Here is a 57,671-nt window from a genome sequence, read left to right on the forward strand (position 1 = left end):
CTCCTGCCAGGACCTGGACCAGATCCATACCTGGGCCCGGCGCGCGGTGACCGCCTCCTCGCTGAACGACATTTTCGCCTGATCCGGCGCTCCTCGATCCGTCCGCCGTGGTGCGGTGAGGGGTGTCAGCTGGGGGTGGGGCCGAGGATGGCGGCCAGTTCGCGCGCGCCGGGGACCTGCCGGTGCCGCTGCACCAGTTCGGCGGCCACCCGCCGGATGGAGGGCCGGTCCCGTACTTCACTGGCCGCTTGCCGGTGGGCCTGCAGGAGCCGGGCGATGGCGGGTTCGGGCCACCCTCGCTGGACGTAGGCGCGTGCCATATCGGTGTGGAGCCGGGCACGCCGCTCCCGCGTCTCGAACTGCTCGGGCCGCAGGTGCCGTCCGGCGGCGAGCGCCGCTCCGGCGTCGCCCAGCCCCCAGCGCACTCCCACGTCGTAGAGCGCGACCTGCGCGGACGTGATGCCGAAACGGTGCCCCAGGGGCGGACGGGCGTGCATCCGGGGCCGCGGCCCTCCGGGCTTCTGCGATCATCTCCAGGGCGTCGGTGCGCCGGTCGGCCAGTGCCGCGTTGTAGGCCGTGGTGCAGAGCGTCTGCGCGTAGGCGGCTGCCTGCGCCGCCGTGGGCAGCCCGGTGCGCTCCAACTGCACGGCGGCCTGGGTGGTGAGCTGCTGGGCGAGCGGCTGCCGGCCCTCATGGCGCAGCACGATGCCCAGTGACCGGGCCGCGGCGGCCTGCGCGACCGGGTCCTCCGAGCGCGCCGCGTAGGTCATCGCCCGGTCGGCGGTGAGTCTGGCCTGCTGGCCGGCGCCGACCTTGTTCAGCGCTTCGGCCGCCATGTCGTACACCCCTGCCACAAGCGTCCAGGCATGCGGGCGGTCGGCGTCCTCGGCGACCCGGTGCGCTGCTGCGAACAGGTTGGGCAGCCCGCCCACGAGCTCCGTCACCTGCCCGTTGTCGAACAGCCACCAGGCCCCGCTTGAGTTGCGCGGCCACCTGGGGACCCGTCACCGGCCCGGCGGGGGCGGGCGGCAGGGCAAGGGCGTCGTCCAGCCGGGTCAGCGCCGCCAGCGGCACGGCCAGACCGGCGGTGAGCAGAGAGCGGCGGCGCATCGGATCGTCCTCCTGGACCACAGAGGTCACGGTGGTGACCACCGTAGTGGTCGGTGCCCTGCCTACACCCAGTAACACGGCCAGCACATCCGGCGGCCTTCCGACCGCGTTCGCCACCGCTCTGATCCTCACCGCATCGGTTCCGCTGTCCCGGCCGGTCTCCAGCCGGGAGATCGTCGCGGCCGAGTAGCGGGCCGCCCGCCCCACGTCGGCCTGCCGCCACCCCCTGTACCCGTCCCCTCAGCCCCCGTTGGAGCATGTTGAGCTCGCGGCGGCCGAGATGAAGCAGGCCTCCGGCGTCCCCGCACTGCTGGCGGCCGCGTTGGCCGTCCACAACCAGATCCACGACCGAGCGGCGCGCATCCGGGTCCGGCTGGCGCTGCACGCCGGAGAGATCTGCCACGACGAGCACGGGGTGACCGGCACCGCCCTCAACCTGGCGTTCCGGCTGCTGGCCGCCGAGCCGCTGGAACAGGCGCTGGCCGGTTCTCCCGGAGTGCTCGCGATGATCGCCTCGCCGTGGTTCTACGACGAGGTGATCCGGCACGATCCGGCCAGCGCTCCCGCCGCCTACCGGCCGGTGCACATCATCGTGAAGCGAACCCGCAGCGCGGCCTGGATTCGCCGGTGGGACGCCCGCTAGGCGGGTCGTTATGGCGTGGTTTCGGTTTGGTGCCACATTGTTAGGTAGGTTTCGGCGCCTCGGGTTAGGTCGGTTGTTATTTCTTGGCCGGCTCTATTGTGGATGTCGGCCAGCCAGTCGGGGACCAGGCCGTAGTTGGCGACGCCGTCTGTGTTGAGGTCCCAGGTGCGGAGGCCGGTTTGCTGGCGGTCTAGGGTCACCGTGGGGTCGACGGGGGACTTGAAGGGGTAGCGGAGCGGAGCGGTGTTGTTCGCGCGCGGGGGTGGGAGGGCGCCCATGCCGTTCGCGTCCAGGCCGTAGCCGTAGCCGAATGGGCGGGCGGGGTCGCGGAGGGCCTTGTTGCGTTTCCACTCGGCGATGAACTGGTCCGCGGAGTGGCCGTAGCCGGTGACCATGCCGCCCAGGCGGTAGATGCGCGGGAGGTAGGTCTCGTCCGTCCAGCTGTGGGACGAGATGACGCCCGGATAAAGCGCGGCCTCCAGGATGTCGAGGGTTCGGTCGGCGGCCTTGGCGCTCATGTGGTCGACCTCGACGATCATGTGGCGGGCCATCAGGCCGCGCACCATGTGCTCGCCGAGGTCGGACAGGCCGTGGACGTTGCAGTGCGGGGGGCTCGGGTAGAGCGGCAGCGTGACGCCTGCCTGGCCGAGGAGGCGCAGGAGGTCCTTGAGGGAGTCGCCCAGGCCGCCCGCGGGGGTGATGGTGTGGTCGCGGGCTTGGCCCGTGCACTTCTCGACCTGCCAGAAGCGGCCCGTGCCCAGGAAGTTGCCCGTGTTGACGAACGCGCCCGTGGTGCCGCCGTCGAAGCGGACTCCGCAGAGGGCGTTGTCGAACTTGTGGCACACGTACATGGAGCTGACGCCTAGGCGCTGCATCTCGTCCAGGCCGCGGTCGATGTCCTCGCGTGTGCATTGGGCGGCGCCGGCGATCGTGCGGCAGCCGAAGGGCTCGGACGCCTCGACGCCCAGGACGACGGCGAGCTTCCCCCGCTGGATCACGCTACGGGCTTCCGCGGAGTTCCGCACCAGCCGGAACCAGCCCTTGCCGGGGCCGCCGCTGAGGCCGTCGATGTAAGCCTCCATTTCGCGCATGCGCTGCGCCTGGAGGCGGATGACGGCCATCTCGTCGCAGGTGTCGCGCTTGAGGGGGTAGATCTCGCAGAGCTGGCGGTTGGCGACCAGGTGGTTCACGAGGATGCGCTGCCCGGCGCGCCAGGAGCGTTCGAGCCAGGTGTGGTGGGCCTGCTGGTGGGTGCGCGAGTCCCAGGCGGGCCAGTCCTCGAACATGGGCCAGCCGGCGGGGTCGTGGTTGCCGAACGGCGTGCCGTGCCTGGTGAAGTTCTCCCACCAGGCGAAGGCGCCGTTCGCCGCGTGGTCGGGGCAGTCGCGCAGCGCCTCGCGGATGCCGCGCGGGTCGAACGGCTTGCCGCACATCAGGCTTCCGCCGAACGCCTCGTACGACATGAGGTGGGTGTGGGCGTCGATGTAGCCGCGCACCTCGGCGGAGGGCGTTTCGCGGGGCGTCGCGGCCTGTGCGGGTGAGGTCAGGAAGGACGTGAGGAGGACGAGGGCGAGCGGCGCCGAGGCCGCGCGGAGGAGGAGGCGGCCTAGGGGCATCCGGCACCTCGCGGGGGGAGCGGGCGGGCGGTTCCTTGATTCCTTCCCACCCCGGCCCGAAAACGAACGGGGGCGGTACCGCTGAGCGGGAAGGCGCGGCCGGTGCGGCCCCGCCGCGGTCACCATGGGGGGTTATGAGCGAGCTGACGATTCCGGCGGTGCTGGCGCGGGCGGCGGGGGCGTCCCCGGATGTGGAGGCGGTCGTGGACGGGGACGTCCGGGTGACCTACGCGGAGCTGGGGGAGCGGGTCCGCGAGGCGGCGGGCGCGTTCGCCGGGGCCGGTGTCGCTCCGGGGGACCGGGTCGCGATCTGGGCGCCGAACAGCCTGTCCTGGATCGTCACCGTGCTCGGCGCCGTGAGCGCCGGGGCGACGCTCGTGCCGCTGAACACGCGGTTCAAGGGCGACGAGGCCCGCTGGCCGCTGGCCAAGGCGCGGGTGAAGGCGCTCTTCGTGGAGGACGGCTTCCTCGGCATCGACTATCCGGGCATGCTCGGCCTGGACCGGGAGGGGACGTTCCCCGGGCTGCCCGATCTGGAGACGGTCGTCACGTTCAACGGGGCGGCGCGGCCGGGCGTCATCACCTGGGGCGAGTTCGTCGGCAAGGCCGGGGCCGATCCGGTGGACGTGCGGCCGGAGGACGTCGCCGACATCCTGTTCACGTCCGGGACGACCGGCCGCCCCAAGGGCGTCATGTGCACCCACGAGCAGAACATCCGCACCTACGAGGCGTGGACGGGGCGAACGGGCGTCAAGGCCGGCGACCGGTACCTCATCGTCAACCCGATGTTCCACTCCTTCGGCTACAAGGCGGGCGTCCTGGCGTGCCTGCTGAAGGGCGCCACGATGGTGCTGCAGCGGACGTTCGACGTCCCGGAGACGCTGCGGCTCATCGAGCAGGAGAAGATCACCGTGCTGCCCGGCCCGCCGACGATCTACACGTCGCTGCTGGACGCCCCCGGCCGCGCCGAGCACGACCTGTCGTCGCTGCGGCTGGCCGTGACCGGGGCCGCGGACGTGCCCGTCGCGCTGGTGCGCCGCATCAAGGACGAGCTGTTCCCGCAGGTCGTCACCGCGTACGGGCTGACCGAGTCGTCCGGCACGGTGACCGCGTGCTCGGTGGACGACGATGACGAGACCATCGCCACCACCTGCGGCAGGCCCATCGCGGACGTCGAGGTCGCGATCGTCGACGAGAAGGGCGAGCGCGTCCCGGCGGGCACGGACGGCGAGGTGCTCGTCCGCGGCTACAACGTGATGTCGGGCTACCTGGACGACCCCGAGGCGACCGCCGAGACGATCCGGGACGGCTGGCTCGACACCGGCGACCGGGGCCGGCTGGACGAGCGCGGCAACCTCACCATCACCGGCCGGACGAAGGAGATGTTCGTCGTCGGCGGCTTCAACGTGTACCCCGCCGAGGTCGAGGACGTGCTCGCCCGCCACGACGCGGTCGCCGAGTCCGGTGTCGTCGGCGTCCCCGACCCGCGGATGGGCGAGGTGGGCCGCGCGTACGTCCGGCTGCGCCCGGGACGCGAGGCCACGGCCGACGAGCTGATCGCGCACTGCCGGGAACTGCTCGCCAACTTCAAGGTGCCCCGGGAGGTCGTCCTCGTGGACGACCTCCCGAAGACCGCGTCCGGGAAGGTCCGCCGGGTCGAGCTCAAAGAGCGGCCATGACCCGCGCCCTGTGCTCGGACGGCGTGCCCCACGCCGAGTACAGGGCCCGCGCCTTGCGGATCCACAGCGACGGGTCGTACTCGTCGGTGTAGCCGATCGCGCCGTGCACCTGGAGCGCGGTCTTCGCCATCCCGTAGGACGCCTCGGACGCGGCGGCCTTCGCGGCGGAGACGTCCCGCGCGAAGTCCGGCGTCCCGTACGACAGCGCCGCCCCGAACACGAGCGGGCGGGCGAACTCCAGCCCGACCATCGCGCTCGCCAGGTGGTGCTTGATCGCCTGGTACTCGCCGATCGGGCGGCCGAACTGCTGCCGCGTCTTGGCGTACTCGACCGACACGTCAAGCAGCGCCTGTCCGAGCCCTATCTGCTGTGCCGCGCACAGCAGCGCCCCTAGGCCGGTGAACCCGCCGCCGCCCTCGACGCGGAACAGCCGCCGGGCCGGGTCGAGCGAGGTGAGGAGTTCCCCGGGCTCGCGGCGAGTGCCGTCGGCGGTGAGGACGAGGTCGGCGACGTCGGCGTCCAGCGCGTGCGGGACGGCCATCGACACGACCGCGTCCCCTTCCGCGATGCGGGGTAGCCAGTCGGAGCCGCCCAGCAGCTCGGTGGCGGCGAGCGTCTCGACGTAGGGGCCGGGCGCGGCGGCCCGTCCCAGCTCCTCGGCGGCGACGGCCAGCTCGACCGGCAGGACGCCCATGCCGCCGTCCGCCTCGGGGACGGCGACCGCGAACACCCCCGCCCCGGCGGCGGCCGACCACAGCTCCCGCCCCGGCGCGGCGTCCCCGGCGGCCCATGCGCGGGCGGCCCGCGCGGTGCCCGCCTCGGCGAGCAGCTTCCGCAGCGTCTCGCCGAACATCCGCTGCTCGGCGGAGAGAACGAACTTCACCGGGACCCCCTCGGCAGGCCGAGCAGGCGCTCGGCGATGACGTTGCGCTGGATCTCGTTGGTGCCCGCGTAGATGGGGCCGGCGAGCGAGAAAACGTAGTTCTCCAGCCACTCCGACCGCAGCTCGCCGTCCGGGCCGAGCAGGTCGAGGGCCGTCTCGTGCAGGGCCACGTCCAGCTCCGACCAGTAGACCTTGTTGAGGCTCGACTCCGCGCCGACGTCCTCGCTCCGCGAGATCGTCTCGAAGCCCTTCAGCCGGTAGGCCCGGGACCTGATCCAGATGTCGGCGACGCGGTCCCGCAGGGCCGTGTCGGACGGGTCGGCGCGCTCCCGCCAGAGCTCGACCAGCCGCTCGGCCGCCGCGGTGAACCGGCCGGGGCTGCGCAGCGTCAGCCCGCGCTCGTTCCCGGCGGTGGCCATCGCGACGCGCCAGCCGTCCCCGGGCGGCCCGATGACGTCCGCGTCGGGGACGAACACCCGGTCGAGGAACAGCTCGGCGAACGCGGGCTTGCCGTCCAGCCGCCCGATCGGCCGGACCGTCACGCCCGGCGCGTCCAGCGGGAACATCAGATACGTGAGGCCCTTGTGCCGCGCGGACTCCGGGTCGGAGCGGAACAGCCCGAAGCCGCGGTCGGCGAACGCGGCCCGCGAGCTCCACGTCTTCTGGCCGTCGAGGAGCCAGCCGCCGTCCGCGCGCGTGGCGGTCGCGCGCAGCGCCGCCAGGTCGCTGCCCGCGCCGGGCTCCGACCACGCCTGCGCCCAGATCACCTCGCCGGCGGCCATCGGCGGCAGGATCCGCGCGAGCTGCTCGGGCGTGCCGTGCTTCAGCAGCGTCGGCGCGAGGAGGTTGATGCCGTTCTGGCTGACCCGTCCGGGCGCGCCGGCCGCGTAGTACTCCTCCTCGAAGACCAGCCACTGCAGGACGGAGACGCCGCGCCCGCCGTACTCCTCCGGCCACGACACGACCCCGAGCCGTGCCCCGCCGAGCGTCCGCTCCCACTCCCGGTGCGCCGCGAAGCCCTCCGCGGTCTCCAGCGACGGCAGCGGCTCGGCCGGGACGTGCTCGCGCAGCCATGCCCGCACCTCGGCGCGGAACTCCTCGTCCGCCGCCCCGAACTCAAGATCCATCCGACCCTCTTTCTAACAACTGTTTGGTAGGGTAACCGCCCCGCCCGCCCGGTGCGGATGCGGAGTCCCACCACCCGGGACCGCTCCCCCGGAAAGGCGCCGCGGGGCTAGGATCGCCCCGATACCGAATCTGATTCGGGATCGGGAGGGAGCCATGGCGAAGATCGTCGAGCACGGCACCTGGAGCCTGGCGCCGGAGGACGAGGCGCGGCACGAACCGGGCCCGGAACTCCTGTGGAACGAGTCCTACTACTTCGACTTCGCCGCACCCGACGGATCCCTCGCCGGGTACGTGCGCCTCGGCCTCTACCCCAACTGGGACCGCGCCTGGTACCGGGCGGCCCTCGTCGGACCCGGCCGCCCCCTGGTCATCGTCGCGGACAACCACGCGCCGCTGCCCGAGCCCGGATCCGCCGATGTCCGCGCCCCGAACTACACCGCGACCCAGAAGATCACCGAGCCCTTCGGCCCTGCGTTCGTCAACCTGGACGGGACCGCCTCGGTCCTCACCGACCCCGCGGCCGCCTACGGCGACCTCACCGGCGCCGAAACGACGCGGCTCGCCTTCGACCTGCGGTGGGACACCGTCAGCGGCGTCTACCCCTACAAGGACATCCCGCGCTACGAGATCCCGTGCACCGTCTCCGGCACCGTCACGGTCGGCGGCGAGACCATCGCGATCGACGCCCACGGGGAACGCGACCACAGCTGGGGCGAGCGCGACTGGTGGAAGGTGTCCTGGCTCTGGACGTCCGGCCGCCTCGACGACGGCACCTTCGTGCACGGCATGCAGGCCAATATCGGCTTCCCGATCCCCTGGCCGTGCTTCACCGTCCCGCCCGGCGGCGAGATCGGCCACCGGGCCGGCTTCTCCGCGCGGACGGACTTCGGCCCCGCGGACCTGCCCACCGGCTCCGACCTCCGCTTCCCCGGCGCACCGACGACCCTGACGCCGGTGGCGTTCGCGCCCGTAGCGATCACCTCGCCCGACGGGCGCCCCGCCCACTTCGTCCGCGCCCTGTGCCGCTTCGAGGCGGCGGACGGCCGCACCGGCCACGGCTGGACGGAATGGCACCAACCCCCCGAATGGCGGGACCACGGCTGGTCCCATCTCGCCGAGGAGAACCCATGACCCCACCGGTCTCCGGCGCCGCCGGCCTCACCGCGGCCTGGCTGAGCGACGCCCTCGCGACGAAGGTCACCGCCGTCCGCACCGAGCCCGTCGGCACCGGCCAGGTGTCCGACAGCCTCCGCCTGTTCCTCACCTACGCGGGCGAGACCGGCCTGCCGCCCACCATGGTCGCCAAGGTCCCCGCCGCCGACCCCTCCAGCCGCGCCGCCGCCCGCGCCGTCCGCACCTACGAGGTCGAGGCGAGCTTCTACGCGGAGATCGCCGGCCGCCTCGACGCGGGCGTGCCCGCCTGCCACTTCTCCGCCTACGAGCCCGAGCAGGACGAGTACACCGTCCTGCTGGAGGACCTCGCGCCCGCGCAGCCCGGCGACCAGCTCGCCGGAGTCACGGCCGAGGACGCCGCCGCCGCGATCGACGAGATGGCGGCCCTGCACGCCGCCGGCTGGGACGACCCCGCGCTCGCCGCCCTGCCCTGGCTCAACCGGCACGACGCCGAGGCGGCCGTCTTCACCGCCGCGATGGTCACCGGCCTGTACGAGGGTTTCAAGGAACGCTACGGCGCCGACCTGGGCCCCGACGTCCTCGCGCTGATCGAGGAGTTCCTGCCTTCGATCGGGGGCTACCTGGCCGACCGCGAGGGGCCGTCCACCCTCTTCCACGGCGACTTCCGCGCCGACAACCTCCTGTTCGGCGGCCCGCGCGCCGCCGTCGTGGACTGGCAGACCTGCGCCTACGGCCCCGGCCCGGCCGACCTCGCGTACTTTCTCGGTTCCAGCCTCCCGGTCGAGGCCCGCCGCGCCCGCGAACGCGCGCTCGTCAACCGCTACCACGCGGCCCTGATTGGGCGCGGTGTCACTCTCACCTGGGACGACTGCTGGGACGCCTACCGCCGCCACGCCTTCCACGGCATCGTCATGTCCATCGGCGCGTCCATGATCGTCGAACGCACCGACCGCGGCGACGAGATGTTCCGCACCATGACCACCCGCCATGCCCGCCATGCGCGAGACCTGAACGCGCTCTCCCTCCTCACCTGAGGCCCGCGCCCGCGCAAGGGACGTTTCGGCATTTTTCGGGTGACGTCTTGACATGAATGGACGTCCTCAAATCTACTGGGAGCGCTCCCAAGGATTTCGCGGGGTGCGCGGCGGTCGGATGTGGGAGCGCTCCCATGATAGTTGAAATCGGGACTAAAGGGGATTGGCGCCGGTCGGTCGCGCGGTGCCACGGGGAAAGGTGTCGCACAATGACCGTCAGGAGCGGGGACCCGGGCTCCCGGACGCGGTCCGGAGAAGGCGAACCGGATTCCGCAACCGGTGGCGCACAGCCCGCGACGCCCGTCCGCTGGGGCGTTCACGTGTGGTGGGCCGCGCTTGTGGCGGGGGCGGCCGGGGCGCTGGCCGTACTGCTGTTCATGCCGCACGGGCGGGAGATCGGGGCCGCCTGGGAACTGCCGGTGAAACTGCTGGTGTTCGCCTGCCTGGCCTGCGGGATCGCGCTGTTCCCGTGGCCGTCGAGGGTTCCGCATTGGGTGTTGTACGCGCCGTTCGCCTTCTTCGCCGGCTACCTCTTTCCGCGGATCAGCGGCTTCTACTTCCTGGACGGCGAGCGCGCCGATGCGGACAGTTTCTACACCCACCTTTACCTGCTGCTCTATCCGGGCCTCGTGCTGACCGCCGCCGCCGCCTACCGGCTCGGGGGAGGGACGCCCGGCCGGTGCCTGAAGGTCGTCTTCACCGGGATCGCCGTCATCTTCTCCGGCTTCCTCGACCTCATGTGGTTCGTCGTCAACCCGGTGGACATCCCGCCCGAGATCGACGCCCCGCACATCAACCTGATCACCGGCGGGCCGATCTCGTTCGGCGCGACGGTCGTGTTCGCGCTCGCCCACGTCCCGTTCGTCGTCGCGTTCAACCTGCTGCCGCTGGACCGCTGGCTCGGGCGCCTGCTCGGCACCGGGCGGAGCGGTGCCTGAGCGGGAGGGGGCCACCATGCCTGCGTACGACCCGCCTGCGTACGACCTGCCTGCGTACGACCTGCCTGCGTACGACATGCCTGCGTACGACATGCCTCCGCACGGGAGCGCGTCCGGCGCCGTCGAGATCTCCGTGGCGGCGCCCGCCTACAACGAGGCGGCGAACATCGCCGAGGTGGTCACCGAGTGGCAGGCCTACCTGCGGCGCAACGCGATGGTCGGCGAGTGGGAGATCGTCGTCTGCGACGACGGGAGCACCGACGCGACCGCCGACATCCTCGAAGAGCTCCGGGTGGGCTGCCCCGAGCTGGTCGTCGTGCGGTTCGACCGCAACCGCGGCGCGGGCGCGGCGATCCGCGCCGCGATCGGGCACACGCGGCTGGACTGGGTGCTGCTCCTTGACTCCGACGGCCAGTTCCCGATCGCCAACCTCGACCGGTTCCTCGGGCCCGTCCTCGCCGGCGAGGGCACGGCCTTCTCCGGCGCCCGCGTCCGGAAGGCCGACGGCGCCGCGTACCGGTGGGGCTCGGCGGCGAGCGGCGCGGTCAGCAACCTGCTGCACCGCACCCGGTACCGCGACTTCAACTCGATCTTCAAGCTGGTGCACGGGCCGCTGCTGCGCGCGCTGCCGCTGGAGGCCGGCGGGATGAACTGCTCGACCGAGATCACCGCCCGGGTCGTCGAGCTCGGCCGCGGGTGGGTGGAGATCCCGATCGAGCACCGGCCGCGCGCCGGCGGGGGACGCGGCTGGCGGTACTGGCGCGGGGCCCGGGACCGGGCGCTGCTCGTCGGCTACCTCGGCTACCGGCACTGGCTGCAGCGGCGGGGCGTGCTGCGCGCCCCGTCCGCGAACGAGTGGATCCGCCGGGAGGTCCGGTGAGCGCCCAGGTCGCGATGTTCAGCGGCGGGCGGGGCGGCGCCGCCATCGCGCGGGAGCTGCTGCGCACGCCGGGGATCGGGCTGTCGCTGCTGATCAACGGCTACGACAACGGGATGTCCACCGGCGCGCTGCGCCGCTACCTGCCCGGGATGCTCGGACCGTCGGACTTCCGCAAGAACCTCCTGCTGCACCTGGACGCCCGCGACCCGGGGCAGGCGGCGCTGGCCGCGGTCCTGGAGCACCGCCTCCCGGACGGGACGACGCCCCGCGACCTCGCCGGGTTCGTCGGCGCGCTCGCGGTCGACCTCGTCGAGGGGTGCCACGCGCTGCCGCGCCGCCCGCGGCTGGCGATCGCCCGGGACCTGGCCGCCTTCCTGGACCGGCTCGGCACCGGCGCCGGCTTCGACCTCGCGGACTGCGCGCTCGGCAACCTGGTGTTCGCCGGCGCCTACCTGCGGCTGGGGGAGGACTTCAACGCGGCGGTCCGCGCGTGCGCCGCGACGTTCGGGTCCCCGGTGCGGCTGCTGAACGTGACCGGCGGCGAGAACGCCCACCTCGTGGCGCTCAAGCGGGACGGGCGGCTGCTGGCGGACGAGGCGGAGATCGTCGCGCCGCAGGACCCGGCGCCGATCACCGACCTGTTCCTGCTCCGCGACCCGGTCCGCGACCGGGACGCGCTGGAGGCGATGCCCGCCGCGCGGGTGCGGCGGATCCTCGCCGGCCGCGGCGCCGAGGTGTCGCCGAACCCGGCGGCGCTGGCGGCGATCCGGGACGCCCGCCTGATCGTGTACGGGCCCGGCACCCCGCATTCGTCGCTGTATCCGAGCTACCGCGCGCCGGGGGTGGCGGAGGCGGTCGCGGCGAGCCGCGCGGCGGCGAAGGTGCTGGTCGTCAACATCCGGGAGGACCACGACGTCCAGGGCCTGAGCGCGTCGGACCACCTCGCCCGCGCCCTGGTCCATCTCGGCGACCCGTTCAACGAGCGGCGGTCCGTCACCCACGTCCTGTGCCACGGGGGCACGGGCGACCAAGCGGTGCCGGCGGACACGGTGCCGGGGGACACGGTGCGGGTGGACGTGCCGGGGGACGTCTGGGGCAGGGCCCGGTGGATCACCGCGGACCTGGCGGAGCCCGCGCGTCCCGGCACGCACAGCGGGCGGCGCACCGTGCGCGTCCTCACCGCCCTGGCGGGGCTGCCCGCCGCCACCCCGCTGGAGGAGGCCGGATGATCTGGCTCTGCGATCTCGACGGCACGCTCGTGGACTCCACCCCGGTCCACGAGGCCGCCTTCCGCGCCGCGCTCGCGGAGACCGCGCCCGGACTGCTCGGCTCCTTCCGGTACGAGCACCACGCCGGTGCCACCACCGACGAGGTCGCGGCGGTGCTGGGACTCGCCGCGGCCGACGCCCGGCGGCTCGTCGGCGCCAAGCGGCGGCACTACCGCGCGTACGTCGACGCGGGGAAGGTGGCGGTCTTCCCGGGGGCGCGCAGGTTCCTCGCGGCCCTCGCCGCAGGCGGGCAGCCCGCCTACCTGGTCACGAGCGGCAGCCGCGGCTCGGTCGAGCGGGTGCTGGCGGCCTGCTCGCTGGGCCGGTGGTTCCGCGGCGTCCTCACCGGCGACGACGTCCCGGTCAGCAAGCCGGACCCGGCGTTCTACCTGCGCGCCTGCGAACGCTGGGGCATCGGGCCGGGCGAGGCCGCGGCCGTGGAGGACTCGGTCCACGGGGTGGCGTCCGCCGTCGGGGCCGGGCTGCGGACCTTCCAGGTGCACGGGGCCGAGCGCGCCCCGGGCGCGGTCCACCTCGGCGGGCTGGACGACCTCGTCGCGCTCGCCGAGGCGGAGGCCCGGCGGTGAGCGGATCCGTCTGCGCGGTGGTCCCGGCGGCCGGGCGGGGGACGCGGCTCGGCCTGGACGTCCCGAAGATCATGGTGGAGATCGCCGATGGCGCCACGGTGTGGGACCTGCTGTACCGGGCCCTGCGGCCGTCCGTCGACCACGTGCACGTGGTGGTCGCGCCCGCGGCGGAGACGCGGTTCCACCGCCTCGCCGCCGCGGAGATCGCCCGCGGCGCGGTGTCCGTGAGCGTCCAGCGCGAGCCGACCGGCATGGGCGACGCCGTCTTCGGAGCGTCCGGGCACTGGGAGTCCCACGGCGGGATCCTGGTGGTCTGGGGCGACCAGGTGAACCTGACCCGGGGGACGGTGCGCCGCGTCGTGGACGCGCACCTGCGCGCGCCGGGGCTGACGATCCCGCTGGTGCCGATGCCCGACCCGTACGTCGAGTACGAGCTGTCCGGCGGCCGGCTGCTGCGGGTCCGGCAGTCCCGGGAGGGCGACGCGTGCCGTCCCGGCGGGCTCAGCGACGTCGGCGTGTTCTGCCTGGGCACGGCCGGGCTCGCGGCCGCCTGGCGGGACTACCTCGCCGCCGCGAGCCGCGGCGCGATGACCGGCGAGGTCAACTTCCTGCCGTTCCTGGCCTACCTGTCGCTGGTCCGCGGCCGGGACGTCACGGCGGTGCACGTGGACGACCCGGACGAGGCGCGCGGCATCAACACCGCGGCGGACCTGGAGTTCGCCCGGCGGCGGCACGCGGAGCGCGCCGGGTGAAGCCCGCCCGCATGCGGTCGCTGCTCGGCGGGCACGGGTGGGCGGCCGGGCCGACGCTGCTGAGCAGCCTGGCCAGCGCCACGGCCGCCGGGACCACGCTCGTCATCGCCCGCGGCGCGGGCCCGCGGGAGTTCGGGCAGTTCACGCTGGTGCTGACGATCGCGCTGATCGTCGCCGTGGGCATGCTGATGAGCCTGCACTACGTGCTGCTCCAGGAGCTGCCGCGCGCCCGGCCCGCGGAGCGCCCGGCCCTGGCGGCGACGGCGTTCCTGTCCACGCTCGCCCTGGGCGGGGGCCTGGCCGCCGCCGGGGCACTGCTCTCCCCGTTCCTGGCCGTCCCGCTGGGCGTCGACACTCGGACGCTGTGCCTCTCGTTCGCGCTCGGGCTGTCCCTGGCGCTGAACCAGCTGACCGAGGGCCTCCTGCGCGGCCTGGCGCGGTACCGGTTCGTCGCGTCCCTCAAGCTGGCGGTCGCCGCCGCCTACCTGGCCGGCTCGGCGTTCTGCCTGCTGGTCCTCGGCGTGCGCGACGCGGAGGTCTACCTCCTCGCGCTGATCGCCACGAACGCCGCGTTCGTCCTGGTGGCGCTGCCCGGCCTGGGGATCGCCCCGCGCTCCTGGACGCGGGCGGCGGCGCGCGCGCAGTACCGGCTCGGCGGCTACATGACGGTGATCGCCGCGCTGACCGGCGTGCTGTTCGGCATCGACGTGATCTTCCTGAACCACTGGGCGGGCGCGGGGGACGTCGGCGTGTACTCGGTCTACAACGGCTTCCCGAAGCGGCTGCTCGGCGTGCTGTTCACCGACGGGGTCGGCCTGGTGCTGCTGCCGGCGCTCGCGGTGGCGGACAAGCCGGCCGCGCTGCGGCGGATCGCGCGGATCACCCCGCTGGTCGCGCTGGGCACGGCGGCCGTGGCGTTCGCCGCGAGCACCGGCTTCTTCGTCCTGCTGGGCGGCGGCTACCCGTACTCGCTCGGGCTCATGGCGCTGTCGGCGGCGGGCATCGGCGCGCACACGGTCTTCAACCTGTACTCCGTCGCCCTGTCGATGGACGGGGTGCGCGGCGCGCGGCTCCTCGTCGGCTGCCTCGCGGCGGGCACGCCCGTCGCCGCCGCCTGCCTGGCCGCGTGCGTCGCCTGGTGGGGGCTGACCGGGGCGCTGGCGGGCTTCGCGCTGGGCAACGCGATCCTCGTGGCGATCGTGGGGACCGCCGCGGCCAGGACGTACCGGCGCGCGGACCCCCCTGCCGCGCCGCACTCGCAGCAGACGGACACAGTGGAGACGGACACAGTGGAGGCGCAGCGGTGAGGATCGCCTACGTCGTCAACCAGTACCCGCCGAACGTCACCACGGGGCTCGGCAGGTACGCCGAGATGATCACGCCGTACCTGGCCCGCGAGCACCGGCTGGCCGTGTGCACGCTGAACGACGGCCGCCTCCCGGTGCGCGACGCGAGCGGGACGGTCGCCGTGTACCGGCCGCGCGGCCGCGTCCTCGGCGCGATCGGCCGCCGCCGGCGCCTCAACCGGACCCGCAGGGTCGAGTTCCTGCTGCTCGCCCTGAACGTCGTGGTGAGCAACTGGCGGTACTTCCTGCGGCTGCGGCGCCTCGGCCGGGACGAGCGGCCCGACCTGGTCGCCGTCCACGACACAACGAACTTCCTGTGCGGCCTGCTCTGCCACTACGCGCTGCGGCTGCCGGTCGTGCTGCACGTCCACACCACCGAGTACGGCGTCGCTCCGCAGCGGACCATCGCCGACCCGCTGCACGCGTTCGCGGCGGTCGAGCGGTGGCTTGCGCGTGTCGCGCGGCGCGTCGTCGCCCCCACCCCGGAGGTGCGGGACCAACTGGTCGCCGCAGGCTGGGACCGGACCCCGATCGACGTCGTCCCCCTGGGCGGAACGTTCGAGCGGATCCTGGCCGACCCCGGGTTCGACCGGGAGGGACTCCGCCGCGGCGCCGCCGCCCTGCGCTCGCGCCTCGGCATCGCGCCGGAGGACCCGGTGCTGCTGTTCGTGGGACGGCTCGAACGGCAGAAGGGGATCTACGAGCTGCTCGAAGCGATGCGGAGCATCCGCAAGGACGTCCCCCGGGTCCGGCTGGTGGTCGTCGGCGACGGGGACACGGCGGGCGTCGCGCGCATCGTCGCCGAGACCGGGCTGGACGGGCACGTCCGCACCTCCGGCGGGTTCGTCGGCGGGCGGGCGCTGCTGGAGTACTACGAGATGGCCGACGCGTGCGTGTTCCCCTCGCTCTTCGAGCCGTTCGGCCTGGTCGCGACCGAGGCGATGGCGCTGGCGAGGCCGGCGGTCCTCGGCGCCGGGTTCTCCCGCGTGTTCCTCGGCGACGCGGACGCCCCCGCGGCGCGCTTCATCTGCGGCACCGGCCCGGACGCCATCGCCGAGGCAGTGACCGGCGTCCTGACCGACCCGGCCGCGCGGGCCGGCCTCGCCCGGCACGGGGAACGGCTCGTCCGGGACCGGCTGAGCTGGGCCAGGACCGCCGAAGAGACCCTCTCCGTCTACCGCGCGGCGCTGGAGGCCCGGCCATGACGACCGTCTCCCTGATCGTCCCCTGCTACAACGCGGCGAAGACGCTGCGCATGTGCCTGGAGGCGGTGCTGGCCCAGACGCGCCGCCCGGACGAGATCGTCGTGGTCGACGACGCCAGCGCCGACGACTCCGCCGCGATCGCCGCCGCGCACGGCTGCCGCGTCGTGCGGCTGCCCGAGAACCGCGGGGTGTCGGCCGCGCGGAACGCCGGCGTCGCCGCCACCACCGGGGACGTCGTCTTCTTCCTCGACTCCGATGTGGCGCTGCGCCCCGACGCGGTGGAGAACGCGCTGCGCGTCCTGGACGACGACCCGGAATGCGGGTGCGTCCAGGGCGTCTACGAGCCCGAGCCCCTCATCGACGACGGGCCCGCCGAGTGGTACCGCATCCTGCACGCCGCGTACTGGCGGCGCCGCCACCTCGGCGAAGTCACCGGCGTCGTGTTCGCGCTGGCCGCCATCCGCCGCGACGTGCTGGACGCCGTGGGCGGGTTCGACGAGTCGCTTCGCGACTGCGAGGACGTCGAGTACGGCGGCCGCCTCGCGGGCAGGTGCCGCGTCGTCCTCACCGACGCCGTCCGCGGGCACCACGACGACGCGAGCCGCCTCCTGCCGATCCTCGCCGAGCAGTGGCGCCGGGCCGTCCCGCTGATCCCGCTCGCGCTCACCGCGTCCAGGCGCGGCGGCGGCCAGCCGGAGCACGCCAACCGCCCGGCCGGCATCCTCGCCTGCGCCCTCGCGATGGGCACCCTCCCGGCTGCCCTCCTGCACCCGGCGTTCCTCGCCCTGCCCCTCACCCTCCTGGCCTGCTTCGCCGCCGCCGATCCCGGGCTGCTGCGCTACGTGCACCGCCACCGGGGCCCCGCGTTCACCGCCTACTTCATGACGGTGCACCTCGCGGTCCACATGATCCTGGTCTCGGGCCTCGCCGCAGGCTCCCTCCGCGCCCTACCCGGCCTCCGCCGCCACTCCCGCTGACGTTCGCCCGCGACCTGGGCTCAATCGCCCCTAGGTGCCCCTTCGTCGGCCAGGGCCATCCCCATCGCGCGGCTGCGCGCGTCCAGGCGCTTCAGCCCCAGCCGCTCGGCGAGGTCCACCGCCCGCAGGTACTCCTCCCGCCCCGGAACCCGTCCGATCTCGGCGTACCGGCCGCGCTCGCCGGCCCCGCCGACCAGCCCCGCGGGCGTGTACTGGGCCATGAGGTTCACGTAGGTGTCGGAGCCGAGCTCCCGCGCGATCCAGCGCAGGACCTCGGCGGTCTCCTCGTCCATGCCGGGCATCACCAGGTGCCGGACGAGCAGCCCGCGGCGCGCCAGCCCGGACTCGTCGAGAACCAGCGGGCCGACCTGCCGGTGCATCTCCAGGATCGCCGAGCGGGCCACCCGGGGGTAGTCGGGACGCCGGAGGTAGCGGCGCGCATGCCCGGACCCGGCGACCTTGAGGTCCGGCAGGTAGACGTCGACGACCCCGTCCAGCAGCGCGAGGCTTTCGGTGCCCTCGTAGCCGCTGCTGTTGTAGACGATCGGCACCTCCAGCCCACCGGACACGGCGACCGGCAGCGCCGCGAGGATCTGCGGGACGACGTGCTCGGGCGTGAGCAGGTTGATGTTGTGGCAGCCGCGGGCCTGCAGCTCCAGCATCATCTCCGCCATCCGCCGCTCCGTCACCCGCTCACCCTGGACGATCCAGGAGACGTCGTGGTTCTGGCAGAACACGCAGCGCAGGCTGCAACCGGAGAAGAAGATCGTGCCGGAGCCGCGGCGGCCGCGGATGCAGTCCTCCTCGCCGAAGTGCGGGAAGTGCGCGGCGACCACGGCGTCCCGCCCGATCCCGCACAGGCCGGTCTCGTCGGCCGCGCGGTCCGCCCGGCACAGCCGCGGGCACACCCGGCACAGCTCGGGACCGAGCAGGCGGCGGGAGACCTCGGCGCGCCGGACGAGCCCGGGGACGTCGAGCACGGTGCCTCCTCCGCGTCGGCCTTGCGAGCCGCCGGGTCACGCCGCTACGGGGATCCGGCCGTCAGGACGTCCAGCGCCTCGCGGGCCGCTTCGACCACCCGCCGCCATTCGGGCATCGCGATCACCGACGCGTCGTCGGCGCCGGGCGGCAGCGCCTCCAGCAAGGGCGTGAGAACGCGGTCCAGCGCCACGATCGCACGCGCCTCCTCCTCGCTCGTCAGCACCGTCCCCACATAGTCATGCGGTGACTCGGCGACTCCGGTGTCGTCGTAGAGCGTGCTGATGTTGGCGTCGAGGTCCTCGATGAGCCGGGGGTCGGATCCGCGTTCCTCGACCCACATCTTCCGCTGGTAGCCGGGGTCGGACAGGACGCGCACGGCATCAATGACGCTTCCGCGTATTCCCGAGTAGTCGCTCATCGGACGTCACTCCGGGGAAAAGGGGTGTGCCGGCTCATGGATGACTCCAACCGCTCCACTTCAGCCACTCGTCCAGCGGGATATGGGCTTCAGGCGTCTTGGTCGGTTTCGGCGCCTTGATAGGGTTCCCGTACCGGTCCAGGATTTTGCCGTTCGAGTTTATCACGACATGATCGACGCGCTGGCTCGGCCAGGGGCTGTTGGGATCGCCCTTGTCAATGCGGATTCCATTGTTGGGGTTATTGGGGTCCCGCCACCGCCAGCCCGGCTTGCTGGGATCCTTGAGCGCCTTCTTGTTCGCCTGCCCGGGGCCCCACTCCTTCGGCACCTTGTCCTGTGCCTTTTGCGGGGGCTTCCCGTTGGCCCACGGATTCGTCTTTGACGGCTTCTTGTCCTTTTTTCCCTTGAACAGCCCCTTGAACCAGGAGTACGCGGCGGCGATCGCGGCGGCGGCCTTCTTGAAAAGCCAGACGATACCCCGCCAGATCCATTTGACCAGCCAGCCGAGCAGCCGCAGGATGTAACGGCCCAGAAACCGGAGCAGCCACAGGACGGCCACTCCGATCACGCACCAGATCCCGCCCGACATGCTCGCCCGGCGGCGCACCTCAAGGATCTTGCCGTAGGTCGCGGCGGCGGCCTCGGCGATGGCGGTCTTGGCCCCGAGCACCGCCTGCGCCATCGCCCGGACCCCGTCGGCGATCGCGTCGAGCGCACCGCACACCGTGTCTACGTGCTGTTCGAACGTCTCCCAGAGCCGCCCGAACGCGTCGATCGAGGCGCCCTGGTTCTCGCCGCCCACCCGACGGGAGACCGCCGAACCGTCACCCTTCAGGCCGCGCATCTCACCCGCCAGAGAGCGCCACTGCTCGCCGAGTTCGCCGAGCCGGTCCTCGTCCGCTTGCGGCCACCGCCCGCCCGCCTTTTCCACGAGCCCCGCCAGTACGGGCGGTAACGTCAGGGTCATGGGCGCCCGAGTCTCTGCTGGATACCGTGAATCTGCTCGCGGGTCGCATCATCGGCGGCCGCGATATTGTCGGCGCTCACCCCGAGGTTGACGCCGACGGTGTCGAACGCCTCCGCCAGGCCGCCGAGCAGTTCGCCCAGTCGCGCCGTCACTTCCAGATAGCCGCCCTCGAAGACGGACCCTTCCTCATCCGAGCCCCATATCGCCGAAGACCCTGCCACCTGCGATTTCAACGATTCCTGCCGGCCGTCGAGCCGGGCGCCGAGTTGTTGCATCGACGTTCCCGCCGAGCGGAGTCCCGGAACGTTCACGCTGAACTCATCGGACATGGCATCATGTTAGCCGCGAGGTCAATAGCGGTAGAAGGCAGGAGTCAAGATGGACCTCGAGCCCCCATATAAGTCCAGGCGGGAACGTGTTCTGGCCGAACCGGATGGGAATGCGACTCCCGCCGTCGCCCCGGCCGCACTGCGCGCCGAAGGGCGGTCACGGGACGGCCTGATCAGGGTCACGGTCAGCCATGAGGGCCGAATCGATGAGCTGTCCATCGACCCCCAGGCGCTGCGGGCGGGCCCGCGGCGCGACGCGGCCGGACTCGCCGAGGAGATAAAGCACGCGGTCAATGCCGCGATCGACCGCCTGCACGAGCGGATCCGGGAGGACACCGAAGGAATCTTCGGCGGCGACCTGAACCTCCACAAGACCGCGGAGCGCTTCGAGGCCACATTGGAGCGGCTGACAAGCGACATCGCCGAAGCCCACCGCAAGTTCCAGCCCTGACGACGGTCACGCCGCGGGGCGGTCGGCGCGGTAGAGACGGATCAATGCCCGGGATATGGCGGCGGGCCAGATTGTCGCGTGCTGCTCGTCGGGGAGCACTTCCGTGTGGACGTCGACGTCCGGGTGAGTCCGTAGGCGGGCCGTGAAGGTGCTCAGGTCGGCCACCATGTCGAGGCCGGAGAAATCCTCGCGCATCTCGGCGGGCATGATCGGCCAGCCCCGGTCAGGGCTGTCCTCCCGCTCGCCGACGGCGAGGTAGACGTCGCAGGCGCCGCGGTCGGTGACGGGGGCGCGGAGGTCGTCCAGGAGCAGGTGGTCGTCCCACCAGAGGGACGGGCTCACCGCCAGGAACCTGCGGAACCCCTCGGGGCGGCGCAGCAGGGTCCAGCAGGTCATCAGGCCGCCGAGGGAGAAACCTCCGAGTCCCCGGTCGGCGGGGTCCAGAGGGTGGACGGACTCCACGTGCGGCGCGATCACCTTGCGGATCAGGTCGGGCATCGCGCCGGCGCCGCCCGTCCCGTAGGCGGGTTTCGTGCGGAGGTATGGGGAGGCGGCGTCGGTGGGCGTCAGGTCACGGGCGCGCTGGGCGACCAGGCGTCCGGGGTCGTCGGTGTCGGGGGAGATGCCGACGACGGCGACCGGCCGCAACTGCCCCAGGGAGAACCAGCGTGTCGTCCGCGCGATCTGCGCAGCGACCACGAAGGTCAGGAAGCCGTCGAGCAGGTACAGGAAACGGGCCTTCCTCCGCGGACGGCGGCAGCGCCACCGAGACCCGCCACCGGTCGGTGGGCCCCGGGCCCGCCACCAGCGAGTACCGCACCGCATCCGGCAGTGTCGCGGGCTTCGCCGCCCAGGTCGCCATGCGGCGATTCTAGGAAGATCTCGAGTCAGGCTTCGGCGTCCTCGGGCAGGCTGCTCCTGCGTTTCGCCCCCGGCCCGCCGGCGAACGTGTCGAGCGACAACAAGCTGTTGGTGAACGTACTGAACGCGGGCTCGATTCCGAGCTCGGTTGCGCGCTGCCGCCCGCAGGCACGAAGGTCGCGCAACCGCTCGCAAGCATGATCAACTTTATGGCGCGGTAGGTCGCGCGCAGATGGGCGACCGGTTTCCGTCTGCGCATTGTCGTGATGGCGCGGGGCCTGGCTCCTTCACCCATGCTCACCGCGGACGGGGGAGCGGCGCCGGTACTCGGCGACCAGCTGCGGCAGGGCCGCCAGATGGTCGGCGATGTCGGTGAGCGCCACCGACTGCAGGACGCCCCGGCGCCCGATCGCCTCCTCGTACAACGCGATGGCCTGCTCGGCCGCCTGCCCCGCCGCGGTGAGCTGGAACAGGAACCGCTTGCGGTGGAAGTCCTCGACGGTGGTGACGCGGCCGGTGTCGGCATCGGCCCGCAGGTTGCCCCACTCGACCAGCTCGTCCAGCGCCTGGGCGAGCCGCCCTCGTCGCCGTCGCGGCGAAGTTCGGCGGCCACGCCCTCGGGACGCAGGTGGACGATGAACCGCTCCTTGGCCCGCCCGAAGGCCAGTAGCACCTCCCGGTAGAGCGCGGCGTTCGGCACACTGAGATGCGCGAACGGCTGCGGCCCGGCCGGCCCCGAGTCCGGATCCGTCACAGGACCATGGTCAGACATCGCCGCGCGGGACCGGGCCGGCTCCGCGATGACCGCGTCCCGCCCGTCCGGCTCCGGCCCCTCGTCAGGCTTCGGCGGTGTCGGGGAGGCCGCGGCGTTCCTGCTCGCCGGGCGGGCGACTCAAGAGCCGCCGCGGCCGAGGTGGATCACGGGGCCCCTGAGCCGGCTCACTGGCTCAGTGCGTCCGTACGGGGACGAGCCCACGGGGTGACCATTAGGTCATATGTACAGCCCACGCCGTACCTGCTGTCAATACGACGAAGGCGGTGGAAACGGTGATAACAGATAGAGCGCGCCTGACCATCTACAGTCCTTCGTTCCGTGTAAACCAGAAGGGGTCCGGAATTCCCGACACAGGATAGTGGTGGCCGATGCTCCGCGTGGGCAGAAGCACAATCTTGGTGGGCCTTGGTCAGGGTATTGACCATAGTGAGGCTTTGGTTAGATTTTCTGCGATTCTCTGCTACGTGCCCGCGGAGTCGTCGGTGTCCTGCAGGCGTGCGTCGAGCTCCCGGGCCTCGGGGGTGCCGCTGGACTCGAAGATCGCCTGCGCGCGACGCCAGCACTCCTGGGCCGCGCCCCTGCCCTGCACATGCAGCAACGCCGTGCCGAGGCCGTCGAGGGCCTTGCCCAGTTCGTACGGGACGCCGATCCGCTCGGCGAGGTCGCATGCCCGCCGCAGCTGGTCCACGGCCGCCGGGTAGCGGCCGGACGCGGCGAGGGTCTCGCCCAAATGGCGCAGGGCGCGTGTTTCCTCATAGCGTTCATTGATGGCCCGAGCAAGGTTCAGAGCGCGCCGATGGTGAATGAGCGCCTCGCCATATCGACCCATGCTCTGAAAGGTCGCCCCAATGCCGATCAGCGTCTCGATCTGATTTCGCCGGTCGCCGATTTCCATCGCGATCGCGAGCGCTTTTCGGTAATTCTCCAGGGCGGCGTCGTAACCGCCGGTATGCCGGTGCACATTGCCCGTGTTGATGAGCATGATCGCCTGGTGCTGGCGTCCGAGCCCGGCGGCGGCCTCCGCCGTCCGCTCGTAGTAACCCACTGCCGAGTCGACATCGCCCATGCGCAGGAGCAGGTCGCCCATGTTGTTGAGGGCCATCGTCCGGCCGCGCGGGTCATCGATCTCGGTGAACACCGACAATGCGCGGAGCCGCCGCGCCTCGGCCTCCCCGTAACGGCCCATGAACTCCAGGAAAATCGCCGCATGATCGAGATTTCGCGCCTCGCCGCGCCGGTCGCCGATGGAACGGCTGAGGTCCTGTGCCTCCTCGCACCGGGACAGGGCCTCCTGGAAATTCGACCGGTGCCAGTGAATGAGACTGATATGCGCCAGAATTTCGGCCTCGCCATGCCGTTCACCGATCGACCGGTAGATCGTCAGGGCTTCTTCGGCGTCTTCGAGCCCGGTGCCGTACTCGCCGCCGCGGAAACGAACGAGACTGCGGTCCGCCAGCGCGTGCGCGAGCCGGAGACCGCCGCCCGTGTCGCGGAGGACGCGGATCGCCCTGGAGTGGAGCCGCTCGGCGGTGTCCCAGTCCCCGCGCGCCTCCAGATGCCCGGCGAGCGCCTGGGCGAGCCCGGTAACGTGTTCGGGGAAGCCCGCACGGTGCGCCTCAGCGGCGGCGGTCAGCAGGCACCCGTGCTCAGCGGCGAACCATGCGGCCGCCTCCGCTCCGTCCGCCATCGGCGGCACCTCGGGCGGCGGATGCGCGATCCGCGCGGCGCCCGGCCGGCGGCGCGGGGTCAGCAGGTGGTCCGCCCGGTCCGCCGCGGCGAGGTAGAAGTCCAGGACGCGGTGGACGGTCCGGCGCCGCGCGGCCTCCCCGTCCACCTGGAGGGCGAGGCGGCGGGCGTACTCCTGCACGAGGTCGTGGAAGCGGTACCTGCCCCCGGCCGGCTCGGTGATCAGGTGCCGGTCGAGGAGCTCCTCCAGCATCCGCTCCGCCTCTCGGACCGGCCGGCCGAGCGCCGCCGCCGCGACGTGCGCGGTCAGGTCGGGGCCGGGAAGCAGGCCGAACGCCCGGAACGCATCCCGCAGCGGCGAGGGCAGGCCCCGGTACGACACCCCGAACACGGTGGTGATCTCACGTTCCCCGTCCCGCAGCTCGTCCAGCCGGCGGTCGTCGGCGGTGAGCCGGGCGAGCAGGTCGCCGGCGTCCCAGGCGCGGCGGTGCCGCAGCCGTGACGCCGCCATCCCCACGGCGAGCGGCAGGCATCCGCAGCGCTCCACGACCGCGGCGACGTCCTGGTCGGCCCGTGCCCGCCCGGCCCCGGCGATCCCCGTGAACAGGGCCGCGGCGTCCCGGACCGGCAGCACCTCCAGTGACAGCGGCCAGGATTCGTGCAGCCCGGTCAGCCGCCGCCGGCTCGTCACGATCACCAGGCAGCCGGCGGACGCGGGCAGCAGCGGCCTGACCTGGTCGTGCCCGGCGACGTCGTCCAGCACGATGATCGCCCGGCTGCCCGCCAGCCGCGACCGCCACAGCGCGGCGCGCTCGTCCAGCGCCCGCGGCACCCGGGTCGCCGGGACGCCGATCATGCGCAGCAGCGTGTCGAGCGCGTCCGCCGGGTCGACCGGCTCCTGCCGGGGGTCGTGCGCGTGCAGCTTGAGGAAGATGTGGGCATCGGGGAAGTCCCCGGCCAGCCGGTGCGCGAGGCGGACGGCGAGCGCCGTCTTGCCGACCCCGGGCATCCCGTCGATGGCGAGGACGGTCATCGCGGACCCCGCCGGTGCGCCGCCGTCCGGGACCGCGGCCATGAGCTGCCGCAGCTCCGCCTCCCGGCCGGTGAACCGCGGGACGTCGTGCGGCAGGACGCGAGGAGGCCGGCCGGCGCCCAGCAGGGTTCCGGGGACGCGGAGCAGCGCCGGGTCGCCGCGGAGGATGCGTCGCTGGAGGTCGCGCAGCGCCGGGCTCGGCTCCGTTCCCGACTTCGTCACGAACAGGTCGTGGGTGCGCCGGTAGGTCTCCAGGGCCTCGGCCTGCCGCCCGGAGCGGTAGAGCGCCACCATGAGGCCCTGCACCGGGCGCTCGTCGTCCGGATGCCGCGCGGCGAGGTCCGACAGCTCGTGTACCAGGTCGGCGTGGCGGCCGCGCTGCAGTTCCAGGTCGATGCGCTCGAAGGTGACGGTGAGCAGTTCCTCCCGCAGGGTGTGGCGGGTCCGCTCGACCCAGTCCCCGCCGAGGTCGGCGAGCGGCTCCGCCCGCCACAGCGCGGCCGCCCTGCGGTAGTGGTCGAGGGCGTACTCCTCGTCGCCGCTCTCGGCGATCGCGCGTGCCTGGTCGCGCAGGAGCCGGAAATGGTGCAGGTCGACCGACTCGTCGGCGACGTCGATCCGGTAGGAGCCCTGCCGGGACGGCAACGCCACGCCCGGCACCCCTTTGAGATGCCCCCGCAGCCGCGTCATGTAGGAGTACAGGCTCTGCCGCGCCTTCGCCGGCGGAGGGTCGTCCCAGACGCGGCGGATGAGGGTTTCGACGGGCACCGGCTGGCGCGGATTGAGCAGCAGGGCTGCCAGCACGCACCGTTCCTTGGTCGTTCCGAGGTCGTGTCGCCGGCCGTCGATCCACAGCTCGACGGGGCCTATGACGCGGAACTCCACCGGTTCCCCTTTGTGGAAATCTCCTCCTGTGCCAATTTTGGCATCGCTTGTACCGAATAGCCAGGGTTTAGCCGTTATTCACAGGTCTGTACCGCTGTCCCACTACTTACCGGGTCAGGATGACTGCAAGTTTTCGTCAAGTTCTCCGGCGGACACTCGAACCCGGAGGGCAGGTCAATTCGACCTGCGACGGAGGGACGGATGTTCGCATCCGAGGTCAAAGGGGGTTCGTTGACGGCAATGACCGGCTTTGAATGGCGCCGGGCCCTGAGCGGGTTCGATCCCGGCTGGTGGGGACGGCTGGGGGACCGGCGCACCGTGCTGGTTGTGGTGGGCTCGCCCGCACCGGGGCAGCCCGCACTGGACGTTGCGCGGCTCGCGGGAACCGACCCGCGGCTGCGCGTGCTCTTCGCGGCGGCCCCCGGGCCGTCCTCGGCGGCCGTGGAGGTGATGCTCCGGGACGCGGGCGCGGCACCGCTGCGCTTGTCCGAACTCGCTGACGGCGACGTCGGCCTGGTCGTCACCGCGCACCGGATCCCCGGGCGCCCGCCGGGCGCGCCGCTCATCGCCCTGCCGGGAACGATCCCGGCGGACGTCAAGCACAGGCCCGCACCGGCCGTGTTCACCTACGCCCACCATCTGGACCGCCCGCCGGGCGCCGAGGACGGCCACGTGGTCGGCGACTCCGACCACGACCGGCTGGTGGCGAGCCTGCCGCTGCGCGACTTCTACCGGCGCGCCCTGGGCGTCGTCGGGCGCGGGCTCGTCGTGGTGGCCCTGCCCACGGCCGGCGGCACCGGTCCGTGCACCCGCTGCCGGTCGCAGGACGTGGTGCGCCGCCTGCTCGCCGAACTGCCGCCCGATCTCTACCACGTCCTCGGTGTTCCCGAGCCGGGCGGCGACCGCTGCCCGGGCGGGCCGGGGGTCGCCGCCCTGCTGCGGTGCGGCCTGGGGCTCCTGCCGCCGGAGGCGGACTGGCGGGCCGCTCTCGTAGCCGCCGACTGGATCCTCGGGCCCCCGGGCCCGGTCACGAGGTACGGGACGCTCACCGGGGCGCCGGTGCTCATCACCGGGCCGCCGCCCGGGGACGCGCTGCGCCTCTTCAGCGTCCGGCTCGCGGCGCACCGGCCCGTCCGCCCGCAGCTGGCCGAGGCGGCGGCGCGGTGGCGGCCGGAGCGGGTCCGGCCGGTCGCCGACCGGATCACGTCCGAGCCGGGCCGGTTCGACCGCAACATGCGCAGCCTGATGTACGGGCTGCTGCGGTTGCCGCAGCCCGCCACGATCCCCGCGGCGGACCCGGTTTCGCCGCCGTTCCGCATCGGCGTCCGGGCCGGGGAGCCGCTCTGCCCCGTCCCGCAGGGAGGCTGAAGTGGACTCTTCGGCGGACGCGTGGGTGCCGGGCCCGTTCGGCCTGGACGCCCTCAAGGGCTCGACGGTACGGGCACGGCGGACGGTCCTCGCCGTCGCGCACCACGTGACGGCGGCGACCCGGCTCGCCGACGTCATGCCGTTACTGGAGACCGACCTGCGGGTCGCGGTCGCCTACACGGCGGCGCCGGCCTCGGCGAACACGGGCGGCCTGCACGCGCACCTGCGGGACCTCGGCGGGCTGGTGCTGCCCTGGCGGCAGGCGCGCAGCACCAGGTGGGATCTCGTCGTGGCGGCGGGGCACGGCATGCTGGAGAAGCTGCACGGGCCGGTCATGACCGTGCCGCACGGCATCGGCCCGGGCAAACTCCTCCCTCGCTACGCCGGCGCCGGGCCGACCGCCGCGCGCCCCGTCAGCGGACTGATCAGGGAGCGGCTCGTCGTCGGCGGGCGGGTCGTGCCGTCGTCGATCGTCCTGGCGCACGACCGGCACCTGGAGATGCTCGAACGCGAGTGCCCCGAGGCGCGCCCGGTGGCGTTCACCGGCGGCGACCCGTGCCTGGACCGGCTGGTGGCGAGCCTGCCGTACCGGGACGCGTACCGCCGCGAGCTCGGGGTGCGGCCCGGCAGGCGGCTCGTGTTCGTCAGCTCCACCTGGAACGAGGACTCGCTGCTCGGCCGCTATCCCGACCTGCTGCTGCGGGTCGCGGCCGGGCTTCCGCGCGACCGGTACCAGGTCGTCGCCGCGCTGCACCCGAACGTGTGGTCCTTCCACGGCAGGCGCCAGGTCCTCGCTTGGAACGCGGAGTGCCGGCGGCTCGGCGTCCGGCTGTTCCCTCCGGAGGAGGGATGGCGGGCGGGCCTGGTCGCCGCCGACGTCCTGCTGGGCGACCACGGGTCGGTCACCTGCTACGGCGCCGCGATCGGGGTGCCGGTGCTGCTCGGCACCTTCCCGGAGGACGCCGTGGCGCCCGGCACCCATGTCACCGGGCTCGGCGCGTTCGCGCCGCGCGCCGACTGGGACCGGCCCCTGGCCCCGCAGCTGGAGGAGGCGGTGCACGCCTTCACCGGACGGGTCCATGCCGCGATGCGGGGCGCCATCAGCTCCCGGCCGGGCGAGGCGGCCCGCCTCATCCGCGGGGAGATGTACCGGCTGCTGCGGCTGCCCGACCGGGACCGGCCGCCGGACGTCGAGCCCGTCCCGCTCCCGCCCGCCGGCCTCGCATGGGCGGCGTGATGGCCAGGCTGGTGCGGGTTTGGGACGACCTGCCTGGACCGGTGCGCGTGCTCATCGGCGGGCGGACGCTCACGCTGCGGCGCCCGCCCGGGGGCGGCCCGGTCCCGCCGCCGTGCGACGAGCACCTCGTGGTCGGCCACGGCGAGCCGTCCCGGGCCTGGCGGGCGTGCGCGGACGTGATCGTCGGCCGTGCCGGGGACCCGGCCCGGCTGCTGGCGGCCCACCCGGGGTGCCTCGTCGCGGTGGCCGTCACCGCGCGGGGGTGCCTGGTGGCGGCCGGCGGCCTGGAGGCGCGGCTCGATCCGGTCCTCGGCGGCGAGTGCGCGGCCGGCGACGCGGCCCTGTACGCGTCCGCCCTCCATGCCTGGCTGGTGGCGGGCGGGCGGCCGGGGGCGCTCACCCGGCTCACCCTCGTGCGTGGGAACACGGTCACGGTGGTCGGTCTGACCCGGCTCCGGGATCGCCGGGCGGCGCGTCCGGGAGGGCGGCGAGCCGCGCTGTGACCTCCGCCGCCTGCGGCGAACCCAGCTCGGTGTAGATGGCGAGCGCCCGTTCCAGCAGCGGGCGCTCGCCGGGTTCGCCGCGGTGCTGCGCGACCCGGGCCAGCTCGCGCAGCGTGCCGGCCTCCACATGCGGTGCGTCCATCTCCCGCGCGACGTCGTACGCCTCGCGGAGGGCGGCGGCGGCCTCGTCCGGGCGTCCCGCCCGGAGCCGGGCCTGGCCGAGGCAGGTGAGCGTCCGCGCCCGGTGGTAGGGCTCGTCCGGCAGCGTGAACGTCTCCAGCGCGCGGGCAAGGGTCTCTTCGGCCTCGGTGTGGCGGCCGGCCATGCCGAGCGCCTCGCCGATGTGCCTGTCCATCAGCGCGACTCCGCGCGGACGCCCGAGATCGGCGTGGACGTCCCGCGCCAGGGCGAACAGCTCGGTGGCGCGGGACGGGTCGCCGGTGGCGAGCGCCACGACGCCGAGTCCTTCGAGCGCTGAGGCCTCGCCGAGCCGGTGGCCGGCCCGCCGCTCCAGGTCTAGAGCGGTCTCGTAGTGGACGGCCGCCGTGCCGTGGTCCTGGAGGTTGAGGCGGATGATCCCGAGCCCCTCCAGCATCCGTCCCTGGGCCCTGAGGTCGTCGGCGGACTCGGCGGCGGCGAGCCCCAGCTCGTACATCCGGATCCACGACCGGTAGTGCCTGCGCTGCAGGAACAGCGGCCACATCGCCTCGGAGAGCTGCCAGGTGACGGCGTGGAGTCCGTTCTCGTGTGCTTGCCGCGCGACCGCCTCCAGGTTCGGCCGTTCCCGGTCGAGCCACTCCAGCGCGGCCGGGCGGGACGCGAACAGGTCGTCCGGCGGCGCCGCGTACCGTTCGCCGAGATGCCACCGTCCCGGCATCAGGGTGCGGTCGGCGGCGACGGCGGTCGTCAGGTACCAGTCGGCGAGCCGCGCGAACGCGGTCTCGCGGCCGGACTCCGGGGCGAGGGACGCGTCCCGCGCGTGCAGGCGGACCAGGTCGTGGAAGCCGTACCGGTCGCCGGGGCCTTCGAGGAGCAGGCTGGCGTCCACCAGGCCGTCCAGGAGCTCCGCGGCGCGGTCCTCGTCCGTCCCGATCAGGGCCGCCGCCGCGGCGACGGAGAAATCGGGCCCCGGGTGGACGCCGAGCAGGCGGTACGCCGTGGCGTGCTCCTCGTCGAGCGCCAGGTAGGAGGTGTTGAAGACCGCGCTGACCGAGATGTCGCCTTCGCCGGTGCGCAGCGCGGCGAGCCGCCGGGCCTCGTCGCCGAGCTCGGCCACCGCGCGGGCGATCGGCCAGCGCCGTCGCGCCGCCAGCCGGGCGCCGGACGCGCAGACGGCGAGCGGCAGGGTGCCGCAGAGTTCGACCAGCGACCGGGCGTGGTCGCGCTCGGCTCCGATCCGGTCCGCTCCGATCAGATGCTCCAGCAGTTCCAGTGCCCCCGGCTCGCCGAGCGGGTCGACGTCCAGGAACCGTGCGCCGTCCACCACGAGGCCGGTCAGCCGGTGGCGCGAGGTGACCACGACCAGCGACGCTCCGGCGCCCGGCAGCAGCGGACGGACCTGCGCCGCCGAGACGGCGTTGTCGAGCATGACGACCAGGCGGCGCCCGGTGGTCATGGACCTGAACAGCGCGGACTGCTCGTCGGTGCCGGCCGGGATGCTCTCCGGCGCCGCTCCGAGGGCCCGCAGGAAGCGTTCCAGCGGCTCGTCGGGCGGGAGCGGCTCGGTTCCGGAGAAGCCGCGCAGGTCGATGAACAGCTGACATTCGTAGCAGTCCTTGATCCCGTGCAGCCAGCGCAGCGCCAGCGTGGTCTTGCCGACGCCGCCGGGCCCGGTGAGGACCACGAGCCCCGGCGGTTCCGCGAGCGCCGCCAGCCGCCGCAGCTCGCTGTGCCGATTGGCGAACAGCCCGGGTGGCGGCAGTTGCGCGGGCGAGGGGAGGGGTGTCGCGCCGGGCGCGGTGATGTGCACTCCGCCGGCGATGGACCCGGCCTGGACGCTGGATCCCGCTATCCTCCCGGTCAGCTCGTTGGTCCAGCGGTCCCGTTCGTCGGGAGACTGCACGTTCTATCCATCCCATTGGCTCGGTGGCGTGTCGATCGCCCGCTTTTCCGTTAACGTACCTGGGTGTCCCGCTTTAGGTAACTAGCGAGCTTTATTTCCCATTTGGGGCATGTCTTAATGGGGTGCCGAGAATGGTGATCGGCACCCGTCTCGGAGTGCCGGGGCGGATGCCGATGACCGCCGCCCCCACCGCGAAATTCCTCATGGTCGATGACACCGGGCCCGGGGCGGGGGCGTGCGCACTCCGGAACCAGGCGCAGCGCAACGCCGCCGCGACGGGCGGCGGCGTTGCCGAACGTCCTCAACAGCCGGGCGGGCGGGTCGTTCGACTCCGTGACGTGCACGGCGACGTGACCGCCGGCGATGCGCGCGAGGCCGACGCGGGTTCGGGAGGGGGTCAGGCTTCGGCGGTGTCGGTCAAGCCGTACTGGTCCTGGTCGCAGGGGCGGGGGGACTCGGGGCCGTCGCGGCCGAGGCGGAGCATGCGGCAGACGCGGACGGTGCGGAACTCGCGGCCGCGCACGACGATCCGGTGGCCGGTCGACGCCCTGATCTCGTCGGCGAGCGCCGTCCACTCGGCGAGTTCGGCGGGGGTGGCGGGGTCGTTCTGGAACTCGCGGAGCCGGGGGAGCAGGCCGGTGAAGTGCCGGGCCAGCCGGTCGCGGGCCTGGTCCGGGTCGTCCCCGCCGGTGAGGGGCGCCCAGGAGTCGCCGTCGACCTCCACGACGATGAAGGTGGGCGGGAGCAGCACGACCCCGGGGTGCGCCTGGATCGCGTGCCGGGCCTCGGTTCGGATCATGTCCGGGACGGTGCCGGGGACGGGCAGCCGCGCGACGAGGTTCAGGCGGAGCTGCGCCTCCCACTGGCCGCAGGGCGCCGCCGGGTCGAGCGGGTGGCCGCGGAGCAGCCCGTCGCCGGCGAGGTCGGCGTCGGTGGCCCTGGGTGGTTCCATGACCCGGTCGCCGATCAGGATGAACTTCTCGACCCGGATGATCCGGTACCTGCGGTCGCCGGTCTCCCACTCGTCCTTGGCGAGCTGCGGGCCCTCCTCGGGGTCGAGCCTGGCGGCCGCCGCCAGCATCGCGCGGGCGGTGCAGGGGTCCGGCTCCCCGGCCGCCTCCGTCCGCAGATCCATGGCCAGTCCGTACCGGGCGGCGGACGGATCATCGGAGCCGAGACATCCGATTCGCCACTCTTTTCCCTTTTGCACTGCATGGCCGAAACAAGGGGACCCGGCGGGCAGGATCTTGGGATAGCGAAGAATCCGCTCGCCGAGTTCCCTGTCGCGCACCGCCGCGACCGGGTCGAGGTCGGCGACCACGTTGAGGTGGTCGAACCCGTGCATCAGCGGGAAGGTCATGCCCGCATCCTGGCCGTCCGGCCCGCATTCCCGCACGGGTTTCGTGATTTCGACCGGCGGGCTTGCGGCAATTAACCGGAAAAAGAAAATCGGTGCAATGTTCAGGTCGGCGGGGCAGGGTCAGCGGGATTTCGATGACCCGGACGATTCGGATTTCTCGGGCGGCTCGGTCTTCGCGGCCGGCCCGGTCTTCTCGGCCGGGGACGCGTCGTCCGTCTCGCCGTCGCCGTCGCCGTCGCCGTCGCGGTCGAACCAGGCGGGGACCTCGCGCTCGTTGTCGAAGCCGCGCGCCACGAGCCCGTCGGTGGACGAGTGCAGCAGGATCGACAGCGCGATCGTCGCGGCGACGAGATGGAAGATCTCGTCGCCGGCCGCGATGCCCGATTCCAGGACGATCAGCCCGTACACCACCGAGGCGAACCCCTTGGGCCCGAACCACATCGCCGCGGCCTGCTCGCGGGCGGTCAGCTTCGAGCGCAGGAACGACACCCAGATCGCCACCGGCCGCGCGACCACCAGGGCCAGCACCGCGAACACCCAGCCCGCCCAGCCGACCTCGCCGAGGAACGTCGGCGACAGCAGCGCGCCGAACACCAGCAGCGCGCCGAGCTTGAACAGCTCGGCGATCAGCTCGCCGAACTCCTCGAACTGCTCCTTGTAGTGGTCGCCGACCGTCGCGACCGTCACGCCGGCGGCGAACGCGGCGAGGTAGAGGTTGCCGTGCGTGGCCTGGGCCACCGCGAGGACGAGCATCCCGATCGCGAGCGCGTTCAGCGGCTCGAACTTGGGCGACACCGCGAACCACCGGGTGCGTTCCAGCGCCAGCGCCGCCAGCGGGATCACCACGCCGATGACCACGCCGAGGCTCAGCTCGACCGCCAGCTCGTCGATGTGCAGGTCGTCCGAGCCCTGGGCGATCGCCAGGAACACGATGACGAACGGGAGGGCCACCCCGTCGTTGATCCCGGACTCCACGTTCAGCAGGCGGCGCAGGCGCGGCGGCACCTTCTCGTTGCCGATCAGCGCGGCGGCGAACACGGGGTCGGTCGGCGCGAGCACCGCACCGATCAGCAGCGACTCGATCCAGCCGAGGCCCACCACGTAGTGCGCGAGCGCGGCCGTGATGAGCAGGGTCAGCGGCAGGCCCCCGGCCAGTGCCCGTCCGGGCAGCCGCCAGGCGCTGCGCACCTCCTTCCACCCGGCGTGCATGCCGTCGGTGAAGAGGACCGCGAACAGCGCCAGCTCGGCGAGCGTGTTGACGATCTCGTCCTCGGGCTTCAGCACCAGCACGTCGGTGACGCCTTGGCCGAGCAGGAACCCGCCGACCAGGAACAGGGCGGCCGTCGACAGGACGGTGCGGTGGACGAGGGCCGACACCAGAACCGCGAGCAGCAGGAGTGCCGAGAAGACAAGCAGGAGGTTCGTCATCCGGGATCTTTCAGACTTCGACGGACGTGCATGCCGAACCCGGTCAGACCCGGCGGATCAGCCCCACGACCTTAACGGTCCCGCCCGCGCCGCTGAAACCCCGGGTCACCTGCACGACCCGGCGCCCAGAACGGCGGCCGGCACGGCGGCCTGGGAGCTGCCGCCGTGCCGCCCGTCAGGGGGTGGTTCGGTCATCGGGGACGGGCGGGGGTCAGGGGGTGCTGCAGGCGAGCGCCGGGTCGGAGACGTTGCCGTTCGGCGCGCTCGCCGTGAACCCGAAGGAGGCGGACGCGCCCGCCGCGAGGTTCGAGTTCCAGCCGGCGGGCTTGACCGTGACGACGTTGCCGTTCCTGGTCGGGGTCCCGTTCCAGAGGGCCTGGATGTCCTGGCCGGAGTTCATGGTCAGGACGGCCGTCCAGGAGCTGACCGCGCTGCTGCCGGCGGTGATGGTGACCTGGCCGTTGAAGCCGTTGTTCCACTGCGCGGTGCGGGTGTAGGTGCAGGTGACGCTCCCGTCACCGGGGTCGTCGGGGTCGCCGGGGTCGCCGCCGAGGGCTTCGAGCGTGGCGTCGTACGCGGGCTTCTTGTTGTAGTCGTCGTCGAACAGAAGGGCCGCGCCCTCGCCCTCGAAGACGTCGGGGACCCAGGAGTACTTGTCGGTCACGCCCCAGACGGTGATGCCCTTGCAGGCCGCCACCGCCACGCATGCCGAGGTCACCGCGCGGTAGTCGCTCGCCTGCTGCGCCAGCTTCTGGCTGTTCGGCGGGGTCTGCATCCGGATGTCGAGCTCGGTGATGTAGACGTTCACGCCCAGGTCGGCGAACCGCTGGATGTTGGCCTGGATGTCACCGGGGAGGCTGCCCACGATCAGGTGCGCCTGGAGGCCGACGCAGTCGATCGGGACGCCGCGGCGCTTGAAGTCCTGGACCATGGCGTAGACGGCGTCGCTCTTCGCGTTGCGTCCGTCGATGTTGTAGTCGTTGTAGCAGAGCTCGGCCCCCGGGTCGGCCGCGCGCGCCGCCCGGAACGCCTCCTCGATGTAGTCGTCGCCGATGACGCGCTGGAAGACCGTGTCCCGCCGCGCGCCGGAGCCGTCCTGGAACGCCTCGTTGACGACGTCCCAGTAGTCGATGTCGCCGCGGAAGTGGCCGGCGACGTTCGAGATGTGGTTGCGCATGACGTCCAGCAGCTCGGTGCGCGAGGAGATCCCCTCGACCCAGTCGGGCAGCTGGCTGTGCCAGACGAGCGTGTGCCCGCGCACCGCCATGCCCTGCGACTGCGCGTGGCCGACGAGCTGGTCGGCCGCGCCGTAGTTGAACGAGTTGCGGGACGGCTCGGTCGTCTCCCACTTCATCTCGTTCTCGGGCGTGAGCTGGTTGAACTCGCGGTTGAGCGTGCTGACGTAGGCCGACTCGCCCATGTGGCTCTGGGCGGCGGCGGTGCCGAAGACGATGCCCTTGGCGGCGGCCGCCTCCTTCAGCGTGCTCGCCGCCGAGGCGGGGGGCGCGCCGGCCACCAGGACGGCCAGGAGCAGTGTCGCCGCTCCGAGCACCGCGGTGAGTGCTCTTCTCATGGTTTCGTTCCTCCTTGGGGGTGGGCGGGGGGTTCAGCGAAACCCGGCCCTCCGGCTTTCGGGGGGCCCGAGATAGGAGGTCCTGAGTCCTCCGGTGTCGACCACGATCTTCTGCAGGACGACGGTCGGGTCGACCATCCAGAACTTCAGGGTGTGCGTCCCCGGTCCGGTGACGGTGTGCGTCGTGACGGTGCGGTTGACGTTGTCGGAGGTGTTCCTCTCCCATTGCTTGTTCATGGTCGTGTCGTTCGCGCCCGTCGCCTCGGTGATGTTCACGACCTGCGGTTCCTGGCCGTCGATCGAAACGGCGTATTCGAGGCCCTCGGTCGAAAGGACGCTGTTGCGCGGCGACAGGTACGCCCAGACCTTCACGGGCCCGGTCGTGGTCAGCGTCATGTCGTATTCGAGGCGCGGGCCTTTGCCCGGCTCCTGGCTGGACGCGGTGACGGGGAACGGCTCCATTCCGGCGTCCGTCCGGCCGATTCCCGGGATCCGCTTCCAGTGCGCGCCGCCCGCGGCGGCCGCCCGGGTGAAGCCGTCGGCGTCCATGGAGACGTAGCCGCCCGCCTCGACGAAGCCGCGCGCCCGGGACGGCTCCGGCTTGTCGACCACGGCCTGGACGGTGACGGTGCGGCCGTCCGCGCCCGCGACCTCGATCGGCACCCGCGTGGTCCCCTTGGGCGCCCGCCGCCAGTCGATCCACACGGTCGCCCGTACCTGCTCGTCGACCCGGCCCTTGGCGTGGGACACCTTCACCCAGGGCTCACCGGGGGTGATCCGGTAGTCGAACGGGTCGGTGCCGCGGTTGAACACCTCGATGTACTGCGGGGGCGCGCTCTGGTACGGGCTGAACTCCGGCAGGACGGCCTCGGTCTCCGCCTTCGGCCACCACTCGTCGGAGCCGTCGATGGCGACGCCCATCTCCGAGCCGTCCGGCACCTCGATCCGCTTGAGATGCGGGTAGATCTCGTCGGGGAGCGCGACGTGGTCCTTCTCGGGCTGCTGCCAGGGCGCGTTCGGGCCGTAGCGCGCCACGTTGCCGTAGCCGATCTTCGGCTGGCTCTGGAAGCCCTCCCATTTCCCGCCGGCCAGCTCGTGGTCGTAGTAGCGCGACATCGCCTGGTCCTCGTCGAACCGGGCCTCGGCCTCGTCGGCGTAGTCGTTGGTGGCCGCCCGTCCCTGTTCCGCGTAGAGGATGTTCGTGAATTCGGCCTCGCGCAGCGCGTAGAGGTTGGCCGTCGCCTTCACCTGGTAGTACACGAGCTGGTAATAGGCGTCCTGGTATTCGTCCGGCAGGCGCCGGCGTATCCGTTCGGCCTTTTCTGCGAGCCGGTGCCACCGGGCGGTGACACCGTCCATCTCGCGGTACTGATTGAGGTAGAAGGGCGTTTCCTCGTCGTCGTAGACGACGGCGCTCGGGTCGGTGGAAAGGTCCTTCTCCGGGTCGAGGGTGATGCGGCGGTTGAGCAGTTCCGGCTTGCGCAGCGCCTGGAGATTCCCGTACTCCCCGAGGACCTCCCCGATCTCCTTCGCGTGCCCGCTCCCGAAGTTCTGCGCGGCGAACTGCCGCTCCCACTCGCCCAGCTTGTGCAGCGGCCAGCGGTCCGGGTCCCAGGCGTAGTCGAGGAAGAACTGTGTCGGGAGCTCGTTGCTCTTCAAGTCGCCGACGTTCGCGACCCACAGGTTGCGGATGCCGTACTGGTACGACTGGTGCAGCTGCTCCCACGTGTTCGCGAGCTGCGCGGTGTCGACCCACTTGTAGTTGCGGCCGCCGCCCACGTAGTCGAAGTGGTAATACAGCCCGTATCCGCCGGCCCGCTCCGGCAGCCCCTTCGCGGGCATCTTGCGCATGTTGCCCCAGTTGTCGTCGGTGAAGACGACGGTCACGTCGTCGGGGACGCGCATGCCCCGGTCCCAGTAGCGCTGGACCTCCTTGTAGAGCGTCCACACCTGCGGGGTCTCGGACGCCTCCTTGCCGGTGACGTCGGCCAGGATCTCGCGCTCGCCGGCGATGATGCTCTGCATCAGCTCGATGCCGTCGCCGTCCGGCAGGCCGACGTCGCCGTTGCCGCGCATCCCGATGGTGACGACGCCCTCGAAGCCCTCCTCGACCATCCGCTCGACGCCGTCCCGCCAGTACTGCTTGATCGCGTCGGAGTTGCGGCGGAAGCTCCACTCGCCCGTCCCGCCGTACGGGTCGCTGCCCGGCTTGGTGATGTTGCCGTCCGCGTCCCGCTCCGCCGGGGTCGCGTGCCGGTTCCACTCCTCGATGCCGCGCATCATCGGGGCCTCGTGGGACGTCCCCACGACGACGCCGTACTTCTTCGCGGTCGCGTGGTTCAGCGGGTCGTCCTCGGCGAAGGCGCGTCCCCACACGGCGGGCCACAGGTAGTTGGCCTTCAGCCGCAGCATGGTCTCGAAGATCTTGGCGTAGAACTCGTGGTTGAAGCCGTTGGGGTAGCCCTCGGCCTTCCCCGGCCCGAAGAACCGCGGCGCCCAGCGGTTCAGCGCCGGGTTCTCGTCGTTGATGAAGAAGCCCCGGTACTTCACGGCCGGTGTGCCCTGCGTGTGCCGGCCCGGCTTCACGTAGATGTCGCCGTGCCGCGGGGACGGGACGTCGGCCCAGAAGTACCAGGGGGAGACGCCGATGTTCCTGGAGACGTCGTAGGCCCCGTAGATGGTGCCGCGCTGGTCGCTGCCGGCGATGACGAACGCGCGCCGCACGCCGGGCATCGGGTGCTCCACGACCTGTTCGAGGGTGGTCTCCCACTTGCCCTCGACGTCCCGCACGTCCAGCTTCCCGGACGAGACGAGCCGGTCGATGAGCGGGCTCTTGCCGATCGTGCCGATGATGACGACCGCGCTCCCGGACGGGACCGTGCCGTCGGCCGACAGCGCGGGCCGCTCGCCGCTCACCCGCTCGATGTCGGCCCGCAGGTCCCCGGCGACCCGCACGACGCCCGGGTGGTCGGCGTCGCTGACGACGAGCGGCGCGGCCCTGCCGTCCTCGACGAGCGGGAAGTGGCCCCGGCCGTCCCGGAACGAGATATAGGACGACGGGTTCGGTGCGCCATGGCCGGAACCGACGCGGCCGGGTCCACCGCGGTCGGCGGGGAGCGCGGCGGCGGGCGGCGCGGTGAAGGCGATGACGGTCGGGACGAGGGCCAGGAACAGCTTCGACTTCCACATCCGGCGCGGTCTGCCCATCGGCTGTCTCCTCACTGCGGGAGCGGCGGGGGGCGTCTCGAAACTTTTCGATATTTTTCGAGAGCCGACTGGAAAATAGCCTCAGCCGTCTCTCTCGTCAACCACCTCTTTCCCTCTAATCGGCCCATATCGGTTCTGATCTGGGCGCATGGAGGCGCACGGCTGGCTTCGAAATATTTCGAGCAGACGGAGAGGATCTTTCTAGGGCCGGGCGCGGCCAACTCCGCGCTTTCCCCTACGGAGATCCTTTGGAACGCAATAGAGTCGTGCGGAACGGCTGCGACCCTCGCGGTGGTGGGCCGGCGAGCGCGCTAGAGAGGCCCGACTTTGACCAAAGAGGACCAAGCCCCCGTCGACCTGAACGTGGACGTCGCCCATCCCGCCCGGATGTACGACTACTACCTGGGCGGCAAGGACAACTACGAGGCCGATCGCGCGGCCGCCGACGCCGCGCTCGACGCCGCCCCCGAGATCCGCGCCATCGCCCGGGAGAACCGGGCCTTCCTGCACCGCGCCGTCCGCCACCTGGTGGACTCCGGCGTCCGGCAGTTCCTGGACCTCGGCGCCGGGCTGCCGACCCAGCGCAACGTCCACCAGGTCGCCCAGGAGATCGCGCCCGACACGCGCGTCGTCTACGTCGACAACGACCCGATCGTCCTCGTGCACGCGCGGGCCCTGCTGAGCGGGCTGGGGCGGACGGCCGTCGTCCAGGCCGACGTCCGCGAGCCCGAGCGGATCATCGCCGACCCGCAGGTGCGCTCGCTGATCGACTTCGAGCAGCCGCTGGCGGTGATGCTGGTGTCGGTGCTGCAGTTCGTCCCCGACCGCGAGCCGCAGGACATCGTCGCCCCGCTGCGGGACGCGATGCCCAGCGGCGGCTACCTCGTCCTGTCGCACCCCACGCAGGACTTCCGCACCAGCCAGGTGAACGAGGTCGCCAGCACCTACACCCGCGCCAAGGCCCCGGCCGTGGCGCGCCGCAAGGCCGAGATCGAGCGCGTCTTCGACGGCTTCGAGCTGCTGGAGCCGGGCATCGTCCAGACCCCGCTCTGGCGGCCCGACGGCCCGGTCACCCCGAACCTCGATCTCATCTGGATGTACGGCGCCGTCGGCCGCAAGCCCTGACCCCGGCCGGCCTTCCGACCCGCCCTTTACCCCCGGAGAGGTGACATGGACGTCATCGAGGCCATGAAGACAACGGGCACGTGCCGCTACTTCCGCGGCGACCCCGTACCGGACGAGGTCCTGATGACGGCGTTCGACGCCGCCCGGTTCGCGCCGCAGGGCGGCAACCGGCAGCCCGTCCGCTGGGTCGTCGTCCGGGACAAGGACCGCAAGCGGCAGCTCGCCGAGTGGTACCTCGGGCCCTGGAAGGCGTACCTGGACGGCATCGACACCGGGGAGATCGGCGTCGGCGCCCTGCCGAAGGCCGTCACCGACGCCGACCACTTCGCCGAGCACCTGCACGAGGTCCCGGCCATCGTCGTCCTGTGCGCCGAGATCGACGGCCTCCACCCCACCGACCTGGAGCTCGACCGGTTCAGCGTGGTGGGCGGCGGGTCCATCTACCCGACCGCGCAGAACTTCTGCCTCGCGCTGCGCGCCCAGGGCGTCGCGAGCGCCCTGACGACCCTGCTCGTCCACGCCGAGCCCAAGGTCAAGGAGCTGCTGGGCGTCCCGGACGGCGTCATCACCGCCGCCCACATCGCGGTCGGCTACCCCGAGCACGGCTTCCCCGCCAAGCTCAGCCGCACCCCGGTGGAGGAGATCGTCTTCGACGAGACTTACGGCACCCCGATGTCGTGACCCCGCGGGTCTTGGACGTCCGTCCCGGGCCATGGACAACGGGCCGCCCCGGTCCTGAGACTGGTCACGGTCGTCCCTGACACCGAGGAGTGCCCATGGCACCGCTGCCGCCGCTGCCGACGTCGCTGGTCGGGAGCTACGCCCAGCCCGAGTGGCTGATCGACCGGTCGAGGCTCGCCGGGCGGTTCCCGCCGCGCGTCCGCGCCAGGGAGCTGTGGCGCGTCGCGCCCGAGCTGCTCGCGCAGGCCCAGGACGACGCGACGCTCCTCGCGATCCGGGCGCAGGAGGAGGCGGGGCTCGACATCGTGACCGACGGCGAGATCCGCAGGGAGAGCTACTCCAACCACTTCGCGACGGCGCTGGAGGGGGTCGACGTCGACAACCCTGGGACGGCGCTCGACCGCAGCGGCCACCCGAACCCCGTGCCGCGGATCACCGGGCCGATCCGCCGGCCGCGCCCGGTCGAGGTCGCGGACGTGCGGTTCCTGCGCGCGCACACCGACCGGACGATCAAGATGACGGTGCCGGGGCCGTTCACCATGTCCCAGCAGGCGCAGAACGAGCACTACCCCGACGCCGAGGCGGCGGCGATGGCCTACGCCGAGGCGGTCAACGCCGAGATCACCGACCTGTTCGCCGCGGGCGCGGACGTGGTGCAGATCGACGAGCCCTACATGCAGGCCCGCCCGGACGCCGCCCGCGCGTACGGGCTGCGCGCGCTGAACGCGGCGCTCGCCGGCGTCACCGGCACCACGGCGGTGCACATCTGCTTCGGGTACGCCGCGATCATCCACGAGCGACCGGCGGGCTACTCGTTCCTGCCGGAGCTGGCCGGGTGCTCGGCTCGGCAGGTCTCGATCGAGACGGCGCAGTCCGGGCTCGACCTCGGCGTCCTCGCCGACCTCGCGGACAAGACGGTCATCCTCGGGGTGATCGACCTGTCCGACCACGCGGTGGAGTCGCCGGAGACCGTAGCCGGGCGCGTCCGCCGCGCCTTCGGCTTCGTGCCGCCCGAGCGGATCGTCATCGCCCCCGACTGCGGCATGAAGTACCTGCCGCGCGAGTCCGCGGAGGGGAAGATGCGCGCGATGGCGGGCGCCGCCGAGCTGCTCCGGAAGGAGCTCGCGGCATCGTCCTGACCGCTGGTCCGGCGCTGCCCGAGCTCCGCCCCGGCGCTGCCGCCGATCCGCTGCGGCGCTGCCGGTAACCTCATGCGGCGGGGCCGGGCGGCGGGGCGCGTGGTGCGCCCGACGCCGCGCCGGGCCGTGGGGGATGCCGTGCGGACGCTGATCATCGACAACTACGACTCGTTCACCCACAACCTGCTCCAGTACGTGGCGGAGGCCGGCGCCGAGCCGGTCGTCGTCCGCAACGACGAGGCGGCGGGGACGTCGCGCCGCGGCCTGCGCCGCCTGCTGCGCCCGTTCGACAACGTGATCATCTCGCCGGGACCCGGCTCACCGGAGCACGACGCGGACTTCGGGATCTGCGCGCGGGTGATCGAGCACGCCCGGATCCCGCTGCTCGGCGTGTGCCTCGGCCACCAGGGGATCTGCCACCTGTTCGGGGGGCGCGTCCGGCCGGCCCCGCAGGTCCGGCACGGGCGGACGTCACCGGTGGAGCACACCGGCACCGATCTCTTCCGGGGCCTGCCCTCGCCGTTCTCCGCCGTCCGGTACCACTCGCTCGCCGTCGAGGACCTCCCGCCGGTGCTGGAGCCGGTGGCGTGGACGCCCGACGGCGTCCTGATGGGGGTCCGGCACACCCGGCGACCGATCTGGGGCGTCCAGTTCCACCCGGAGTCGGTCTGCACCGAGCACGGCCGCGCCATCATCGGCAACTTCCTCGACCTCACCCGGGAGCGCACCGGCCGCAGGCGACCGGTCCGCGCCGCCGCGCCGTCCCCCGCCCCGCGGGCTCCCGAACCGGCCGCCGAGCCGGCGCGGACGGCGAAGTACCGCGTCATCGCACGCCAGGTCAGCACGCCCGCGGTGGCCGAGGACGTGTTCGGCGCCCTGTTCGCCGGGTCCGACCGGGCGTTCTGGCTGGACAGCAGTCGGACCGGCGAGCACGGCGGGCGCTTCTCCTTCATGGGGGACGCGACCGGCCCGCTGGCGCGGGTCGCCACCTTCGACGTGGAGACCGGGGGCCTGACGGTCGAGTCGGCGGGCGGGACCGCGCGGCTGGAGCGGGCGTCCTTCTTCGACTGGATCGACGCCGACCTGCGCGCGCACGCCGCCGAGACCCCCGACCTGCCGTTCGGCTTCCGGCTCGGCTGGGTCGGGTACCTCGGCTACGAGCTCAAGGCCGAGTGCGGCGGGGCGCGGGCGCACCGCTCCCCGCATCCCGACGCCGCCATGATCTTCGCCGACCGGGCCGTCGCGTTCGACCACCGGGACGGGACCGTCCACCTGCTGGCCCTCTGCCCGTCCGGCGACGAGCGCGCGGCGCGGGCCTGGCTGGACGCCGTCGAATCCCGCCTGGCCGGGCTGCCCGCCCGGTCACCCGGCACGCCCGCCCCCGCGGTCGACCCGCCGGTGTCCGGCGGGCTCGCGCTGCGGCACGGACGGCGCCGCTACCTCGACAAGATCGCCGCCTGCCGGCGGGAGATCGTCGCCGGGGAGACCTACGAGGTGTGCCTGACCAACATGCTCACCGCGCCGGTGCGGGCGGATCCGTGGGACTTCTACCGGCTGCTGCGCAGGCGCGACCCGGTGCCGTTCGGCGCGCTGCTGCGGTTCGGCGACCTGGCGGTGCTGAGCGCCTCGCCCGAGCGCTTCCTGCGCGTCTCGGCGGACGGGCGGGCCGAGTCCAAGCCGATCAAGGGCACCCGGCCGCGCTCGGCCGACCCCGCCGAGGACCGGCGGCTGCGCGCCGAGCTGGCGGCGAGCGTCAAGGACCGCGCCGAGAACCTCATGATCGTCGACCTGGTCCGGCACGACCTCGGCGGCGTCGCCGAGACCGGGTCGGTGGAGGTCGACCCGATCTTCGACGTGGAGAGCTACACCACCGTCCACCAGCTGGTGAGCACGGTCCGCGCCACCCTCCGCCCGGACGTCTCGGCCGTGCGGTGCGTGCGGTCGGCGTTCCCCGGCGGCTCGATGACCGGGGCGCCGAAGATCCGCACCATGCAGATCATCGACCGGCTGGAGGAGGGCCCGCGGGGCGTGTACTCCGGCGCCCTCGGCTACTTCTCGCTGTCGGGCGCGGCCGACTTCAGCATCGTGATCCGCACGGCCGTGCTCGCCGCCGGGCGCGTCGAGTTCGGCGTCGGCGGCGCCATCACCGCCCTGTCGGACCCGGACGCCGAGTTCGAGGAGACCGCGGTGAAGGCCGCGCCGCTGCTCCGCCTCCTCGGCGCGCCGTTCCCCGCGGATCAGCCGGCGGAGAAGTGGCGGCTCGTCCAGGCGGACAGCTCGGCGCGTGCCGCGGCCGCCCTCGCGGCGCTGCTCACCGCACCCCGCGACTGAGCCTCAGCCGGCGAGCTTCGCCAGGCCGCCGTAGGCCGAGACCTCGGCCGGGGAGGGGGCCGGCGGCTCGTCCGGATCGCGGCGCCACCGTGACACGAGGACCACGCCGGGCGGGACGAGTTCGAGCCCGCGGCCGGCGAACACGAGCCGCTCGAACTCCGCGGCGGTCCGCGGCCGGGTGCGCACCCCGTCGTCGCGGTACCCCGCGGACGCCGGCCGCAGCCGCGGCTCGTGCTCCGGGGTCACGTGGCTGGCGAGGACGTAGCTGCCCGGCGGGAGCGCCTCGACGAACGTCCGGACGATCTCCGCGGGCCGCTCCTCGTCGGGAATGAAATGCAGAATGGCGCTGAGTATCAGCGCGATCGGCTCGTCGAAATCCAGCACCTTGCGCACGAGATCGCTGCCGACGATGGCCTCCGGAGCGCGGATGTCGGCGTCCAGGTAACCGACGTTCCCCCGGGGATCGGAGACCATCAGGGCGCGGGCGTGCGCCAGCACGATCGGGTCGTTGTCGACATAGGCGATGCGCGCCTCGGGCGTGATGCCCTGGGCGGCCTCGTGCACGTTCGGCGAGGTCGGGATACCTGTGCCGATGTCGAGGAACTGCCGGATCCCGGCCTCGGCGGCGAGGTACCGGACGCCGCGGAGCAGGAACCTGCGGTTCTCCTGGGCGCCTGTCCGGATGGCCGGGAAAGCCTCCTCGATTTTGTTCGCGGCACTGCGGTCGGTGGCGAAATTGTCCTTTCCGCCCAGCAGATAGTCGTACACCCGGGCCGATGACGGATGGGTCGCGTCAACGAGGGGGCGCCGGGCCTCGCACGCCAGGCTCTCGGCCGGCGCGGTGCTGTCTTCTCGCGGGGATGACACGTTCCGGTAACTCCACGCTCCTGACGGCGGCAGAGGGGAGTAGCTTAACGCGGCGGGCATTGCCGGAAGGGAGAACCGGGTGCCGTCGCCTCCCGTAATCGAACGATCGGGGAACGTGATGAGGATCGCCATAGCCAGCGCGTCCGGTCAGCTCGCTCGCGCCACCGCGAAATACCTGCTGGAAAAGGTCTCCCCTGATGACGTCGTCCTGGTCACCAGGAATGTGGACGCACTCGCCGAGTTCGCCGACGCCGGGGCCACCGTGCGGTACGGCGACTACGACCGGCCGGAGTCGCTGCCCGCCGCCTTCGAGAAGGTCGACCGGCTGCTCCTGGTCAGCCTGCACGAACTCGGCCACCGCGTGACCCAGCACCGCAACGCGATCGACGCGTCCGCCGCGGCCGGGGTGCGGCACATCGTCTACACGTCCTACATCATGGCCGAGCCGGGATGCCCGTCCACGGTCGTGCCCGACCACCTGCGCACCCACGAGCTGCTGGACGCCTCCGGCCTGGAGGTGACGTACCTGCGCATGGGGCTGTTCGCGGAGACGCCCGTCACGCAGATCCTCCCGCCGGCGATCGCCCGCGGCATGCTGGTGGACAACACCGCCCACGCCAAGGGCGCCTTCGTGCACCGCGACGACTGCGCGGCCGCCGCCGCCGCGGTCCTGGCGTCCTCCGGCCACGAGGGCAGGACGTACGACGTCACCGGGCCCGAGCTGCTCGGCTTCGACGACCTCACCACGCTCGCCGCCGGGATCTCCGGCCGCCCCGTCGGCTACCTCAGCGTGGCCGACGACGAGCTCGACGCCCAGCTGCGCGCCGCGGGCGTGCCCGACGACGTGCGGGGCATGATCGTCTCCTTCGGGGTGTCGCTGCGCGCCGGCTACGGGGAGCCGCTCAGCGACGCGGTCCAGCGGCTCACCGGCCGTCCGGCCCGTCCCATCACCGACCTCATGGAACGGCACCGCGGCCTTCTCGCGGGCTCCTGACGCGCGGTTCCGGCGCGCGGTTTCCTCCACGAAGCCGCAGCTCCGGCGCCGCCCCGCCGAAACGGTGTGAGCGGGGTATTGACACCGCGCTTTGTTAGCGCAAACATTCAGCGATACGGCCAACGAGCGCCCGCCCCGGCGAGCACCCCGCGGGCATTTCCGGCCTGCCATTGAAAGCGCTTCCAGGCCGAGGGTGAGGAGAAATCCGTGGAAGACCCGAGAGCGTTCGATCGCCGTACCGTCCTGCGGGCGCTGGCCGCCGTGCCGGTCGCCGCCGCCGGCGTCGCGGCCTGGCCGGGCACGGCCGCGGCGGCCCCCGCCTCACCCGGCGTCCGCTACACGAACCCGCTGGTGCGGCAGCGCGCCGACCCGCATATCGTCCGGCACTCCGACGGCGACTACTACTTCACGGCGACGGTGCCGGAGTACGACCGGATCATCCTGCGCCGCGCCACGACCATCCAGGGCCTGGCCGGCGCGAGCGAACGGGTGATCTGGCGCAGGCACGCGTCCGGTGAGATGGCGGCGCACATCTGGGCGCCCGAGATCCACTTCATCGACGGCCGCTGGTACGTGTACTTCGCCGCCGGGCGGTCCGACGACATCTGGCGCATCCGGATGTACGTCCTGCAGAGCTCCGGCGCCGACCCGTTCACCTCCACCTGGACGGAGCTGGGCCGCCTGGTCACCCCATGGGACACCTTCTCCCTGGACGCGACCACCTTCGCCCACAACGGGACGCGCTACCTGGTCTGGGCGCAGAGCCCGCCGGGCGGCGACGTCAACTCCAGCCTCTACATCGCCCGCATGAGCAGCCCGTGGACCATCACCGGGACGCCCACGCTGCTGAGCACGCCGACGCTGCCGTGGGAGACGATCGGCTTCAAGGTCAACGAGGGCGCCGCCGTGCTCGTCCGAAACGGGCGCGTGTTCATGACGTACTCCGCGAGCGCCACCGACGCGAACTACTGCATGGGCCTGCTCACCGCCTCGGCCTCGGCGAACCTGCTGAACGCCGCGTCCTGGAGCAAGAGCCCCACCCCCGTCTTCACCAGCAACGACGCGACGAGCCAGTACGGCCCGGGGCACAACTCCTTCACCGTCTCCGAGGACGGCCGGAGCGACATCCTCGTCTACCACGACCGCGACTACCGCGACATCAGCGGCGATCCGCTGAACGACCCGAACCGGCGCACGCGCGTCCAGAAGCTCTACTGGAACGCCGACGGCACTCCCAACTTCGGCATCCCGGTGAGCGACGGCGTGACCCCGTACCGGCTGTCGTCCTACAGCAGCCCTGGGCGCTACGTCCGCCACTACGACTTCCGGGCCAGGCTCGAAGCGGACGTCGCCATGCTCGCCGACTCGCAGTTCAGGATCGTCCCCGGACTCAACGGCGACGGGACGGTGTCGCTCGAATCCGCCAACTACCCCGGGCACTACCTGAGGCACCGCAACTACGAACTGTGGGTCGACCGCGACGACGCGTCCGCGCTGTTCAGGGCCGACTCCTCCTTCCGGCAGCGGTCCGGGCTCGCCGACGCGGCCGGGATCTCGCTGGAGGCGGTCAACTTCGCCGGACGGTACGTCCGGCAGCGCTCCTCCCTCCTCTACCTGGAGACCGCCGACTCCGCCGCGGCCCGCGGCGACGCGACCTTCTACCTCGAATAGAACCCCGCCATCCCGTAAGACCCCCCGCCACTCGGATTGGACCCCGCGCATGGCTCCCGAACTGCGCAGACCCCTCCGCATCGCCGTCCTCACCGCACTGCTCGCGGCGCTCGCCCCCGTCCCCGCCGCCGCGGACCAGGCCACCGCCCTCCAGGTCGCAGCCCTCCAGGCCGCAGCCCGCCAGGCCGAACGGCTCGACCGCGGCCTGATCAGCGCCCGGTCGGGCAACGGCAACTACGTCGGCTGGCGGCTGCTCGGCACCGAACCGGCCGGCACCGCCTTCGCCCTCTACCGCGGGACGACACGCGTCGCCACCGTCTCCGGCTCCACCAACCACTGGGACGAGGGCGCGCCCGCGGGCGCGTCGTACACCGTCCGGCCGATCGTGAACGGTGCCGAGGGGCCCGCCTCCGAGGCGTCCCTCCGGTTCGGCGACGGGTACCTGGACGTCCCGATCCAGCCGCCCGGCTCCAACTACAGCGCCAACGACGCGAGCGTCGGCGACCTCGACGGCGACGGCCGCCTGGAGTTCGTGCTCAAGTGGGACCCGTCCGACGCCAAGGACAACTCCCGGAGCGGCTTCACCAGCAACGTCTACCTCGACGCCTACCGGCTGGACGGCGCCCGGCTGTGGCGGATCGACCTCGGCCGCAACATCCGCGCAGGCCAGCACTACACCCAGTTCCAGGTGTACGACTACGACGGCGACGGCCGCGCCGAGGTCGCGATGAAGACCGCCGACGCGACCGTGGACGGGACCGGCCGGGTCATCGGCAGCGCCTCCGCCGACCACCGCAGCTCCTCCGGGTACGTCCTCGCCGGGCCGGAGTACCTCACGATGTTCGACGGGCGGACCGGCGCCGCACTCCAGACGGTCGACTACGTCCCCGCCCGCGGCAACGTCTCCTCCTGGGGCGACTCGTACGGCAACCGCGTCGACCGCTTCCTCGCCGGGACCGCCTACCTGGACGGCGTCCGCCCGAGCCTCATCATGGCGCGGGGCTACTACACCCGCAGCGTGATCGCCGCCTGGGACTGGCGGGACGGCCGCTTCACCCGCCGCTGGACGTTCGACACCAACAGCTCCACCAACGCCGGGCGGGGCTTCGACGGGCAGGGCTCGCACAGCCTGTCGGTCGGCGACGTCGACCAGGACGACCGGGACGAGATCGTCTACGGCGCCATGACCGTCGACGACGAAGGGCGCGGCCTCTGGACGACCCGCACCGGCCACGGCGACGCCCAGCACCTCGGCGACTTCGACCCCGCCCGTCCGGGGCTGGAGTACTTCAAGGTCAGCGAGTCGACCGGCCAGCCGTCCTCGCTGTACATCGACCCCCGCGACGGGCGGATCCTGTGGTCGACGTCCGCCTGCTGCGACAACGGCCGCGGCGTCGCCGGGGACATCTGGACCGGGCGCGTCGCGTCCGAGTTCTGGTCGTCCGCGGTCTCGGAGCTGCGCTCCGTCACCGGGAACAACGCGGGCCGCAAGCCGTCCTCGGCCAACTTCCTCGTCTGGTGGGACGCCGACCCGGTCCGCGAGCTGCTGGACCGCACGCAGATCGACAAGTACGGGCCGTCCGGCGACACGCGGCTGCTGACCGCCTCGGGCGTGCACTCGAACAACGGCACGAAGGCCGTCCCGTCGCTGAGCGGCGACCTGCTCGGCGACTGGCGCGAGGAGGTCGTGTGGCCCACCACGGACAACACGCGGCTCCGCGTCTACACGACCCGCGACGTCACGGGCCGCAAGCTCCACACCCTCCTCCACGACACCCAGTACCGGACCGCCCTGGCCTGGCAGAACACCGCCTACAACCAGCCGCCGCACACGAGCTTCTTCCTCGGCGAGGGCATGAGCGCCCCGCCGCAGCCCTCGATCTACGTCCCGTGACGGGGCCGGGACGCCCCTGATCACCGTGAACAGGTGACAACCGGGCGGATCGGCTGCCAGGCTTTCCTCGGTCCGGTGAAGGAACTCCGAGGAGGCGACGGCTGTGACCGTCTCGATGGTGAAGGGCCAGCGGATCTCGCTGGAGAAGCCCGGCGGTGTGCTGAGCATGGTCCGGATGGGGCTGGGCTGGGACGCGGTGAAGAAGAAGGGCTTCTTCGGCTCGCGGGAGCGGGAGATCGACCTCGACGCGTCCTGCGTGCTCTTCGCCGACGGGAGCATCGCCGACGTGGTGTACTTCGGCAAGCTCGTCAGCGACGACGGCTCGGTCCGGCACACCGGCGACAACCTGACCGGGGCGGGCGACGGCGACGACGAGTCGGTGATCGTCGACCTGGGCAGGCTCCCGGTGCACGTCACGTCGCTGGTGTTCACGGTCAGCTCCTTCAACGGGCAGACGTTCGACGAGGTCGAGAACGCCTTCTGCCGGCTCGTGAACGAGCAGGACGGCGCCGAGATGGCCCGGTACACGCTGACCGGCGGCGGCGCCCACACCGCGATGGTGATGGCCCGCGTCTACCGGCACGGCGACGGCTGGAAGATGAACGCGATCGGCGAGCCGTGCCACGGGCGCACGTTCGAGGACATGCTCCCGACGATCGCCGGTCTCGCCTGACCGCCGATGACCGAACTCTCCCCGGGCGCCAACGTCGCCCTGCCCGACCGGCGGCTGACCGCCACGGTGTCCTGCGCCGTCCCCGTGGACGTGAGCGCCCTGCTCGTCGGCCCCGACCTGCGCGTCCGCTCCGACGCCGACCTGGTGTTCTTCAACGCCCCGGAGGCGCCGGGCGTGCGGTGGGCCGACGGCGGGGGGCGGCAGCGCGTGCGGCTGGACCTGGACGCGGTGCCCGCCGGCGTCCATGCGGTGCTGGTCGCGGTGAGCCTGTCCGGGGCGGGGTCGTTCGGGGCGATGCCGCCGCCGCAGGTCAGGCTGGCGGGGGACGGCGACGAACCGGCGGCCCTGTTCACCGTCCGGGGGCTGGGCCCCGAGAAGGCGATCATCGGGCTGGAGATCTACCGCAGGTCCGGGCAGTGGAAGGTGCGCGCCGTCGGGCAGGGCTACGCCGGCGGGCTAGCCGAGCTGGTCGAGGCGCACGGCGTCGAGGTGGACGACCCGGGCGAGGAGGCGGGCATGGGCACCGCCCCGGCTGGCCCCGCCGTCGGCGCACCGCCACCGGCCCAGCCGCCGTCCGCGCAGCCACCCGCCGCGCAGCCGCCGCCCGTACCGCCGCCGCGCACGCAGCCGCCCCCGGCCCAGCCGCCCCCGCAGCAGGCGCCGCAGCAGACGCCGGCCCCGCAACCGCCGCCCTCCTCGGAGGTCGGCTACCTCGAACGGTGCTGGCTGATCTGGGAGGACGCCAGCCGCTCGCTGGCCTCGTTCCGCGCCGCCACCGAGCACGCGCTGCGGCTCCGCAACGAGGAGATCGCCGGCCGGGCGCCGCGCGGCCGGTTCGACGAGCTGATGCGGGCGGCCGACGAGCGGCTGCGCGCCGACGCCGAGCAGCTGCGCGACGAGCTGGCCCGGGTGGAGCCGCACGTCACCGCGGAGGTCGCGCCGTTCGACGCGCCGTCCTGGCTGACCTGGCGGCCGGGCACCGACCTGGCCGAGGGGATGCTGGTGGGGCGGCTGAGCACCGAGGAGCTGCCCGGTCTGCGGATACCGCTCGTCCTGCGGATGCCGTGGCGGCGCGGCGTGTGGGTCTCGCGCGGCACGATGCCCGGCGACTCGGCCGCCTACGCCTGGTCGCTGGTGACCCGGTTCCTGGCCGCCGTCCCGCCCGGGCTGGCGGGCCTGGAGGTGATCGACGCGGCGGGCCTGTCGGGCGCGGGCTGGCTGCACGGCTTCGACCCGGTCACCAGCGCCCGCCTGCTGGGCGGCGGGGTGGCCACCGGCCCGGCGGCGTCCGAGCGGCTCCGCCGGCTGCTCGACCTGGTGGACCTGCGGCGCATCGGCGGCGACCTGCCCGCCGCGGCGGCGGAGGGCCCGCCGGTGCGGCTGGTGGTGATCCTCGACGCGGGCGCCGCGGTCGCGGGGGAGGAGGCGCACCACGTGCTGCGCCTCGTCGAGGACGGCCCGCTCGCCGGCGTCCCTGTGCTGCTGGTGGAGACCGACACCCCCGCCGCGGAGACGGTGCGCGCCATCCGCGTCCGGCAGTCCTGCAACGACCTCCCTTCCAGCGAGGGCATGATCGGCGACTCGTGGGTCGGCGCGGGCTGGAACCTGACCCCGGAGGTCCTCCCGGACACCGCCGCGGGCACCCGCGCCCCGGCCCTCCTCACCCACGTCCTCACCGCCCACGCCCGCTCCATCGCCGCCCACGACTGACCCCCGGCCGACCGGGTCCCGGTCCGGTGGTCAGGGGAGGGCGGCGAGTTTGCGCTGCAGCAGTGCGCGTTCACGCTCGTTGGCGGTGAGGCCCGCGGCGCGCTCCAGCTCGGCGCGGGCCTCGGCGGTGCGGCCGAGGCGGGCGAGCAGTTCGCCGCGGACGCTGGGCAGGAGGTGCGAGTCCCGCAGCGCGCCGGACTCCGCCAGCCCGTCCACGATCCGCAGGGCCGCGGCCGGGCCGTCCGCCATGGCGACCGCGACCGCGCGGTTGAGGTCGACCACCGGGGAGGGGGCGAGCCGGCCGAGCGCCTCGTAGACGAGGACGATGCGCTCCCAGTCCGTCTCCTCGACCGACGGGGCGACGGCGTGGCACTCGGCGATCGCGGCCTGCAGCCCGTAGGCGCCGAGGCCGCGGCCGGCCTGCTCCGCGCGGGCGAGGGCGGCCCGCCCGCGGCGGATCGCGGCGCGGTCCCAGCGGCGGCGGTCCTGGTCCTCCAGCAGCACCGGCTCGCCGTCCGGGCCGGTGCGGGCGGGGAACCGCGCCGCGGTCAGCTCCAGCAGCGCCAGCAGCCCGTGGACCTCGGGCTCGTCCGGCACCAGCCGGGACAGGACGCGGGCGAGCCGCTGCGCCTCGCCCGCGAGGTCGAACCGGATCAGGTCGCCGCCCGAGCTGGCCGTGGACCCCTCGGTGAAGATGAGGTAGACCGCGCTGAGCACCGAGCCGAGCCGCTCGCGCCGGTCCTCGGCGGGCGGCACCTCGAACGGCACCCGCGCGGCCGCGAGGGTCTTCTTCGCCCGGGTGATGCGGGCCTGCACGGTGGCGGTCGGGACGAGGCACGCGCGGGCGATCTCGTCGCTGGTCAGGCCGCCGACGACGCGCAGGGTGAGCGCCACCCGCGCCTCCCGCGACAGCACGGGATGGCAGGAGACGAACATCAGCGCGAGCAGGTCGTCGTCGATCCGGTCCGAATCCCACAGCACGTCCGCGGCCCCCCCGGCCGGATCGGCGGGGGAGCTCCCCGAGGCGGCGCCGCCCTCGCCCAGGTCGCGGGCGAGGGCGGCGTACCGGTCGTCCAGGGCGGCGCGGCGCCGGAACGCGTCGATCGCGCGGCGCCGGCCGACGGTGAGCAGCCAGCCCGTCCGGTTGCGGGGTACGCCGTCGCGCGGCCAGGTCACCAGTGCCTCGGCGAGCGCCTCCTGCGCGAGGTCCTCGGCCAGCGCGAAGTCGCCGGTGTAGCGCGCGAGCGCGCCGACGATCCGCGCGGACTCGATCCGCCAGACGGCGGCGACGGCCTCACGGCCCGTGTGCTCGCCGGTGTGGTCGCCCATGTCGCGCCGTCCCGCTCAGAGCTGGCCGGTGGCCTCGCGCCACGCCCGCTCCTTCTTGATCCACTCGTTGTCCTGCGGCAGCTCGTCGATCGTGGTGACGCGGCGGATCTCGGTCTTGAAGCCCGGCCCGGTCATCGGCGACCGCTTGGCCCACTCGACGGCCTCCTCCTTGGAGGCGACGTTGAGGATGTAGAAGCCGCCGAACAGCTCCTTCGTCTCGCCGTACGGGCCGTCGGTGACGACGGGCGGCTCGGACGAGTAGTCGACGACCACGCCCTCCTCGGCGTCGTCGAGGCCCTCCGCGGCCAGCAGCACCCCGGCCTGGATCATCTCCTGGTTGTAGCGGCCGATGGTCTCGATCATCTGGTCGAAGTCGATCTCGCCCATCCCCGCGAATGCCTCGTCGCTGGCGCGCATGATCAGCATGTACTTCATCGTTCGTTCTCCTTGGTCGTCCGGGCCCCCTCCGGAGCCTTTCACCCCTAGGTCGAACGGGGGGCGACGCCGATCGACACGGCCGCGGAACTTTTTCAAGAACCGCGGCCGTGTCGTCTGACCAGGGAAGACGCCGCGGGCTACCGGGCGAACGCCTGGAGCTCGGCGGCGCGGACGAGACCGGCCCACCGGGCGGCGGTGCCGCAGTCGGTGGCGGAACGCGGGTCGTTGTCCTGCTCACCCGCGTACGCCGGGGCGCCGGTGCACTGGCTGGAGACGACCTGCAGCCGCAGGTGCGTCGCCTTGACGTCCCTCAGGTCGAACGACCGGAGGTTGACGTCGGGTGCCGTGGGCCGCGGCCGGTCGGCGGGGAACGCGTCGGACGGGCTGGTGTAGACGGTGCGGTACGACCCGTCCTCCGCGCAGTCCGCCCGGGTGGAGTCGCAAGCCAGGAGCCGGAAAGCCCGCAGCGCCGTGAACCGGTTCTGGGCGGTGTTCGCGCCCTCCGGGTCGCTCGCCACGGTCGGCCGCAGCATCGCGCTGACCTGGATCCGGTCGACCTTGACCGGGCGGTCGCCCGCCAGGTCGACGGTCACCTGCCGGTCGGCGACCGGGGCCTCGACCGACTGCCAGTTGGTCGCCTCGGTCTCGTCCAGCAGCGCGCCCTGGGACTGCCCGTCGCCGGCGGCGGTCGCGCCGTTGGCGCTCGCGGCGAGGTTGCGGTGCATCGTCACCGGCAGGGACTTCTGCCCGGCGCCGATCGTCGCGGTGAACTTCTTGTGCCCGAAGCCGGCGCCCACCGCGACGAAGGAGTAGCGGCCGGGCGCGATCGCGAACGTGGCGCCGAGCGGCGTCGCCGGGTCGGTGTCGGCCACCGGGACGGCGCGGGCCTCGTAGTCGCCCACGTAGAGCCGGACCGCCCCGTCCTCGGCGTCACCGCGCGGCTTGAGCGTGACGCTGGCGTTGCGCGACATCGGGGACGCGAAGCTCGGCACCGGGTCCGCGTCGGCCGGGCCCGCGCTGGACGCCGCCTCTCCCAGGCCGTGCCGGGCGAAGACCTTCCACATCAGCTCGTGGTTCTTCCCGCCGAACCGGATGGTGTCGGCGGCGAGCAGCGCGTCGCGGTGGTCGACGTAGCTGACCGCTCCGCTGGCCATCAGCAGCAGCGCGTCGAAGGACAGCTGCGCCCACCGCCGGTTGCCCGGGCACTTGGCGGCGTCGACCTTGCCGTCGGCGCACTTGCGCTGCAGCGCGGCGCTGCCGTCGCCGTACCGCCGGACGAACGCCTCGCGGAGGTCGAACTGGGTGGCGGTCCAGATCTCGCCGTCCGCGTGGACCTGCGTCCCGACGAGGTCGTAGCCGATGTCGCTGTAGTTGAGCGGGCTGCGGCTCATGTCGTAGTTGCGGATCCCGGCGCGCGGCTCCCCGGTGACGTAGGCGCCGATGACGTACGGCGTCCGGCCGGGCGGGCGGAACCCGTACTCGCTGAGGTACTCCATGGCGAGCAGGTCGGAGGTGCTCTCGTTCATCGCCCCGGCCTGCGGGCCGCTCCACCCGGCGTCCGGGCCGGCGACCATGCGGCCGGAGATGGCGTGCGAGTACTCGTGCCCGATGACGGTCATGTCGAAATCGCCGTCCACGCACGGCGGGTAGAACGCGCCCGCGATCGGCTGCCACAGGTACATGTTGGTGATCGGGGCGATGCCGTCGGGGAACGTGATCTGGTTCGCGTTGTCGCGGATGCTGGGGAACCGCGCCCCGGCCTGCGCGTTGCCCTGCTCGGGGTCGCCGCCGAGGCCGCCGCGGTCGCCGTTGTCGACCTGCATGTTCCACGCCGACTCGGTGAAGCCGAGGCGGTAGGACCAGTCGTGCATGCGGTTGTGCTGGACGAAGAGGTTGGAGATGGCCGCTTCGAGGTCGGCCTCCTGCGGGCTGTCCAGCGTCGCCGGGTCGCACTTGCTCCTGTACCACTGGTTGCCCCAGCGGTAGGTGTACGCGCGGTCCGGTCGGGGGGCGTTGGTGCGGGTCCCGACGGTGAAGGGGTCGTCGCTCGCGCGGTTGTCGTACGAGCGGGCCGCGTTCCCCAGGCTGGTGTGGGTCGACTCTCCGGTCGCCGGGTCGACGTCCCAGGCGTTCCCGTTCGAGGGGTCGCCGCCGACGACGAAGCTGCACCCGCGGGCGGGCGTGTAGCACCACGTCCGCCGGGTGTCGCGCGACGAGTAGTCGCCGGGCGGCGTGGCCGGGAACACCGACCAGCGCGGGTCGTCGCTGTCGTGGTCGACGAGGTTCTCCCGCACCAGCACCGCGCCGGACCGGGCGTCGACGTGGGACGTGACGGCCTTCGGCTCCGCGTCCGACGTGTCCATGAGCGTGACCTGGTAGGCGCTGCGGACGCCGTCGGCGGTGGGCACCGCGACGAGCCGGACCCGGCGGGTGGCGCCGTCCGACACCGTGATGCCCGCGTCGCGGGCCGCCGCCGCCACCGCGTCCTCCTCGGAGAGCGTGGCGGCCGGCGGGGCGCCGCCGTCGCGGGACAGGGACGAGGTGACCGAGACGACCTCGTCGCCGCGCACGCCGACGGCCACCAGCCCGTCGTGGCCGGCGGGCAGCTCGCCGAAGCGCTGGCGCAGCAGCACGGCGGCGCCGTCGCCGATCGGGTTGACCGTGACCTTCTCCAGCGCGGTGACGGCCGGCGCGTCCAGGCCGAAGAGGTCCCGGTTGCCGGCCAGGTAGGCGCGCGCAACCTTCTCCGGCCCGCCCGGGAGGCCGTCGGCCAGGGCGCCCGTGCCGGTCACCGAGGCGGGGGTGCCGAACCTGTTCCACCGGACCGTCACGTCGCGGGCGGCGCTCTTCTGCCGGGCGGTGGGGGCGAGCGCGCCGCCGCGCGCGTCCTTGTCGGGCAGCTCCACGTGCTCGCCGGGCGGTTCCGGCCGGGGAGCCGAGCGTTCGGCCTGGGCGGGGGTCGCGAGCCCGATGGTCAGGAGAGTTCCAGTGACCGCCACGGCTGTCGCGGCGGTCCAGCGGGTCCTGGGCACCATTGCCTCCTGGGGGACGGGCGGATGGCCCGTGGAGGGTCGGCCGGTCGATCATCCGGTCGTTGAAGAGACAAGCAGTGCCCCGTACCCCCAACTATGGCGAATTGGCACATCAACCCCATATAGCCGAAAGTCGGTGTTCGCCCTTGACAGCGGCTGTTTCGCATGGTTGCCGAGTACAGCGGGACGAAAGCGCGCGATTCGCGCATGGCCCCCGGAGGCCCGGTGGAAGGAACCGGCCAGGTCCCGCGGGTGCGGGTCGGCCGGTGGAGGTCAATGGCGACCGGATCGTGATCACGTGGCTACACGGTGCACATAACCCTTACGGTTCGGTGAGGCCGTGCAGGTCGGCAGACATAGAACGTGTTCTTATGCCCGTCGCGGTAAGCAAGTTGTTCCTTGCGGGCGGTGATCGTCGGGATAACCATGGCGCTGAGCGCTGAGAATCTCACGATTCGGAAGGTGGTGTATGGGCGGCTGTTGCGCAGTGCCCCCGACCTCGGAATGCTCGTGATCGCCCGCACCTGATCGACTTCTCCTGCACCGTACGGCCGACCCGTGAAAGCGGACATCATGACGGATGATTTGCTGTCCCTGTCGACGGACGAGTTCATCGCCGGGATCGACGCGGTCGCGTCGAAATTCGATTCGGCGGCCTATCCGCAGCAATACCTTCCCGCCGAGGACTGGGCGCTCCTGGTCAGGGCCGGAGTCCTGCTCCCGACCCTGCCCTCGCGGTACGGCGGCCGCGACAGCCACGTCGAGATGTGCCGGGCCGTGGAGACCGCGGCCGAGTGGAACCTGGCGCTCGGCGTGTACGTGATCGTCAACACCGCGCTCGCGCTCCTGCCGGTCGTGAAATGGGCCGGCGAAGAGGCCCAGGAGGAGATGCTGCCGCTGTTCAGCGGCGGCGATCCGCTGCGGGCGGGCCTCGCCGCCACCGAACCGGGCGCCGGGTCGGCCCTGTCCGCCATGACGACGGCCTTCGAGGAGGTCGACGGCGGCTACCGGATCCGCGGCCGCAAGCACTGGCAGGCGCTCAGCTCCTCCGCGCACTGGTGGCTGGTCGTCGCGAAGCACGAGCACCGCCGCGAGTACGGCTACTTCATCGTCCGGCGCGACGAGGGGTTCCGCACCGTCCAGCTCTACGACGCGCTCGGCCTGAAGCTGCTCGACTACGGGGTCAACGACATCGACGTGACCGTGCCGCGGCACCGGCGGATCAACGCCGAGGAACGGGGCGTGGACTCGGTCGACCTGTTCCTGGCCTCGCGGTCGCTGCTGGCGGCGGCGGGGGCCGGGTTCCTGCGGCGCATCAGCCGGGAGGCGCACGCGTACGCGGACGGCCGCCGGATCGGGCGGAAACGGCAGTCCAGGATCGGCTTCGTCCGCTACCGGCTCGCCGCCATCGACGCGTCCGCCACCATCTGCGAGGCGTTCAGCCACTACCTGCAGACGGAGCTGGACTTCAAGGGCGACATG

46 protein-coding genes and 1 pseudogene (1 of these 47 running past the window's edge) are annotated in these 57,671 nt (G+C 72.7%); 26 read left to right on the forward strand and 21 right to left on the reverse strand.

Features of this window, described 5'->3' with window-relative positions; translation table 11 throughout:
- Window positions 1-125: 125 nt before the first annotated feature.
- Together IEZ03_RS38150 and IEZ03_RS38895 are read right to left on the reverse strand one after the other, a co-directional pair.
- Window positions 126-497, reverse strand: coding sequence for a hypothetical protein (locus IEZ03_RS38150; RefSeq protein ID WP_221480867.1), 372 nt, complete (start codon window positions 495-497; stop codon window positions 126-128).
- Window positions 498-691: 194 nt separating this feature from the next.
- A complete protein-coding gene (locus IEZ03_RS38895; protein WP_373293678.1) occupies window positions 692-1,318 on the reverse strand; it encodes a hypothetical protein in 627 nt (208 codons plus the stop codon).
- Window positions 1,319-1,361: 43 nt separating this feature from the next.
- Between IEZ03_RS38895 and IEZ03_RS24950 the strand changes: the two genes are divergently transcribed.
- Complete coding sequence (locus IEZ03_RS24950; RefSeq protein WP_184887783.1) at window positions 1,362-1,754, forward strand: hypothetical protein; 393 nt, start codon at window positions 1,362-1,364, stop codon at window positions 1,752-1,754.
- An 8-nt stretch (window positions 1,755-1,762) separates the two neighbouring features.
- On the opposite strand, the gene IEZ03_RS24955 is transcribed toward IEZ03_RS24950, so the two are convergent.
- Entirely contained in the window at window positions 1,763-3,370 is a 1,608-nt protein-coding gene (locus IEZ03_RS24955; protein ID WP_184887781.1) for an amidohydrolase family protein, read from the reverse strand.
- 134 nt (window positions 3,371-3,504) lie between these two features.
- Between IEZ03_RS24955 and IEZ03_RS24960 the strand changes: the two genes are divergently transcribed.
- Window positions 3,505-5,049 (forward strand): FadD3 family acyl-CoA ligase, encoded by a 1,545-nt coding sequence (locus IEZ03_RS24960; protein ID WP_184887779.1) that lies wholly within the window; start codon window positions 3,505-3,507, stop codon window positions 5,047-5,049.
- Here IEZ03_RS24960 and IEZ03_RS24965 read toward each other — a convergent pair.
- Together IEZ03_RS24965 and IEZ03_RS24970 are read right to left on the reverse strand one after the other, a co-directional pair.
- Entirely contained in the window at window positions 5,033-5,932 is a 900-nt protein-coding gene (locus IEZ03_RS24965) for an acyl-CoA dehydrogenase family protein (protein WP_184887777.1), read from the reverse strand. The two genes, IEZ03_RS24960 and IEZ03_RS24965, sit on opposite strands and share 17 nt — an antisense overlap.
- Window positions 5,929-7,059 carry an acyl-CoA dehydrogenase family protein gene (locus IEZ03_RS24970; RefSeq protein ID WP_184887775.1) on the reverse strand — a complete coding sequence of 377 codons (1,131 nt, stop codon included), beginning with the start codon at window positions 7,057-7,059 and terminating at the stop codon, window positions 5,929-5,931. The genes IEZ03_RS24965 and IEZ03_RS24970 overlap by 4 nt, the downstream gene beginning before the upstream one ends.
- A 154-nt stretch (window positions 7,060-7,213) precedes the next feature.
- Between IEZ03_RS24970 and IEZ03_RS24975 the strand changes: the two genes are divergently transcribed.
- From IEZ03_RS24975 to IEZ03_RS25020, 10 genes are all read left to right on the forward strand, one after another.
- Window positions 7,214-8,191: a DUF7064 domain-containing protein gene (locus IEZ03_RS24975; protein WP_184887773.1), complete on the forward strand. Its 978-nt coding sequence runs from the start codon at window positions 7,214-7,216 to the stop codon at window positions 8,189-8,191.
- The gene (locus tag IEZ03_RS24980) at window positions 8,188-9,228 is read left to right on the forward strand and encodes a phosphotransferase (protein ID WP_184887771.1); all 1,041 of its coding nucleotides are present in this window, start codon (window positions 8,188-8,190) and stop codon (window positions 9,226-9,228) included. Before IEZ03_RS24975 ends, IEZ03_RS24980 begins: the two co-directional genes overlap by 4 nt.
- A 209-nt stretch (window positions 9,229-9,437) precedes the next feature.
- Window positions 9,438-10,166 carry a hypothetical protein gene (locus IEZ03_RS24985; RefSeq protein WP_221480866.1) on the forward strand — a complete coding sequence of 243 codons (729 nt, stop codon included), beginning with the start codon at window positions 9,438-9,440 and terminating at the stop codon, window positions 10,164-10,166.
- A gap of 16 nt (window positions 10,167-10,182) precedes the next feature.
- A complete protein-coding gene (locus IEZ03_RS24990) occupies window positions 10,183-11,046 on the forward strand; it encodes a glycosyltransferase family 2 protein (protein WP_229808558.1) in 864 nt (287 codons plus the stop codon).
- Window positions 11,043-12,275 (forward strand): 2-phospho-L-lactate transferase CofD family protein, encoded by a 1,233-nt coding sequence (locus IEZ03_RS24995; RefSeq protein ID WP_229808559.1) that lies wholly within the window; start codon window positions 11,043-11,045, stop codon window positions 12,273-12,275. Before IEZ03_RS24990 ends, IEZ03_RS24995 begins: the two co-directional genes overlap by 4 nt.
- Window positions 12,272-12,901 carry an HAD family hydrolase gene (locus tag IEZ03_RS25000; protein WP_221480865.1) on the forward strand — a complete coding sequence of 210 codons (630 nt, stop codon included), beginning with the start codon at window positions 12,272-12,274 and terminating at the stop codon, window positions 12,899-12,901. Before IEZ03_RS24995 ends, IEZ03_RS25000 begins: the two co-directional genes overlap by 4 nt.
- The gene (locus IEZ03_RS25005; protein ID WP_229808560.1) at window positions 12,898-13,653 is read left to right on the forward strand and encodes an NTP transferase domain-containing protein; all 756 of its coding nucleotides are present in this window, start codon (window positions 12,898-12,900) and stop codon (window positions 13,651-13,653) included. Before IEZ03_RS25000 ends, IEZ03_RS25005 begins: the two co-directional genes overlap by 4 nt.
- Window positions 13,650-14,960: a lipopolysaccharide biosynthesis protein gene (locus IEZ03_RS25010; protein WP_184887770.1), complete on the forward strand. Its 1,311-nt coding sequence runs from the start codon at window positions 13,650-13,652 to the stop codon at window positions 14,958-14,960. The genes IEZ03_RS25005 and IEZ03_RS25010 overlap by 4 nt, the downstream gene beginning before the upstream one ends.
- Window positions 14,957-16,204: a glycosyltransferase family 4 protein gene (locus tag IEZ03_RS25015; protein ID WP_184887769.1), complete on the forward strand. Its 1,248-nt coding sequence runs from the start codon at window positions 14,957-14,959 to the stop codon at window positions 16,202-16,204. The genes IEZ03_RS25010 and IEZ03_RS25015 overlap by 4 nt, the downstream gene beginning before the upstream one ends.
- On the forward strand, window positions 16,201-17,181 hold the full coding sequence (locus IEZ03_RS25020) for a glycosyltransferase family 2 protein (RefSeq protein ID WP_184887767.1): 981 nt from the start codon (window positions 16,201-16,203) through the stop codon (window positions 17,179-17,181). The genes IEZ03_RS25015 and IEZ03_RS25020 overlap by 4 nt, the downstream gene beginning before the upstream one ends.
- Before the next feature lie 20 nt (window positions 17,182-17,201).
- Here the strand turns inward: IEZ03_RS25020 and IEZ03_RS25025 are convergent, their stop codons facing one another.
- From IEZ03_RS25025 to IEZ03_RS25040, 4 genes are read right to left on the reverse strand one after another with little or no spacing between them, the layout of a single operon-like run.
- Window positions 17,202-18,161, reverse strand: a complete 960-nt coding sequence (locus IEZ03_RS25025) for a radical SAM protein (protein WP_184887765.1) — start codon at window positions 18,159-18,161, stop codon at window positions 17,202-17,204.
- 44 nt (window positions 18,162-18,205) lie between these two features.
- The gene (locus IEZ03_RS25030) at window positions 18,206-18,580 is read right to left on the reverse strand and encodes an SCO4402 family protein (RefSeq protein WP_184887763.1); all 375 of its coding nucleotides are present in this window, start codon (window positions 18,578-18,580) and stop codon (window positions 18,206-18,208) included.
- Between the two features lie 34 nt (window positions 18,581-18,614).
- Window positions 18,615-19,547 carry a WXG100 family type VII secretion target gene (locus IEZ03_RS38160; protein WP_221480864.1) on the reverse strand — a complete coding sequence of 311 codons (933 nt, stop codon included), beginning with the start codon at window positions 19,545-19,547 and terminating at the stop codon, window positions 18,615-18,617.
- Entirely contained in the window at window positions 19,544-19,876 is a 333-nt protein-coding gene (locus IEZ03_RS25040) for a hypothetical protein (protein ID WP_184887761.1), read from the reverse strand. The genes IEZ03_RS38160 and IEZ03_RS25040 overlap by 4 nt, the downstream gene beginning before the upstream one ends.
- Before the next feature lie 49 nt (window positions 19,877-19,925).
- On the opposite strand from IEZ03_RS25040, the gene IEZ03_RS25045 reads away from it, so the two are divergent.
- A complete protein-coding gene (locus IEZ03_RS25045; protein WP_184887759.1) occupies window positions 19,926-20,327 on the forward strand; it encodes a YbaB/EbfC family nucleoid-associated protein in 402 nt (133 codons plus the stop codon).
- Window positions 20,328-20,333: 6 nt separating this feature from the next.
- Here the strand turns inward: IEZ03_RS25045 and IEZ03_RS25050 are convergent, their stop codons facing one another.
- From IEZ03_RS25050 to IEZ03_RS25060, 3 genes and pseudogenes are all read right to left on the reverse strand, one after another.
- Window positions 20,334-21,152: an alpha/beta hydrolase-fold protein gene (locus IEZ03_RS25050; protein WP_184887757.1), complete on the reverse strand. Its 819-nt coding sequence runs from the start codon at window positions 21,150-21,152 to the stop codon at window positions 20,334-20,336.
- A 323-nt stretch (window positions 21,153-21,475) separates the two neighbouring features.
- A pseudogene (locus IEZ03_RS25055) lies at window positions 21,476-21,960 on the reverse strand (DUF2397 family protein).
- Window positions 21,961-22,423: 463 nt separating this feature from the next.
- Entirely contained in the window at window positions 22,424-25,567 is a 3,144-nt protein-coding gene (locus IEZ03_RS25060; protein ID WP_184887755.1) for an AfsR/SARP family transcriptional regulator, read from the reverse strand.
- Window positions 25,568-25,807: 240 nt separating this feature from the next.
- On the opposite strand from IEZ03_RS25060, the gene IEZ03_RS25065 reads away from it, so the two are divergent.
- From IEZ03_RS25065 to IEZ03_RS25075, 3 genes are read left to right on the forward strand one after another with little or no spacing between them, the layout of a single operon-like run.
- Window positions 25,808-26,935 carry a hypothetical protein gene (locus IEZ03_RS25065; RefSeq protein ID WP_184887753.1) on the forward strand — a complete coding sequence of 376 codons (1,128 nt, stop codon included), beginning with the start codon at window positions 25,808-25,810 and terminating at the stop codon, window positions 26,933-26,935.
- A gap of 1 nt (window position 26,936) precedes the next feature.
- A complete protein-coding gene (locus tag IEZ03_RS25070; protein ID WP_184887751.1) occupies window positions 26,937-28,172 on the forward strand; it encodes a hypothetical protein in 1,236 nt (411 codons plus the stop codon).
- On the forward strand, window positions 28,169-28,675 hold the full coding sequence (locus tag IEZ03_RS25075) for a hypothetical protein (RefSeq protein ID WP_184887749.1): 507 nt from the start codon (window positions 28,169-28,171) through the stop codon (window positions 28,673-28,675). The genes IEZ03_RS25070 and IEZ03_RS25075 overlap by 4 nt, the downstream gene beginning before the upstream one ends.
- Here IEZ03_RS25075 and IEZ03_RS25080 read toward each other — a convergent pair.
- The 5 genes from IEZ03_RS25080 to IEZ03_RS25100 form a co-directional block, all read right to left on the reverse strand.
- Window positions 28,602-30,737 carry an ATP-binding protein gene (locus IEZ03_RS25080; protein WP_184887747.1) on the reverse strand — a complete coding sequence of 712 codons (2,136 nt, stop codon included), beginning with the start codon at window positions 30,735-30,737 and terminating at the stop codon, window positions 28,602-28,604. The two genes, IEZ03_RS25075 and IEZ03_RS25080, sit on opposite strands and share 74 nt — an antisense overlap.
- Before the next feature lie 397 nt (window positions 30,738-31,134).
- A complete protein-coding gene (locus IEZ03_RS25085; RefSeq protein ID WP_184887745.1) occupies window positions 31,135-32,097 on the reverse strand; it encodes a DUF5954 family protein in 963 nt (320 codons plus the stop codon).
- A gap of 120 nt (window positions 32,098-32,217) precedes the next feature.
- Entirely contained in the window at window positions 32,218-33,525 is a 1,308-nt protein-coding gene (locus tag IEZ03_RS25090; RefSeq protein ID WP_184887743.1) for a cation:proton antiporter, read from the reverse strand.
- Window positions 33,526-33,736: 211 nt separating this feature from the next.
- Window positions 33,737-35,098, reverse strand: coding sequence for a glycoside hydrolase family 10 protein (locus IEZ03_RS25095; protein WP_184887741.1), 1,362 nt, complete (start codon window positions 35,096-35,098; stop codon window positions 33,737-33,739).
- Window positions 35,099-35,131: 33 nt separating this feature from the next.
- Entirely contained in the window at window positions 35,132-38,305 is a 3,174-nt protein-coding gene (locus IEZ03_RS25100) for a glycosyl hydrolase 115 family protein (protein ID WP_184887739.1), read from the reverse strand.
- A gap of 327 nt (window positions 38,306-38,632) precedes the next feature.
- Between IEZ03_RS25100 and IEZ03_RS25105 the strand changes: the two genes are divergently transcribed.
- The 4 genes from IEZ03_RS25105 to pabB all read left to right on the forward strand — a co-directional run bounded on the left by IEZ03_RS25105 (window position 38,633) and on the right by pabB (window position 43,581).
- Entirely contained in the window at window positions 38,633-39,430 is a 798-nt protein-coding gene (locus tag IEZ03_RS25105) for an SAM-dependent methyltransferase (protein WP_229808562.1), read from the forward strand.
- A gap of 45 nt (window positions 39,431-39,475) precedes the next feature.
- Entirely contained in the window at window positions 39,476-40,111 is a 636-nt protein-coding gene (locus IEZ03_RS25110) for a nitroreductase family protein (protein ID WP_132048134.1), read from the forward strand.
- Between the two features lie 95 nt (window positions 40,112-40,206).
- Complete coding sequence (locus IEZ03_RS25115) at window positions 40,207-41,250, forward strand: uroporphyrinogen decarboxylase family protein (RefSeq protein ID WP_184887738.1); 1,044 nt, start codon at window positions 40,207-40,209, stop codon at window positions 41,248-41,250.
- 138 nt (window positions 41,251-41,388) lie between these two features.
- Window positions 41,389-43,581 (forward strand): aminodeoxychorismate synthase component I, encoded by a 2,193-nt coding sequence (gene pabB / locus IEZ03_RS25120; RefSeq protein WP_184887736.1) that lies wholly within the window; start codon window positions 41,389-41,391, stop codon window positions 43,579-43,581.
- Window positions 43,582-43,584: 3 nt separating this feature from the next.
- On the opposite strand, the gene IEZ03_RS25125 is transcribed toward pabB, so the two are convergent.
- Window positions 43,585-44,448 carry an SAM-dependent methyltransferase gene (locus tag IEZ03_RS25125; protein ID WP_373293679.1) on the reverse strand — a complete coding sequence of 288 codons (864 nt, stop codon included), beginning with the start codon at window positions 44,446-44,448 and terminating at the stop codon, window positions 43,585-43,587.
- A gap of 118 nt (window positions 44,449-44,566) precedes the next feature.
- On the opposite strand from IEZ03_RS25125, the gene IEZ03_RS25130 reads away from it, so the two are divergent.
- The 5 genes from IEZ03_RS25130 (at window position 44,567) to IEZ03_RS25150 (ending at window position 51,390) form a co-directional block, all read left to right on the forward strand.
- The gene (locus tag IEZ03_RS25130) at window positions 44,567-45,442 is read left to right on the forward strand and encodes an SDR family oxidoreductase (protein WP_184887732.1); all 876 of its coding nucleotides are present in this window, start codon (window positions 44,567-44,569) and stop codon (window positions 45,440-45,442) included.
- A gap of 207 nt (window positions 45,443-45,649) precedes the next feature.
- Entirely contained in the window at window positions 45,650-47,113 is a 1,464-nt protein-coding gene (locus IEZ03_RS25135) for a family 43 glycosylhydrolase (protein WP_184887730.1), read from the forward strand.
- Between the two features lie 49 nt (window positions 47,114-47,162).
- Entirely contained in the window at window positions 47,163-49,007 is a 1,845-nt protein-coding gene (locus tag IEZ03_RS25140; RefSeq protein ID WP_184887728.1) for a rhamnogalacturonan lyase, read from the forward strand.
- Window positions 49,008-49,110: 103 nt separating this feature from the next.
- On the forward strand, window positions 49,111-49,680 hold the full coding sequence (locus tag IEZ03_RS25145) for a TerD family protein (RefSeq protein ID WP_184887726.1): 570 nt from the start codon (window positions 49,111-49,113) through the stop codon (window positions 49,678-49,680).
- 6 nt (window positions 49,681-49,686) lie between these two features.
- On the forward strand, window positions 49,687-51,390 hold the full coding sequence (locus tag IEZ03_RS25150; RefSeq protein WP_184887724.1) for a TerD family protein: 1,704 nt from the start codon (window positions 49,687-49,689) through the stop codon (window positions 51,388-51,390).
- Between the two features lie 30 nt (window positions 51,391-51,420).
- Here the strand turns inward: IEZ03_RS25150 and IEZ03_RS25155 are convergent, their stop codons facing one another.
- The 3 genes from IEZ03_RS25155 to IEZ03_RS25165 form a co-directional block, all read right to left on the reverse strand.
- The gene (locus tag IEZ03_RS25155; RefSeq protein ID WP_184887722.1) at window positions 51,421-52,719 is read right to left on the reverse strand and encodes an RNA polymerase sigma factor; all 1,299 of its coding nucleotides are present in this window, start codon (window positions 52,717-52,719) and stop codon (window positions 51,421-51,423) included.
- A gap of 15 nt (window positions 52,720-52,734) precedes the next feature.
- A complete protein-coding gene (locus IEZ03_RS25160; protein ID WP_184887720.1) occupies window positions 52,735-53,154 on the reverse strand; it encodes a YciI family protein in 420 nt (139 codons plus the stop codon).
- Between the two features lie 140 nt (window positions 53,155-53,294).
- Entirely contained in the window at window positions 53,295-56,192 is a 2,898-nt protein-coding gene (locus IEZ03_RS25165; RefSeq protein WP_184887718.1) for a M36 family metallopeptidase, read from the reverse strand.
- Between the two features lie 570 nt (window positions 56,193-56,762).
- Between IEZ03_RS25165 and IEZ03_RS25170 the strand changes: the two genes are divergently transcribed.
- Window positions 56,763-57,671 carry the 5' portion of an acyl-CoA dehydrogenase family protein gene (locus IEZ03_RS25170; RefSeq protein ID WP_184887717.1) on the forward strand. The gene runs 594 nt beyond the window's last position, so the window shows 909 of its 1,503 coding nt (coding positions 1-909); its start codon is at window positions 56,763-56,765; its stop codon lies off the right edge, out of view.

It is taken from the genome of Actinomadura livida, from assembly GCF_014648675.1.
GTDB classification, from domain to species: domain Bacteria; phylum Actinomycetota; class Actinomycetes; order Streptosporangiales; family Streptosporangiaceae; genus Spirillospora; species Spirillospora livida.

What these genes read in the sequence shown, in the direction of transcription:
- IEZ03_RS24990 (WP_229808558.1), top strand. Translation starts at nt 10,183, where the DNA reads ATGCCTGCGTACGACCCGCCTGCGTACGACCTGCCTGCGTACGACCTG.
- IEZ03_RS24985 (WP_221480866.1), top strand. Translation starts at nt 9,438, where the DNA reads ATGACCGTCAGGAGCGGGGACCCGGGCTCCCGGACGCGGTCCGGAGAA.
- IEZ03_RS24975 (WP_184887773.1), top strand. Translation starts at nt 7,214, where the DNA reads ATGGCGAAGATCGTCGAGCACGGCACCTGGAGCCTGGCGCCGGAGGAC.
- IEZ03_RS25130 (WP_184887732.1), top strand. Translation starts at nt 44,567, where the DNA reads ATGAGGATCGCCATAGCCAGCGCGTCCGGTCAGCTCGCTCGCGCCACC.
- IEZ03_RS25020 (WP_184887767.1), top strand. Translation starts at nt 16,201, where the DNA reads ATGACGACCGTCTCCCTGATCGTCCCCTGCTACAACGCGGCGAAGACG.
- IEZ03_RS25140 (WP_184887728.1), top strand. Translation starts at nt 47,163, where the DNA reads ATGGCTCCCGAACTGCGCAGACCCCTCCGCATCGCCGTCCTCACCGCA.
- IEZ03_RS24955 (WP_184887781.1), bottom strand. Translation starts at nt 3,370, where the DNA reads ATGCCCCTAGGCCGCCTCCTCCTCCGCGCGGCCTCGGCGCCGCTCGCC.
- IEZ03_RS25090 (WP_184887743.1), bottom strand. Translation starts at nt 33,525, where the DNA reads ATGACGAACCTCCTGCTTGTCTTCTCGGCACTCCTGCTGCTCGCGGTT.
- IEZ03_RS38150 (WP_221480867.1), bottom strand. Translation starts at nt 497, where the DNA reads ATGCACGCCCGTCCGCCCCTGGGGCACCGTTTCGGCATCACGTCCGCG.
- IEZ03_RS25000 (WP_221480865.1), top strand. Translation starts at nt 12,272, where the DNA reads ATGATCTGGCTCTGCGATCTCGACGGCACGCTCGTGGACTCCACCCCG.
- IEZ03_RS25030 (WP_184887763.1), bottom strand. Translation starts at nt 18,580, where the DNA reads ATGAGCGACTACTCGGGAATACGCGGAAGCGTCATTGATGCCGTGCGC.
- IEZ03_RS24960 (WP_184887779.1), top strand. Translation starts at nt 3,505, where the DNA reads ATGAGCGAGCTGACGATTCCGGCGGTGCTGGCGCGGGCGGCGGGGGCG.
- IEZ03_RS25155 (WP_184887722.1), bottom strand. Translation starts at nt 52,719, where the DNA reads ATGGGCGACCACACCGGCGAGCACACGGGCCGTGAGGCCGTCGCCGCC.
- IEZ03_RS25095 (WP_184887741.1), bottom strand. Translation starts at nt 35,098, where the DNA reads ATGAGAAGAGCACTCACCGCGGTGCTCGGAGCGGCGACACTGCTCCTG.
- IEZ03_RS25065 (WP_184887753.1), top strand. Translation starts at nt 25,808, where the DNA reads ATGACCGGCTTTGAATGGCGCCGGGCCCTGAGCGGGTTCGATCCCGGC.
- IEZ03_RS25160 (WP_184887720.1), bottom strand. Translation starts at nt 53,154, where the DNA reads ATGAAGTACATGCTGATCATGCGCGCCAGCGACGAGGCATTCGCGGGG.
- IEZ03_RS25100 (WP_184887739.1), bottom strand. Translation starts at nt 38,305, where the DNA reads ATGGGCAGACCGCGCCGGATGTGGAAGTCGAAGCTGTTCCTGGCCCTC.
- IEZ03_RS25110 (WP_132048134.1), top strand. Translation starts at nt 39,476, where the DNA reads ATGGACGTCATCGAGGCCATGAAGACAACGGGCACGTGCCGCTACTTC.
- IEZ03_RS24970 (WP_184887775.1), bottom strand. Translation starts at nt 7,059, where the DNA reads ATGGATCTTGAGTTCGGGGCGGCGGACGAGGAGTTCCGCGCCGAGGTG.
- IEZ03_RS24980 (WP_184887771.1), top strand. Translation starts at nt 8,188, where the DNA reads ATGACCCCACCGGTCTCCGGCGCCGCCGGCCTCACCGCGGCCTGGCTG.
- IEZ03_RS38160 (WP_221480864.1), bottom strand. Translation starts at nt 19,547, where the DNA reads ATGACCCTGACGTTACCGCCCGTACTGGCGGGGCTCGTGGAAAAGGCG.
- IEZ03_RS25165 (WP_184887718.1), bottom strand. Translation starts at nt 56,192, where the DNA reads ATGGTGCCCAGGACCCGCTGGACCGCCGCGACAGCCGTGGCGGTCACT.
- IEZ03_RS25115 (WP_184887738.1), top strand. Translation starts at nt 40,207, where the DNA reads ATGGCACCGCTGCCGCCGCTGCCGACGTCGCTGGTCGGGAGCTACGCC.
- IEZ03_RS25045 (WP_184887759.1), top strand. Translation starts at nt 19,926, where the DNA reads ATGGACCTCGAGCCCCCATATAAGTCCAGGCGGGAACGTGTTCTGGCC.
- IEZ03_RS25040 (WP_184887761.1), bottom strand. Translation starts at nt 19,876, where the DNA reads ATGTCCGATGAGTTCAGCGTGAACGTTCCGGGACTCCGCTCGGCGGGA.
- IEZ03_RS25085 (WP_184887745.1), bottom strand. Translation starts at nt 32,097, where the DNA reads ATGACCTTCCCGCTGATGCACGGGTTCGACCACCTCAACGTGGTCGCC.
- IEZ03_RS25150 (WP_184887724.1), top strand. Translation starts at nt 49,687, where the DNA reads ATGACCGAACTCTCCCCGGGCGCCAACGTCGCCCTGCCCGACCGGCGG.
- IEZ03_RS25050 (WP_184887757.1), bottom strand. Translation starts at nt 21,152, where the DNA reads ATGCGGTGCGGTACTCGCTGGTGGCGGGCCCGGGGCCCACCGACCGGT.